This is a genomic window from Pseudomonas sp. Irchel 3F3 (assembly GCF_900187545.1).
GTDB classification, from domain to species: Bacteria; Pseudomonadota; Gammaproteobacteria; order Pseudomonadales; family Pseudomonadaceae; genus Aquipseudomonas; species Aquipseudomonas fortuita.
On the sequence record NZ_FYDS01000013.1, the window covers coordinates 1 to 57671 of the forward strand.

Consider the following 57671-nt stretch of genomic DNA (forward strand, 5'->3'; position numbering starts at 1 on the left):
GAGTCACCTTTCCGCCCTTCCGGCGGGTTACTTTGGTCTTGGCCAAAGTAACCAAAGCCGTCCGCTCCCATCATCCGGCCCCTGCGCTTCGCTCCGGGGTCCCCTCGCTCCGGGCTTGCTCCCGGGAGGACCGCGCTGCAGGCCCCATCCTGGGGCCCAGCGCTTGACGGGCATCCATGCCCGTCACCTCCCTTCGCAAGCCCTGCGCTCGGCCTCCTGAAGTCGCAACCTGCGTCGCCTGGACTACCGCGCGCTTAGAAGCAAAAACCGAAGCAAGAGCTAGAACAAGAGCTACAGCTGGAGCGCGAACAGCGCGCTGGGCTCAGCGCGGCTTCAGATCGAGCCGGCGCAGGTGGCAAGTCACTTCCTCACGGTCGTGATACAGCTGCTTGCAGGCAATCGACACCCTGATCTTGCGCGCCTTGAACGTCGCCTCCATGCGGTCGAGCAGCCGGCGCACTTCGGCATAGCGCTGCTTCATCGGCAGTTTCAGGTTGACCACCGCCTCGCGGCACAACCCCTCCCCCAGCCAGGTTTCGATCAGCGAGGTGGTGCGCGCCGGCTTCTCGACGATGTCGCACACCATCCAGTCAACCGGCTGCTTGGGCTGCCAGGTAAAACCATCAGCCATCAGGTGCTGGACCAGGCCGGTGTCCATCAGGCTTTCGGCCATCGGGCCGTTGTCGATGGCGGTCACCAGCATGCCCCGGCGCACCAACTGGTAAGTCCAGCCACCTGGCGAGGCGCCCAGGTCAACGCCGGTCATGTCATCCCCCAGGCGCTGGTCCCATTGCTCGCGCGGGATGAACTGGTGCCACGCTTCCTCCAGCTTGAGGGTCGAGCGGCTGGGCGCCTCGCGAGGGAATTTCAGGCGCGCAATACCCATGGGCCACAGCGCACTGTTGTTGACCGGGGCAACACCGGCAAACACCCGCCGGCCGCTGATGAAGGTGAGCAGCAGGCGTGGGCGGCTGGCATCGTCAACCAGGCGGCCGGCCTTTTCCAGTGCTTTGCGCAGCGGCACTTCGAACTTGCGGCAGAACGTAGACAATTCCTTGCCGTCGTTACTGTCCAGCACTTCCAGCCACAGGCTGCCAAACACCGGCAGTTCGGCCAACTGTGCCAGCAACACACTGATGCGGTCACTTTCCGGCAGCTCGACATAACCGCCCCGGGCCCACTGCCGCGGGAAAATCAGCTCGCTGAAACGCAACGCCCCCATCAGCCGCTCGGCACCGCCTTCTTCGGTACAGACAAACTCGGCGCTGGCACTGTGCGGCTTGCCTTTGGCGTAGCCCGCAATGCCAAGGCGGGCAGCATGTTCGCTGATTTCGGCGCACACCTCGCCCTCGAAACCAGGCCGGCAATGCATGAACAGGGTATTCATCTCTCACTCCACTACGGCTGGCGCGCAACAGGCGCCGGCAGGGCGGCGATGATAAAGGAAGTTCGGAACCTGCGACACGCCCCGCCGGTCCAGAAAAGGGTCAGGGGCCGCAAAGCGGTCTAACCTGACCACTCAGCCAGGTCCGTACCGTGCGGATCGACACAGAGCGGTGACACCGGCAGACCTTTAATATTTGCCGGGCACCGGCGCAGAAGGAGTTGGCAATGCCCTCGCTCGATAGCCTGAACACCCTCAAGCCCCTCCAGGTCGGGGACCAGACCTACCATTATTTCAGCCTTACCGAGGCCGCCCGCCAGTTGGGTGACCTGCAACGCTTGCCCATGTCGCTGAAAGTGCTGCTGGAAAACCTGCTGCGCTGGGAGGACGGCCATACCGTCACCGGCGACGACTTGCGCGCCCTCGCCCAGTGGCTGAGCGAGCGGCGTTCTGATCGCGAGATCCAGTACCGCCCGGCGCGGGTGCTGATGCAGGACTTCACCGGTGTGCCGGCCGTGGTCGACCTGGCCGCCATGCGCGCGGCAATGGCCAAGGCCGGCGGCGACCCCCAGCGGATCAACCCGTTGTCACCGGTGGACCTGGTGATCGACCACTCGGTAATGGTCGACCATTACGGCACGCCGCAGGCCTTCCACGAGAACGTGGACATCGAAATGCAGCGCAATGGCGAGCGCTATGCTTTCTTGCGCTGGGGGCAGAGCGCCTTCGACAACTTCCGCGTAGTGCCGCCGGGCACCGGCATCTGCCACCAGGTCAACCTTGAATACCTGGGCCGTACGGTTTGGACCCGTGAAGCCGATGGCCGCACCTACGCCTTCCCCGACACCCTTGTCGGTACCGATTCGCACACCACCATGATCAATGGCCTGGGCGTGCTCGGCTGGGGTGTCGGTGGCATCGAAGCCGAGGCGGCCATGCTCGGCCAACCCGTGTCGATGCTGATCCCCGAGGTAATCGGTTTCAAACTGACCGGCAAGCTGCGCGAAGGTATTACCGCCACCGACCTGGTACTGACGGTGACGCAGATGCTGCGCAAGAAGGGTGTGGTGGGCAAGTTCGTCGAATTTTATGGCGACGGCCTGGCCGAGCTGCCCTTGGCTGACCGTGCGACCATCGCCAATATGGCGCCCGAATATGGCGCCACCTGCGGCTTCTTCCCGGTTGACCAGGTGACGCTGGACTATCTGCGCCTGTCGGGCCGCCCCGAAGCGACAGTGCAACTGGTCGAGCAGTACTGCAAGGCCCAAGGCCTGTGGCGCCTGCCGGGGCAGGAGCCGCTGTTCAGCGACAGCCTGGCACTGGACATGCACGAGGTCGAAGCAAGCCTGGCCGGGCCGAAACGGCCACAGGACCGCGTGGCGCTGGGCCAGGTCAGTCAGGCCTTTGACCATTTCATCGAACTGCAGCCCAAGCCACTGGCAAAAGAAGTCGGCCGCCTGGAAAGCGAGGGCGGGGGCGGCGTAGCGGTGGGCAACGCCGACCAGGCTGGCGAGATCGATTACAGCCATGCAGGCCAGACTCACACCCTGCGCGATGGCGCCGTGGTAATTGCGGCGATCACCTCGTGCACCAACACCTCCAACCCCAGCGTGATGATGGCTGCCGGGCTGGTGGCCAAAAAGGCCGTGGAAAAAGGCCTGCAACGCAAACCCTGGGTCAAGAGTTCCCTGGCACCAGGCTCCAAGGTTGTCACGGACTATTTCAAGGCCGCCGGGCTCACCCCCTACCTTGAGCAACTGGGCTTCGACCTGGTCGGCTATGGCTGCACCACCTGCATCGGCAACTCGGGCCCGCTGGACGAAGCGATCGAGAAAGCCATCGGCAGCGCCGACCTTACCGTAGCCTCGGTGCTGTCGGGCAACCGCAACTTCGAAGGCCGCGTGCACCCACTGGTCAAAACCAACTGGCTGGCTTCGCCACCGTTGGTAGTGGCTTACGCACTGGCCGGCAGCGTTCGCCTTGACCTGACTCGCGACCCGCTGGGCACCGGCAAGGACGGGCAACCGGTGTACCTGCACGATATCTGGCCCAGCCAGCAGGAAATTGCTGCGGCCGTGGCCAAGGTCGATACCGCGATGTTCCACAAGGAATACGCCGAAGTGTTTGCCGGCGATGCGCAGTGGCAGGCCATCGAGGTGCCACAGGCTGCCACCTATGTGTGGCAGGCCGACTCAACCTACATTCAGCACCCGCCGTTCTTCGACGATATCGCCGGGCCGCCGCCACAAATCGCCGACATCCAAGGCGCCCGGGTGCTGGCGCTGCTGGGCGACTCGGTGACCACCGACCACATCTCCCCTGCCGGCAACATCAAGGCCGACAGCCCTGCCGGGCGCTACCTGCGTGAAAAGGGCGTGGAACCGCGCGATTTCAACTCATACGGTTCGCGGCGCGGCAACCATGAAGTCATGATGCGCGGCACCTTCGCCAACATCCGTATCCGCAACGAAATGCTGGGCGGGGAAGAAGGCGGCAATACCTTGCACGTGCCTACTGGCGAAAAGCTGTCGATCTACGACGCGGCCATGCGCTACCAGCAGGAAGGCACCCCACTGGTGGTAATCGCCGGCCAGGAATACGGCACCGGCTCGAGCCGCGACTGGGCGGCCAAGGGTACAAACCTGCTGGGCATCAAAGCGGTGCTGGCGGAGAGTTTCGAGCGCATTCACCGCTCCAACCTGGTGGGCATGGGCGTGCTGCCGCTGCAGTTCAAGGCCGGCCACGACCGCAAGCAACTGGTGCTGACCGGCAAGGAGCGGATCGATGTGCTGGGCTTGAACGGTGCACAGATCCGCCCGGGCATGAGCCTGCCGTTGCGCATTACCCGCGAAGACGGGCAGCAGGAACAGATCGAAGTGTTGTGCCGGATCGATACCTTGAATGAGGTGGAGTACTTCAAGGCCGGCGGAATCCTGCACTATGTGTTGCGACAGATGATCGCTGGCTGAGGCTGGGAGGTTCGGCTGCAGATTTGCGGCGCTCCCGAGACCGAGCGCCGCCCGCGCGGCGCATCGCGAGCTGGCGCTCGCTCCTACGTTTGTTTCGGGCCAGTTATGCCTGTGGCAGGCGCGCGCGACCGCCTTGTGTGTACGACGAGATATTGCGCCATGCACCAAGGCGTTCGCGCGCAAATTGCACAGGAAAAATTGGCCCGAAACAAACGTAGGAGCGAGCGCCAGCTCGCGATGCGCCGCGCAGGCGGCGCTCGATTTCACAGGCGCCAGAGCCCCAACGACGAACAAACGCAGCCACATTAAATAATCATTCAATAAAACCCATAGCTTGCCGATACCTGTCCAAAGCCCTGCGGACTATCAACCCATGCGTAACAACCAGCCGATTACCCAGAGAGAACGGACTTTCCCTGCCCAGCAGCGGTTGATCTCCACCACCAACGCCAAGGGCGTGATCACTTACTGTAACGATGCCTTCATCGACATCAGTGGTTTCACCCGCGAGGAGTTGACCGGGGCGCCGCACAACCTGGTGCGCCACCCCGATGTGCCGCCTGCCGTGTTTGCCCATATGTGGCAAACCCTCAAGCAGGGCCAGCCGTGGATGGGCATCGTCAAGAACCGTTGCAAGTCCGGCGACCACTACTGGGTCAACGCCTACGTCACACCGATTTACGACAATAACCAGGTCATCGGTTTCGAGTCGGTGCGGGTCAAGCCAACCGCCGAGCAGATTCGCCGCGCCGAGGCCCTGTACCAACGCATCAACCAAGGCAAGCCCGCAGTACCTCGCAGGGACAAGTGGCTGCCGGTGCTCCAGGACTGGCTGCCGTTCATCCTGATCAGCCAGGTAGGCTTCCTGATCGGCAACTGGCTGGGCCATTCCTGGGGCTTTGCCCTGGCTGCCGGGCTATCCGTCCCCTTGGGCCTGCTGGGCTTGAGCTGGCAGCAGCGTGGCCTCAAACGCCTGTTGCGCCTGGCCGAACAGACCACCTCCGACCCGCTGATCGCGCAGATGTACACCGACAGCCGTGGCGTGCAGGCGCGTCTGGAGATGGCCATGCTCAGCCAGGATGCCCGCATGAAAACCTGCCTGACCCGCTTGCAGGACAGTGCCGAACACCTCAGCGACCAGGCGCGCCAGTCCGACGCCTTGGCACACAAGAGTTCGTCGGGGCTGGAGCGCCAGCGGGTGGAAACCGAGCAGGTCGCCGCCGCCGTTAACCAGATGGCCGCCACCACGCAGGAAGTGGCCAACCACGTACAGCGCACGGCCGACGCCACCCAGGAAGCCAACCGCCTGACCAGCCAGGGCCGGCAGATTGCCGGGGAAACCCGCGAGGCCATCGAGCGTCTGTCGGCAGCGGTGGGCGAAACCGGTCAGACGGTTACCCAACTGGCCAAGGACAGCGACGAGATTGGTGGCGTGGTCGATGTGATCAAGGGCATTGCCGACCAGACTAACCTGCTGGCACTGAACGCGGCCATTGAAGCGGCGCGTGCCGGCGAGATGGGCCGTGGCTTTGCCGTGGTGGCCGACGAAGTCCGCCAGCTGGCCCAGCGCACTGCCGAATCCACCGGGCAGATCCACGGCCTGATCGCCAAGCTGCAACAAACTGCCAGCAACGCCGTGCTGACCATGGAAACCGGCCACCGTCAGGCGCAGGAAGGTGTCGACCGGGTGATGCAGGCTGATGAGGCATTGGTGGGGATCAGCGAAGCGGTGGCCAACATCACCGATATGGCCACCCAGATTGCCGCTGCGACCGAGGAGCAGACTGCAGTGGCCGACGAGATCAGCCGCAACATCAGCACCATCGCCGAACTGGCCGACCAGACCGCCGAACAGGCGCAGCATTCAGCACTGCTGAGCGAGGCGCTGACCAGCACAGCGGGTAGCCAGTATTCGCTGGTGGAGCGGTTCAACCGCTGACGCTCCGGTATTCGCGGCTGAAGCCGCTCCCACAGGAACCTAGTGACCTTGGAGCCTGCGACGTCCCTGTGGGAGCGGGCATGCCCGCGAAGAAACCAACGCGGTGGATGGCACCGGCCCTGCCGGTGTTCGCGGGCATGCCCGCTGCCACAAGGGCCGCGTATGCCTGCGGTCTGTGTTACCAGTCCAGCCGCAGGCGGCTCTCGAAATAGCGTTCTTCGCCGCTCAACGGGTCTTCGAAACGCAAGCTCTGCGCCAGCAGTTTCAGCGGCCGTTGGTAGTCATCCTCTGCAGTAAGCAGCTGCGGGTAGAACGGGTCATTGCAGATTCCCGCCCCCAAGGCTGCCATGTGCACGCGCAACTGATGGGTCTTGCCGGTCACTGGTGACAGCCCATAGCGCCACAGCTCCCCATTCTTTTCCAGCACCTCGGCCAAGGTTTCACTGTTGGCCTCACCCTCCACCTCATGCATACGGAAAAACGGCTCGCCATGCACCAGGCGGCTTTTGTGCACCAGCGGAAATGCATGCTGCGGCATCGCCGCCGCAATGGCCTGGTAGCGCTTGTCGATGCGCCGCTCGGGGAACAGGCGTTGGTAAACGCTGCGGCTGTGCGGGTTGGCGGAAAACAGCACAAGCCCGGCGGTGTGCCGGTCTATGCGGTGCAACGGCACCAGATGCGGGTTATCCAGGCGACGAATCAGGCGGCGCAGCAAGGTCTGCTCGACGTACTCGCCCGTCGGCGTCACCGGCAGGAAATGCGGCTTGTCGGCCACCACCAAGTGTTCGTCCGCGTGCAGTACCACTTCCTGCACCGGGATCGGCCGCTCGTTCGCCACTTCGCGGAAGTAGTGCAAACGCAGGCCACGCTTGTAGGGTAACTCGGCAGCAATCGCCCGCCCCTCGGCATCCAGTACCCGGCCACGGGCAAAACGGTCAAGCCACTGGGCGCGGTCGATGGCCTTGAAATGGTCGCACAGGCAATCGAGCACCGTCGCCCAGTTACCGGGGGGCAGGCACACCGTGCTGGCTTGCTGGCGGGCGGGGTCGAAGGGCGCGGTCATGGCAGGGCTCGAAACGTTCACGGCCGCGCATTATCGCCCAAGCCCGCGCCCTCAACCAGCCTGGACTATCGCCTCGCTGCGTTCCTTCAGCCAGCGCAACACCTGCACCGGTTCCCAACGACCGGGGTCGTACAGGGCATAGAGCAACCCCTGGTAACCCACCACATCCAGCCCGCGGTGATAGCCGGCACGCTGGAACAAGGCCTCGATCTCGGCGAAGCAGGTATTGAAGTGGACTTTACCGAACGGCGTGCGGTCGTCGGTCACCAGGCCTTCGAGGCGCAGTTCCAGAACGGCGTCAGCCACCCGATCCACGGGCATGCGGTTGACGCTGTACTTGAGTTGCTCGACGTTGAGCATGACGTTACCTCGACACTGTATTTATATACAGCATACGAACATCCCCTTGCCGCCGTCAATGCGGTTCATTGCAGCCCCGGCAGGTAGCCGCTGCCTCTGCGCAGGGTCAAAACCTGCCTGCGCGGGGTGCCACGGGTTACCGAAAGATGCACCCATCTGTCGAACTCCAGGATGAGTTGATCGAACGGCACGGCACTTTCGTTGATCCGCCGAGCGGTTTCCCGAGGGCTGACTTCCATCACCGTGAAGTCAGCCGCCAGCCCCTGAATATGCTGGCTGTTGGTGGCACCGCCGATCAGCCGGTTAACCTTCTCGCTGCGAAAACCGCTGCTGACGATGATCGGCACGCCGAACAGTGCACGCACCTGCTCCAGCGCACAACACAGCAATTGCAGGTTGGCCCGGGCATCAGGAGGTGGGGTGTTATCGAACCCGTCCCTGGCGGCGAGCTGGGAAACGGTCATTTCATCGAGCGTGAAATGTGGAGTGATCAACATGGCGAACTATTCCGATGATGGGAAAGGTGACCGGCGCCAGTGCGCCGGCACCTGATCATCAGCTCGCTTCACCCTTCATGGAGCAGGGTTGCAACTCCTCTGCAGCCATCATTGCCCCAGGAACGCCACCACCTGTTCGGCATCGAACGGCCAGTGCAGCTCAGCAGCATTGTCGCAGCGTCGCAACACCGGAATGATCAGGCCATAGCGCTCGAACAGCACCTCACTCTCGGCGATGTCGACCAGCTCGACCAACAGGCCATGATCGACAAAAGGCATCAGCACGGCCTCGGCCACTTCACACAGGTGGCAGCCGAGGGTACCGAACAGTTGGCATTCAGGCAGCATGGCTCAGGTCCCGGTTGGCATGCAGAGATACCTATTCTAGGTCTCTCGCACTCGTCATGCACCTGACCTGGCTCAATCCTGGCTGGTGGCGCCGATACGGTGCAGCGACAAGTCCGCGCCCTGAAACTCCTGCTCATGGCTCAAGCGCAGCCCATGCAGCGCACGGATTGCGCCATACACGGCAAAGCCGCCGGCCAATGCCACAAGCACGCCCATCAGGCTGCCCAGCAGCTGGCTGGCCAGGCTGACACCACCCATGCCGCCCAGTGCCGTCTGGCCAAAGACGCCGCAGGCAATGCCACCCCACACGCCGCACAAGCCGTGCAGTGGCCACACGCCCAGCACGTCGTCGATCTTCCAGCGGTTTTGCGCTGCAGTGAAGGTCCAGACGAACAACGCGCCAGCCACCAGTCCGGTGGCCAGTGCGCCAATCGGGTGCATCAGGTCGGAGCCGGCGCAGATCGCCACCAGGCCGGCCAGCGGCCCGTTGTGCAGGAAGCCCGGGTCGTTACGCCCGGCCAGCAAGGCCGACAGGGTACCTCCGACCATGGCCATGAGCGAGTTGATTGCTACCAGGCCGCTGACGCCTTGCAGCGTCTGTGCACTCATCACGTTGAAGCCGAACCAGCCGATGATCAGAATCCACGACCCCAACGCCAGAAACGGAATGCTCGACGGCGCAAACGCCACCAAACGGCCGTCCCGGTAGCGCCCACGCCGCGCGCCCAGCAGCAATACCGCCGCCAGGGCTAGCCAGCCGCCCATGGCGTGCACCACCACCGAGCCTGCAAAATCGTGGAAAGGCGCGCCGAAGCGGGCCTGCAACCAGGCTTGCAGCCCCAGGTTGCCATTCCACACTACCCCCTCGAAGAACGGGTAGATAAACGCCACGATCAACGCCGTGGCACACAACTGCGGCACGAAGCGCGCGCGCTCGGCGATGCCCCCGGAGATGATCGCCGGGATCGCCGCAGCGAACGTCAGCAGAAAGAAGCACTTGACCAGCGAATAACCATGGTCAACGGCCAGCGCCGCTGCCGGCTGGAAGAAATGGACACCATAGGCTATCCAGTAACCAATAAAGAAATACACCAGTGCCGAGATGGCAAAGTCGCTGAGGATCTTCGACAAGGCGTTGACCTGGTTCTTGTGGCGTACCGTGCCCACTTCAAGGAAGGCGAAGCCGGCATGCATCGCCAGCACCAGGATGGCGCCCATGAGAATGAACAGAGTGTTGGAACCGTGGACGAGGGAGTCCATTGCGCTGTGCATGTTTTCCATGAAATAGGCAGGCCTGCTAAAAAAGGCACCAGGACAGTTCAAGAACCTGCATCCCTGCACCGAATCGGTGCCAGCCCCCTGCCCTGTTTCGGTGAGCGGGTCGGAGCCTGCGTGGTTTTCTCTTGGGTTTGTCGTGGATTGGGTTAAGGTTTATCGGTACACGCTGCGCTGACGCCCTGAATCGGCGCAATCGCTGCCAGCGACGCCCCGCAACGTGGCAATGACTTAGCAAGGCCCATACCAGCACCGGCACTTGAACCTTCCGCGCGTGCTATTACTCGAACTACCAACACTCATCGACAGGGAGAGGCCCATGGCCAGCAAATCGGCAAAGACTGCACAAGAGATACTGATGGCTGACTTCCAGGCGTTGGTACGCGACACCGAGAGGTTGCTGGCCGACACTGCCAACCTGGCCGGCGACCAGGCCGACGAATTGCGCGAACAGATTCACGACCGCCTGACCCAGGCTCGCGAAACCCTGCAACTGACCCAGGACTCCGTGCGCCAGCGCGGCCAGGCCGCGCTGGGCAGCGCCGAGCAGTACGTGCAGGAAAACCCGTGGCAGGCAATCGGCATCGCCGCCGGCGTCGGCCTGTTGATCGGCCTGCTGGCCAACCGGCGCTGAGGGGTTCCCATGGAGAATGACGCCAACGGCGCCAGCGCCTCGGGCAAGCGCCTGGGCGCAGCTGCGCTGGGGCTGCTGCACAGCCACATCGAACTGCTTGGCATCGAATTGCAGGAGCAAAAGGGCCGCACCCTGCGGTTGCTGCTGTTCGCAGGCCTGGCCCTGGTGTTCGCCCTGCTGCTGCTGACAGCCCTTTCCGGGTTGTTACTGGTGCTCCTGTGGGACAGCTATCGCCTGGCCGGCATCATCGGCCTGTGCGTGTTCTATGGCTTTGCCGCGCTGTACTGCGGGTTGCGCCTGAAGGCAGCGGTGTTCGACGAATCGTCGCCATTCGGGGCCACCCTTGAAGAACTCGCCAAGGACCGGGAGCGCCTGTTGCCATGAGCCTGCCACAACTGCCAAACACCCGTAACCCGCGCGAACTGCGCAAAGCACTGCTGCGCCTGCGCATGGAGATGCACCGCCAGGAAATCCGCCATGAGTCCGGGCAACTGATGGAGCCGCTGCGCCGCGTGCGCGGAATGGGCAGCTCGCTGCACGCAGGGTTGGGGATCAAGCATGCGCCTTTATGGGGGATTGGTGCCGTGGTGGCGCTGGGCTTCCTCACTGGCAAGGGCGTGCGCAGCGGTAACCTGGCACGGCTGGTGCGCCTGGGCAGCAGCCTGCTGCCGCTGGTGCGCCTGTACCTGCAAGGTAACCGCCGCCCCTGAACACTGCACATTCCTTTGTAGGAGCAGCCTTGTGCTGCGAAGAGCCCGGCCCGGCGACACCCGTGTATCGCTCAAACAGGCCTCTTCGCAGCACAAGGCTGCTCCTGCAGGATATGCTGCTTCCTTCGATCCACAGGAGAATGCGCCTTGGACTGGCACACCCTGCTCACCCGCGAACGCCTGGGCAAAGCCCTTTATAGCGCCGATGAACTCGGGCGCAGCCCCTTCCACAAAGACCATGACCGCATCATCTTCTCTGGTGCCTTTCGCCGCCTCGGGCGCAAGACCCAGGTACACCCGGTTTCCAGCAACGACCACATCCACACACGCCTGACCCACTCACTGGAAGTCAGTTGTGTCGGTCGCTCCCTGGGCATGCGCGTCGGCGAAACACTGCGCGACAACCTGCCCGACTGGTGCGCCCCCAGCGACCTGGGGATGATCGTGCAGTCAGCGTGCCTGGCCCACGACATCGGCAACCCACCCTTCGGCCACTCCGGCGAGGACGCCATCCGCCACTGGTTCCAGCAGGCAGCCGGGCGTGGCTGGCTGGATGACATGAGCGACGACCAGCGGGCCGATTTTCTGAATTTCGAGGGCAATGCCCAAGGCTTTCGTGTGCTCACCCAGCTGGAGTATCACCAATTCGACGGCGGTACCCGTCTGACGTATGCCACCCTCGGCACTTACCTGAAGTACCCCTGGAGCGCGCGCCACGCCGACGCCTTGGGCTACAAGAAGCACAAGTTCGGCAGCTACCAGAGCGAACTGCCCCTGCTCGAGCAGATCGCCCGCAAGCTCGGCATGCCGCAACTGGAAGAACAGCGCTGGGCGCGCCACCCGCTGGTTTACCTGATGGAGGCTGCCGATGACATCTGCTATGCGCTGATCGACCTGGAAGACGGCCTGGAAATGGAGTTGCTCGAATACGCTGAAGTCGAAGCCCTGCTGCTTGACCTGGTCGGTGAAGACCTGCCAGAAACCTACCGCCAGCTCGGCCCCCGTGATTCCCGCCGGCGCAAACTGGCGATTCTGCGTGGCAAGGCTATCGAACACCTGACCAACGCTGCCGCCCACGCGTTCGTCGAGCAGCAGCAGGCATTGCTGGCCGGGCACCTGGCAGGCGACCTGGTAGAGCACATGCACGGCCCGGCCAAGCGCTGCGTGCTGCAGGCCAAGGACATGGCACGCAACAAGATCTTCCAGGACAAGCGCAAAACCCTGCACGAAATTGGTGCCTATACCACCTTGGAGATTTTGCTCAATACCTTCTGTGGCGCAGCGCTCGAACAGCACGGTGGGCGCACCCCCTCGTTCAAGAGCCGCCGGGTACTGGACCTGATCGGCAACAATGCTCCGGACCCACGTGCCTCGCTGCACAGTGCCTTCCTGCGCATGATCGACTTCATCGCCGGGATGACCGACAGCTATGCCAGCGAAATGGCTCGGGAAATGACCGGGCGCTCCAGCCCCACCTGACGCACGCCGGTGCAGCCAAGGTCCTTGAGCCAGTGCTGCACCGCATATTGCAGGAAACTTCCTACATATACTGACGGCAAATTAAACAGCCCGAGTAAAAGTGCACGAAAAGTTACCAATCACGCTTTGACATTGGGTCAAACACACAAAATTCGTAGCCCGTTTTGTTTTATCTTGTAAGCCATTTCCCATAAAGGGCGAATCGCCCTTCCTCGCATGTCTGACGACTTCCAACTGCGATAAGGTGCCGATTATCCCCCTCAATCGCCCGCAGGGAAGTTGAACATGCATTCCATATTTATTGTCGACGATCATCCTGTCATCCGCCTGGCCGTCCGTATGCTGCTGGAAAACCAGAACTACAAGATTGTCGGCGAGTCGGACAACGGCGTGGACGCCATGCAGATGATTCGTGAAGCCGCCCCTGACCTGGTCATCCTCGACATCAGCATCCCCAAGCTAGACGGGCTGGAGGTGCTTTCCCGCTTCCAGGCCATGGCCCTGCCATTGAAGGTTCTGGTATTGACCGCGCAGTCTCCCGCATTGTTTGCCGTACGTTGCATGCACTCCGGCGCCGCAGGCTATGTGTGCAAGCAGGAAGACCTGAGCGAACTGCTCAGTGCAATCAAGGCGGTCCTGGCCGGTTACAACTATTTCCCCAGCCAGGCAATAAAGCATGACCAGACAGCCGATGCCGAGCTGAAACTCTTCAGGCAGGTAAATGACCGCGAACTGATGGTACTGCAACTCTTCGCCCAAGGCCGCAGCAACAAGGAAATTGCCAAGGGCATGTTCCTCAGCAGCAAGACTGTCAGCACCTACAAGAAGCGCCTCATGCACAAACTTCAGGTCAACACACTGGTTGACCTGATCGAAATTGCCAAACGCAACGCGCTGGTCTGAGGATGGTCATGCCGCGCCCTTTCGCTCGCCTGCTGTTCGCCCTGCTCCTGTTCAGCGGCGTCGTGCAGGCCACCTATCAAGAGGCCTCATCCTATACGTTACTGGCTCGGTCATCAGCCAAGCCGACCCGCCCCATGCTCACGGCCGAACAACGGCGATGGCTCGAAAGCCGTCAGGAACTGGTACTGGGCACGTCGGCTCCGGATTACCCGCCGTTCGACATCACCAGTGGCGGCCGCGACTACCAGGGCCTCACCGCCGAGTACGCGAGCCTGATCGGCACGGCCCTGCAGTTACCCGTGCGGGTGCTGCGTTTCTCCAGCCGGCAGGCGGCAGTGGAGGCGCTCAGGCATGGCGATATCGACCTGCTTGGCACCGCCAATGGCTACGAAGCGGCCAGCGACGGCCTGGCGCTGTCGCATCCGTATGCCGTTGACCAACCGGTGCTGGTAACACGCGAAGACGAAACCCGGGCGCTGGACGCGGACCTGACCGGCCTGCGCCTCGGCATGCTTTACCATTACCTGCCCAAGCAGGAGGTACGCCGCACCTACCCCATGGCCGAGCTACTGGCCTTTGGCTCCTCCAGCCAAGCCTTGAACGCCGTGGCGTTCGGCCAGGCCGACGTGTACATCGGCGACACCATCTCCACCCACTACCTGCTTAACCGCGGCCACCTGCCACGCCTGCGCATGGCCAATTTCGGCCAGCACGAGGCCATCGGCTTCGGCTTTGCCTTGCGCCAGCAAGACACGCAACTGCTGGCGCTGGTGAACACCACACTGGACAGCCAGCCTGCGGCACTGCGTGCCAGCATCTTCAAACGCTGGAGCGCCGGCAGCGACCTGCTGCTGACTGACCGCAAGCTGCAACTGACCGATGCCGAGGAACAGTGGCTGCAAGATCACCCGGTGATGCGCGTAACGATCGATGATACGGCTGCGCCGCTATCCTATTTCGATGGCTCAGGGCATTTTCGCGGCATCACAGCCGACCTGCTGGAGCTCATCAGCCTGCGCACCGGTTTGCGTTTTGACGTGCAGCGTGCAAGCGGCATTGCCGACATGATCGCCCGCCTCAAGGATGGCCGCGCCGATGTGATTGCCGCACTGGCCACTGGCGGGGTGACCAAAGACGACCTGCAGGTCAGCCGGGCCTACCTGGAGAGCGCCTTCGTGCTGGTCGGCCGCAAGGATGACAAGGGCATGAGCACGCTGGAGCAGTTGCAGGGGCATCGCGTGGCCATTACCCGCTACAGCGCCATGGACACCCTGTTGTCCCGGCACTATCCGAAAATCGGCTGGGTCGAGACCGAGAGCGCGTACTATTCCATGGCCTTGCTCAACAGCGGTGCCGTCGATGCGGTGATCACCACGTTGATCGACGCCAACCATGCCTTGGCCAGCAACCCTGGGCTGGTCATCCGCACCACGGTCGGCAGCGAGCCTGCCAACTTCGCCATGGCCACCAGCACCCCGTCACAGGCGATGCAGTCGATCCTCGACAAGGCGCTACTGAGCATCTCGCCCGAAGAGCTGGGGGTGATCAACAACCGCTGGCGCGGCTTCGGGCAGCACGACGATGGCAGTGGCAAAGACTACAGCCAGCTTGCGCTACAAGTGGTGCTGGGCATGGTCGCGCTGCTGTTGCTGGCCTTGCTCTGGAACGCCCGCTTGCGCTTGCAGATTCGCCAGCGCCAAACCGCCGAACGCGCACTGAACGACCAACTGGCGTTCATGCGCGCCCTGCTCAACGGCACGCCCCACCCCATGTACGTGCGTGACCGCGAGGGGTGCCTGCAAAGCTGTAACTACAGCTATCTGGAAGCCGTGCAGGCCCGCTCCGACGAGGTCATCGGCAAACGGCTGGACGCCAGCCTGTTTGCCGACAGCGAGCAGACACGGCAGATCCAGGCCGACTATCTGAAAGTCATGGCCGCAGGCTCGCCGTTGATCATGGACCGGCCACTGCGGATCAAGGGCCGCGAAATGACCATCTATCACTGGATACTGCCGTACCGTGACTCACTGGGCGAAGTACAGGGCATCATCGGCGGCTGGATCGACATCAGCGAACGCCGCCAGTTGGTCATGGAGTTGCGTCAGGCCAAGCAGCAGGCCGACGACGCCAACCGCGCAAAGAGCACCTTCCTGGCCACCATCAGCCATGAGATCCGCACCCCGATGAACGCCGTCATCGGCATGCTCGAACTGGCAGTCAAACGCGCCGACCAGGGCCAGGTGGACCGCAGCGCACTGGAACTGGCCCACCACTCAGCCAAAGACCTGCTGGGCCTGATCGGCGATATTCTCGATATCGCGCGTATCGAATCCGGGCACTTGTCCCTGGCACCGGAAGCCGTCGACCTTGCGGCCCTGGTCGAATCGGTAGGGCGCATTTTCGAGGGGCAGGCACGCCAGAAAGGCCTTGCCCTGGAGGTGATGATTGCACCCGCCGCGCGTTGCCACGCACTGCTCGACCCGCTGCGTTTCAAACAAGTGCTGTCCAACCTGGTAAGCAACGCCATCAAGTTCACCGAGCATGGCCAGGTTCGCATCTGCGTAGGCCTGCTGGATGACGGCAGCACCCTGCCCGCAGTGCTGGAACTGGAAGTGCGCGACAGCGGCATCGGCATCCATGCCGACGACCTGCAGCGCCTGTTCAATCCGTTCATACAGGCCAACCCGCATAGCCAGGGCGCCCGCGCGGGTACCGGGCTGGGCCTGGCCATCTGCCGCAGCCTGTGCGAAATGATGGGCGGCAGCCTGACCATCAAGAGCCTGGAAGATGTTGGCACCCAGGTGCGCCTGAAAATGCCGCTGCAGCGCATTGACGCCGCCCCGCATTCAGCGCCGCCCTTCGAACACCTCGAGGTGCCTGACCCGCGGCTGAATGTGCTGGTGATCGATGACCACCCGGCCAATCTGCAGCTGATGGCGCAGCAGCTCGGCTACCTGGGCCTGCCGCACGCCAGCGCCCGCGATGGCCGTGAAGGCCTGGCCACCTGGCGCGCAGGCGACTTCGATGTGCTGGTGCTCGACTGCAACATGCCGCACATGAACGGATACCAACTGGCGACCGCCGTCCGTGCCGAAGAACGCCATGGCAAGCGGCAGCGCTGCACCATTCTCGGCTACACCGCCAACGCACAGCCAGAGGTGCGCCGCCAGTGCCTGAGCGCCGGTATGGACGACTGCCTGCTCAAGCCGATCAGCCTGGGCACCCTCAGCCAGCGCCTGGCGGGCATTCGCCCGCGCCGCCAGCAAAAGCCCCGGCGCAAGCTGTACCACCTGGAAGGCCTGGCTGCAGTGATCGGGCATGACCCCGACGACCGCCAGCGCTTCCTGCTGACCTTGCAGCAAAGCCTGCAGGCCGACCGGGCCAGCTTGATGGCGCTGCACCCGGAGCAAGACAGCGAGGCCATTGCCGAGCAGGCCCACAAGGTGCTGAGTGCCGCGCGCATGCTGGAAGCCCGCGACCTGATGGCGGCCTGCGAAGCCCTGGAGGCCCGCGGCTTGCCTACCCCCCAGTTGCGCTTGCGCCGTCAGGCACTGGCGCGGCACATGTGCCGTGTGGAACGGGCGTTGGCCAACGAACTGACTACCGGCGCATGCACTCAGGCAGGCAGCCCCACGTGTTAACTGGTAGACTGCGCGGCGTTATTACCTAAGAGGATTGTTTCATGGCCACAAACCGCTCCCGTCGTCTGCGCAAAAAGCTGTGTGTCGACGAGTTTCAGGAATTGGGCTTCGAGCTGAACCTGGAATTCAAGGAAGATCTGGATGACCAGGCAATCGATGCTTTCCTCGATGCGTTCCTGGAAGAAGCGATGGACGCCAACGGCCTGGACTATGTAGGCGGTGACGATTACGGCCTGGTGTGCTCGGTCAAACGCGGATCGGTCAGCGAAGAACAGCGTGCTGCCGTTGAAACCTGGCTCAAGGGCCGTAGCGAACTGACCAAGATCGAAGTCAGCCCGCTGCTGGACGCCTGGTACCCGGAAAAGCCGATCAACAAGGCTGAGTGATACCTGCCTGGCTTGATCGCTGAAAAGGCTGCCCTTGTGGTGGCCTTTTTTATTGGCGGTGCTTTTCCGTCGAACGTGGCGCATCGTCGCTACGCTTGGGGCATAATGCGTACTCTTTCGTCGTGGGGCCATCATCTCTTACAGCCCCAATGCCCTTTTCCCTCGCCGCAGGGTATTTATCCATTATGATCAAAACGCTTCGTCCCCTCATTCTGGCAAGCCTGCTGTTGCCACTCGCATTGCCCAGCCAGGCCGCCACCGTCAATACCACCCTGCCCGCCAAAGTGCAGCAGGCGCTCAAGGCCAACAAGCTGCAGGACACGGCCCTGTCGCTGGTCATGCTGCCGCTGGACGGCCCCGGCACGCCCACCGTGTTCAATGCCGATGTGTCGGTGAACCCGGCCTCGACCATGAAACTGGTCACCACCTACGCGGCCCTCGAACTGCTCGGCCCGACCTTCCAGTGGAAAACCGAGTTTTATACCGACGGTACCCTGAGCAATGGCGTGCTCAACGGTAACCTGTACCTTAAAGGTGGCGGCGACCCGAAACTGAACATGGAAAAGCTGTGGCTGCTGATGCGTGACCTGCGCGCCAATGGCGTGCGCACCATCACCGGTGACCTGGTGCTGGACCGCAGCCACTTCGTGCAGCCCAACCTGCCGCAGTTCAACGATGACGGCGGCGATGAAAACAAGCCGTTCCTGGTCAAGCCCGATTCGCTGCTGGTCAACCTCAAGGCGCTGCGCTTCGTGGCCCGCAACGATGGCGGCAAGGTGACCGTTGCGGTCGAGCCACCGATTGCCAGCATCCGCATCGACAACCAGGTCAAGGCGGTGGCTTCGAAGCAGTGCACAGGCGATGTGCGCTACAACCCGGTGCCACAGGCCGATGGCATCAGCGTCACCGTCAGCGGCCAGCTGGGTGACGGCTGCAACTCGCAGACCTACCTGTCGCTGCTCGATCACGCCACCTACGCCGCCGGTGCCGTGCGCGCCATCTGGAACGAGCTGGGTGGCAGTATCCAGGGTGGCGACCGCATCGAGAATGTACCCAAGAGTGCTCGCCTGCTGGCCCGCGCCTTCTCGCCAGACCTGGTGGAAGTGATCCGTGACATCAACAAGTACAGCAACAACACCATGGCCCAGCAGCTGTTCCTGAGCCTTGGCGCGCAGTTCCGCACCGATGCCGATGGGGACGATGCCCGCGCCGCCCAGCGCGTGGTGCGCCAGTGGCTGGCAAAAAAGGGCATTACCGCGCCGCATCTGGTCATGGAGAACGGCTCTGGCCTGTCGCGTGCCGAGCGGGTCAGCACCCGGGAGATGGCCCAGATGCTGCAGGCCGCCTGGAAGAGCCCCTACGCTGCCGAATTCATGAGCTCCATGCCGCTGGTGGGCATGGACGGCACCATGCGCAAGCGCCTGAAGCGCACTGCCATGACCGGTGAAGGCCACATCAAGACCGGCACGCTGAATACCGTGCGGGCAATTGCCGGCTTCAGCCGCGACAGCAACGGCCATACCTGGGCGGTGGCGGCGATTCTCAACGACCCGAAACCGTGGGGTGCTTCGCAGGTGCTCGACCAGGTCCTGCTGGACCTGTACCGCCAGCCGAAGCTGGCCGGCAGCACAGCGGCCAACTGATTGGCTGGTCCGTACCGGCCCTTTCGCGACTGAGAGCAAGTGTCTTGCGCAAACTGTGACAGTTTGCGCGATCACTGTGGGAGCGGCTTTAGCCGCGAAAGGGCCGGCACAGACAGCTGGCAGCTAACAGGCCGACTCCCCCTCCACCCGGTCCCGCCCGGCCTGTTTCGCGATGTAAACACCCGCATCAGCCCGTAGCAGCAAGGCATCGGCACCCTCCCCCGGCCGCCAGCCAGCCACACCAAAACTCGCGGTCACCTGGCCCACGCCTTCCACCGGCAACGTGCGCACCCCTTGCCATAACTCAAGCGCTAACAACCGCGCCTGCTCAGCATCACTGCCCGGGCACAGCACCATGAATTCTTCCCCGCCCAGCCGGCAGAACACATCAGTACGCCGCAAACGCTGGCCGATACGCTGGCACAAGCTGCGCAGCACGCGATCGCCCATGGCATGGCCGAAGCGGTCGTTGATGCATTTGAAGTGATCGATGTCGAGCATGATCACGGCCAGCGCCAAGCCTTCGCGCTGGGCGCGTTCCAGCTCAACCTTGAGCCGCTCCTGAAAGTAGCGGCGGTTATGGATGCCCGTCAGCGAATCGGTCACCGACAACGCCCTCAATTCCTCCTCCACGCCCTTGAGGTCGGAGATATCCGTCAGGTAGCCATGCCACAGCGTGCAGCCTTGCTCACCCACCTCTGGCGTCGCTTCGCCACGCACCCAGCGTAGCCCGGCACGCGGCAGGCATACCCGGTATTCCTCGCGCCAGGGCGCCAGGTGCTCGGCCGAATAACGCACCGAGCGGCGCACGCGGTCCAGGTCGTCGGGGTGGATACGCTCGAACACCAGCGTGGCATCCTCGCGCAGCTGCTGCAGGTCGACTTCATAGATGTCGTACAGCCCTTGGCTGGCATAGGGAAAGCACGAATGACCATTGGCATCGAGGCGATACTGGTAGATACCGCCCGGCACCTCGGCGCTGAGCTTTTCCAGCAGTCGGTCACGCGCCGCCAGCGCCTCATGCACCCGACGCCGCTCGGTGACATCAATGCAGATGGCCAGATAGCCGACCCACAAACCCTGTTCATCCAGCATGGCAGTAACCAGCATGTTGGCCACCAGCTGACTGCCATCGGCGCGCAACAATGTCCACTCCCCAGGCTCGGCACCCTGCGCTTGAACCGTTTCGGCGAACATGGCCTGACCACCGGCGATCGTGCGGCCATAGCGCAGGCTCAGCGCCTGAGCCCGCTGGCTCAGTTCTTCGGGCAGCACCAGGTGGTCAAGGCGAAGCTGGCCGATCGCCTCGCTGGCCGGATAACCGAGCATACGCTCTGCACCGGCATTGAACGTACTCACTACACCCTTGAGGTTGGTGGCAATGATCGCCACTTGGGTGGCCGCATCCAGCACGCTGCGCAACTGGTTGTGGGTACCTCGCAGCGACTGCTCGCTGACTCGCAGTTCGGCGGTGCGCTGCTCGACCAGGGCCAGGGCGCGCTGGCGCTGGCTGAACAGGTTGTACAGCAAGGCGCTGAGCAGCAGGCTCAACAACCCGCCCAGTAGAACGACTGCCAGCACAGCTGACGAACGATTAGCCTGCAAGAAGGCCAGGCTCGGCAGGATGCTCAACTCAAAGCGATGGTCGGCCAGCTGCAACACTTGGTTGCTGGCCAGCGACAAGGGGGCTGCCTGGTTCAGCGAGTCGAACATCACTTCCGGCCCTTGCAACCCGGACGGATCAACGATACGCACCACCAGGTTGTCATCCGTCGCCACTGGCCGCCCATCGCTCACCAGCTCGCGCATGCTCAGCAAGGCCATGACGTAGCCTGCTGCTGCGCCATGCTCGTTTGCGTCGGAAAACACCGGCGCCACCAGCAGCAGACCACGCGCGTACGAAGGAATATCGTACAAGGCCAGGGGTTCTGACACCGCCATGCTGCCAGGCCCGAGTGCGCGCGCCAGCGCGGCCTGGGCCGCACCTTGGCCGGCAAGATCCAGCCCATACGGCAGCCCGGGCATTTCACCCGATTGGGTATACAGCACAGGGAAGTAATGGTCGCGCTGTGGCGCGGGGCGCCACTGGCCTTGCGCGTCCTGGTCACGGATTACATAGCCCGGGCCCGAATGCTCACGCGCATGGCGCTCGAACTCGGCGCGTTGCGCAGCTTCGACGCGGGGCGCCCAGGCGTAGGCCAGCGTGCGCTGCAGCAACGGCCTGGTGTAACCGTCAAATTCAAGTGAGGTGACTGTGTTGGAAAAGCCGAAGAACCGCCGCAGGCCGTCCAGGCGCTGCTGCTGTTCATCGAAGCGTTCAGCAATGCGGCTGAAGCGCTCGCTGGCCAGCAACTCGAAACGCTGGCGCAACTGCTGCTTGTAGACACCCTGCGCGGCAAGCGCCAAGGCGGCCGTCAACAGGCCGCCCGCCACCAAGACCACCAGCGCCACCGCCCAGGCGGACACCGCTTCTGTGCACAGGCCAGATAACCGCGCACGCACGCCACACTTTGACATACACCCATCTCGTCACGTCAGCGTCCTGCGGATTAGCTTGCCCTGCCCTCATTTATAGCTATTGGCCATCAGCCGCGCAACGTACCTCGTCGGCTCAACGCAATTGCAGACGCCAGGCGCGGTGGATGCGGTTGTTACGGGCAAAGTCCGGGTCCAGGGTCTGGGCGGTGATTTCCTCCACGGCATAGCGTGCCATCAGGTGCTCGTCGAGCTGGAACTTGCGGAAGTTGTTGGAGAAATACAACACCCCCTCCGGCGCCAGCCGAGCCATGGCCAGGTCCAGCAGTTGCACGTGGTCACGCTGCACATCGAACACGCCTTCCATACGCTTGGAGTTGGAGAAGGTTGGCGGGTCGATGAAGATCAGGTCGTAGCTGTCGCGGTTGCTTTCCAGCCAGGCCATCACATCACCCTGCTCCAGGCGGTTGCGCTCGGAGAAGCCATTGAGCGCCAGGTTGCGACGCGCCCAGTCGAGGTAGGTTTTCGACAGGTCGACACTGGTGGTGCTGCGCGCCCCGCCCTTGGCTGCATGCACCGACGCCGTAGCGGTGTAGCAGAACAGGTTCAAGAAACGCTTGCCGGCAGCCTCGCGCTGGATGCGCATGCGCATCGGACGGTGGTCCAGGAACAGACCGGTGTCGAGGTAGTCGGTGAGGTTGACCAGCAGCTTGACGCCACCTTCGTTCACTTCCTGGAAGCGGCCCTCGGTGGCCTGGCGCTCGTACTGGCGGGTACCACTCTGCCGCTCGCGGCGCTTGAGCACCACGCGCTGCGGCGAAATGCCCAGTGCCTGAGGGATCGCCGCCAAGGCATCGAGCAGGCGCGATTGGGCCTTGTCCGGGTCGATCGAACGTGGCGCAGCGTATTCCTGCACATGCACCCAGTCGTGGTACAGGTCGACTGCCAGGGCGTACTCGGGCATGTCGGCATCGTACAGACGGTAGCAGTCCACCTGCTCGCGACGAGCCCACTTGCCCAGTTGCTTGAGGTTCTTCTGCAGACGGTTGGCAAACATCTGCGCCCCTTCCGACAGGCGCGCCGGCTCGCTGGCTACCGACGGTGCCTGTTCGCGGACTTGCGCGCTTTCGGGCTGTGCCTCGCGGCGCTCGCCCGTCACGAACTGGTCAGGCTGCACCTTGAACAGCAGCAGCTTGCACGGCAAGGCGCCGTTCCAGAACGCGTACTGCTTGTGGCTGCGAATACCCATGCGCTTGCCCAGCTGCGGCGCGCCGGTGAACACCGCCGCCTCCCAGCCCATGCACGCCTGACGCAGGCGCTCGCCCAGGTTCTGATAGAGGTACAGCAAGCTGGCTTCGTCACCCAGGCGCTCGCCATAGGGTGGGTTGCTGATGACCAGGCCTTTCTGGTTCTGGTCCGGGCGTGGTTCGAAGGTGCTGACCTCGCCCTGATAGATCTTCACCCAGTCGCCCAGCCCGGCACGCTCGACGTTATTGCGGCCCGGCTGGATCAGCCGCGGGTCGGCCTCGTAGCCACGGATCCACAGCGGTGGCTTGGCCAGGCCGGCCTGCGCCCGCGCCTGCGCCTCGTCGTGCACCTTGCGCCACAGCGCCGGCACGTGGCCGAGCCAGGCACTGAAGCCCCAACGCTCACGCTTGAGGTTGGGCGCGATATCGGCGGCTATCATCGCCGCTTCGACCAGGAAGGTGCCCACACCGCACATCGGGTCGGCCAGCGCGCCACCTTCGGCGGCAATGCGCGGCCAGCCCGAGCGGATCAGCACCGCCGCCGCCAGGTTTTCCTTCAGCGGCGCAGCCCCTTGCTGCAGGCGGTAGCCACGCTGGTGCAGGCTGTGGCCGGACAGGTCGAGGGAAAGGATGGCCTCACCACGGTCCAGGCGCAGGTGCACACGCACGTCAGGGTCGATTTTTTCCACCGACGGGCGCAGGCCTTCGCGGTTGCGCAGCTTGTCGACGATGGCGTCCTTGACCTTCAGCGCACCGAAGTGCGTGTTGTCGATGCCCGAGCCATGGCCGCTGAATTCCACCGCCAGGGTGCCGTCGGCAGCCAGGTGGTCGGCCCAGTCAACCGCGTTCACGCCGTCGTAAAGGTCGTCGGCGTTCTTCATGGAGAAGCGCTTGAGCACCAGCAGCACCCGGTTGGCCAGGCGCGACCATACGCACAGGCGGTAGGCGGTTTCCATGTCGGCGGCGCCGCGGATGGCCGAGGTGTGCTCACGCACCTCGTCAAGGCCAAGGCCCTTGGCCTCCTCGGCAAGCAGGCTTTCAAGGCCTTTAGGGCAGGTGAGGTAGAGTTCGAAACGGTCCGACATGAGTATTCCAGAGCCTTGGGCTATTTGACTGACGAGGCGACGCATCGCCCCGCGATGTTTGCCCGCATGCCTTTCCAGCAGGCGTGCGGGTGGCCCTTTTCGGCACATAAGCGTGCCGCGAAGGGCCGGGCCGCCTGACCGATCTGCGCTCGGCCCAGTGGCAAAGACAGCTTAGATCATCAGGCAGTACAAAAAATTCTGGCGATGCCGGGGCCTGTGTGACCCTTCGTCGCATTTCAAATTATTTCTGCCACCCGCCAGAGACGCTGGCGAAATGACGTCAATCATCAGCAAACCCCGATCATAGCGGGCCAAACCTCAAATAAGGTTAAGTCGCATTTATTTACTTATCCCCTGACCCTATGAAAGGTTACGTGCTTATGACAAATCGATCATTCACACCGTGACTCGCATTCGTTAGAACTGGTCTCAGGCCGCTTCGCAACGAGGCGGCACTTTCAGCTCGCCACGCCGGCAGCGAGCGCAAACCGGCAGAAAGACTCTGCCCGGCCTCAGAGAGGCCGACGGGACATTACAGTCAACAAGTGAGGGCAACACCCTATGAGAAGACTTAAGCGTGATCCGTTGGAAAGAGCATATTCACGTGGCTACCAATATGGGGTCACCGGCAAATCCCGCGAACTTTGCCCCTTCAATCTTCCTTCTGTTCGCCAAGCCTGGATCAACGGCTGGCGCGAAGGTCGCGGTGATAACTGGGACGGAATGACTGGCACCGCTGGTATCCATAGACTCAACGAAAATCACGCCGTTGGCTGATCGAGGACACTGAATTCGATTTACCATGCACGCCCCATCCGGGCGGCGGGCGAAGGCCCAGGGGCCCCTTGAAGGGGCCCTTTTTTTGTCTGCCGATCAAACCCGTGGCATTGCCGCGATAGCGTCCACCGCCTCGCGGACAAGTGCCGGCCCCTTGTAGATGAAGCCCGAATAGATCTGCACCAGGCGCGCCCCGGCGGCGATTTTCTCGGCAGCGTGACGGCCTTCGGTAATGCCACCGGCAGCAATGATCGGCAGTTTGCCGCCCAGTTCACCTGCCAGCACCTTGACGATGTGGGTGCTCTTCTCCAGCACTGGCGCGCCCGACAGGCCGCCCGCCTCGCCACCATACGGCAGCCCTTCGACACCTTCACGACCCAGCGTGGTGTTGGTGGCGATCACCGCATCCATGCCCGATTCCATCAGGGCGGCGGCTACCAGCGCGGTTTCTTCGTCACTCATGTCCGGGGCAATCTTGATGGCCAGCGGCACGCGCTTGCCATGGGTAGCGGCCAGCTGCTCACGGCGCACGGCCAGGGCATCGAGCAACTGCTTGAGCGAATCGCCGAACTGCAGGCTGCGCAGGCCGGGGGTGTTCGGCGAGCTGACGTTGACGGTGATATAGCTGGCGGCGGTGTACACCTTGTCCAGGCAGATCAGGTAATCATCGACGGCACGCTCCACCGGGGTGTCGAAGTTCTTGCCGATGTTGATGCCCAGCACGCCCTTGTAACGCGACGCACGTACCCGGTCGAGCAGGTTATCAACACCCAGGTTGTTGAAGCCCATGCGGTTGATGATGGCCGTGGCTTCCGGCAATCGGAACAGTCGCGGCTTGGGGTTACCCGGCTGCGGCCGCGGGGTGACGGTGCCGATTTCGACAAAACCGAAACCCAGCTGGGCGAAACCGTCGATGGCTGCGCCGTTTTTGTCCAGGCCGGCAGCCAGGCCCACCGGGTTGGCGAAGTTCAAGCCCATGACCGTGACCGGCAATGCTGCCGGCTGCTTGCACAGCATGCCGTTAAGGCCAAGGCGGCCACCGGCACCGATCAGGTCCAGGGACAGGTCGTGGGAGGTTTCCGGAGAAAGCTTGAACAGCAGCTGGCGGGCCAGGGTATACATGGGCAGGCAAGGCTCGGGGTAAGTGAGGGGGCGATTATAGCCACCGTGGCGCTGGCAGGACAGCAAATCATGGGCCAGTGCAGCCCTGGCACATCGGTTGCACCGGTTTGGCCCACAGCCTAATCAGTACAGGCGAGGAACCTTGTGAACACTGTACCCCGAGCAACGCCCCTGGCCTGGGTCAACGGCAGCGATGCGCCCGAGAAGCCCAGCCTGAACATCGGCTACATGGCCCTGACCGACTGCGCCTCGGTGGTGGTCGCGGCCACCCAGGGCTTCGCCCAACAACACGGACTTACCCTCAACGTCCACCGCCAGGGCTCCTGGGCGGGGCTTCGCGACAAGCTGGTCAGCGGCGAGCTGGACGCGGCGCACTGCCTGTATGGCCTGGCCTACGCCGTGCATCTGGGGATTGGCGGGGTACCCGCCAGTGATATGGCCGTGCTCATGGGACTGAACCAGAACGCCCAGGCCATCAACCTGTCCCCGGCGCTGCAGCGCAAAGGCGTGACCAACCCTGAAGCACTGGCGCGGCTGGTGCACCAGCAAGGCGCACGGCTGACCTTCGCCCAGACCTTCCCCACCGGCACCCATGCCATGTGGCTGTATTACTGGCTGGCCAGCCAGGGCATCCACCCACTGCGCGACGTCGACAGCGTGGTGGTGCCACCGGCACAGATGGCCGCACACATCCAGGCCGGGCGCATCGACGGCTTCTGCGTGGGCGAGCCCTGGGCCGCTGATGCGGTCGCCAAGGGCCAAGGCTTCACCCTGGCCACCAGCCAGTCGATCTGGCCGGACCACCCGGAAAAGGTCCTGGCCTGCGCCCGCGCCTTCGCTGAACAGTACCCCAACAGCGCCCGCGCCCTGATCAAGGCAATCCTCGCCGCCAGCCGGTTCATCGAGCAAAGCCCGGAAAACCGCCGCAGCACCGCGCAACTGCTCAGCGGCAGCGCTTATCTGGATACGCCGCTGGCGAGTATCGAGCCACGCCTGCTCGGCCACTACCAGGATGGCCTGGGCAACCACTGGCAAGACCGGCATGCCCTGCGCCTGTTCGACCACGGCCGGGCCAACCTGCCATACCTGTCCGACGGCATGTGGTTCATGACCCAGTTCCGCCGCTGGGGCCTGCTGCGCGAAGACCCCGACTACCTCGGCGTGGCCCGCCAGGTACAGCAACTGGCACTGTACAGCGAGGCGGCGCAAAGCCTGGGCGTAGCGTGCCCTTCGCTGCCGATGCGCAGCAGCCTGCTGATCGACGGCACCTGCTGGGACGGCAGCGACCCCTACGGCTACGCCCGCAGTTTCAGCCTGCATGCATTGGGCGACCTGCCCGAAGCCCGCGTCGGCGTGTGAGGGAGACCTACATGTTGCGCATCCTGCTGATTGACGACACCCAGCACAAACTTGGCCGCCTCAAGGCGGCGCTGATCGAGGCGGGCTTCGAGGTCACCGAAGCCCCAGGCTTGACCATCGACCTGCCCGCCTGCATCGAAACGGTGCGCCCGGATGTGGTGCTGATCGACACCGACTCACCTGACCGTGATGTGATGGAACAGGTGGTGCTGGTCAGCCGTGACCAGCCACGCCCCATCGTGCTGTTCACTGACGAGCATGACCCCGGGGTGATGCGCCAGGCGATTCAGGCGGGCGTCAGTGCCTATATCGTCGAAGGCATCCATGCCGCCCGGTTGCAGCCCATTCTGGATGTGGCCATGGCCCGCTTCGAAAGCGATCAGGCACTGAAGGCGCAGTTGGTGGCACGCGACCAGCAACTGGCCGAACGCAAACGCATCGAGCAGGCCAAGGGTTTGCTGATGAAAATGAAAGACTGCAACGAAGAACAGGCCTACACCCTGATGCGCCGCCAGGCCATGAGCCGGCAGCAGAAGCTGATTCAGGTGGCAGAGCAGATCATTGCCATGCATGAAATGCTCGGCTAGCAGTGCAGGCCTTTGTGGGAGCGGCCTTGTGTCGCGATAGGGCTGCGCAGCAGCCCCGGCAATCTCAGTGGCGAAGCTGAAATCATGGGGCTGCTGCGCAGCCCTATCGCGACACAAGGCCGCTCCCACAAAGTCCGCGCTGCTCGATATTCCGAATTGGCCCGGCTCTTGCTGATGTATTTGCACCGGTAGCCAACGGCGGTTGCCCCACTTAAATCCCGACAAAGACGTCGCTCTCCCCTCCACCTCCGTGGAGCGGGTAGCGGCGTCTTTTTCGTTCCGCTGCATTGCCAAGTGAGGTGTTCGATGAGTACCAGCTTCTGGAAATCCGGGCATGTGCCCACGCTGTTCGCTGCGTTTCTGTACTTCGACCTGAGCTTCATGGTCTGGTACCTGCTGGGCCCGCTGGCGGTGCAGATTGCCGGTGACCTGCAACTGAGCGCACAACAACGGGGCCTGATGGTGGCCATGCCGATCCTGGCCGGGGCAGTACTGCGCTTTGCCATGGGCGTACTGGTCGACCGCCTGTCGCCTAAGACCGCCGGCGTGATCGGCCAGGTGGTGGTGATCGTCGCGCTGGCGGTGGCCTGGCACTTCGGCGTACACAGCTATGAACAGGTGCTGCTGCTGGGCATGTTCCTCGGCTTTGCCGGCGCTTCGTTCGCCGTATCGCTGCCGCTGGCGTCGCAGTGGTACCCGCCGCAGCATCAGGGCAAGGCCATGGGCATTGCCGGCGCCGGCAACTCCGGCACAGTGTTCGCCGCCCTGCTGGCGCCGGCGCTGGCCGCGGGTTTTGGCTGGAACAATGTGTTTGGCTTTGCGCTGATTCCTTTGACACTGGCGCTGGTGGTGTTCGCCCTGCTGGCGCGCAACGCCCCGCAGCGCCCAAAACCAAAGGCCATGGCTGACTACCTCAAGGCCCTCGGCGACCGTGACAGCTGGTGGTTCATGTTCTTCTACAGTGTCACCTTCGGCGGCTTCATCGGCCTGGCCAGTGCCCTGCCTGGCTACTTCAGCGACCAGTACGGTTTGAGCCCGGTCACCGCTGGCTACTACACCGCGGCCTGCGTGTTCGCCGGCAGCCTGATGCGCCCTCTCGGCGGTGCCCTGGCCGACCGCTTCGGCGGTATCCGCACCTTGCTGGGCATGTACAGCGTTGCAGCCATCTGCATAGCCGCAGTCGGTTTCAACCTGCCGTCTGCCGCCGCCGCCCTGGCGCTGTTCATCAGCGCCATGCTCGGCCTGGGCGCGGGCAACGGCGCGGTATTCCAGCTGGTACCGCAGCGCTTCCGTCACGAAATCGGCGTAATGACCGGGCTGATCGGCATGGCCGGGGGCATCGGTGGCTTCCTGCTGGCCGCCGGGCTTGGCACCATCAAACAGCACACCGGCGATTACCAGGTGGGGCTGTGGCTGTTCGCCAGCCTCGGCCTGCTGGCCTGGTTCGGCCTGCACGGCGTGAAACAGCGCTGGCGCACCACCTGGGGCTCGGCTGCAGTCACTGCGGCGCGGGTCTGAGGCACCTCGATGAGCCTGCAACTGAGTTTCGCCCAGGCCAGCGCCACCGGGCCGCGCGAGGAAAACCAGGACGCCCTGCGCCTGGTTACCCCAGCGCCAGAGCTGGCCGCCAGCAAGGGCTACCTGTTCGCCCTTGCCGACGGCGTCAGCCAATGCGCCGATGGTGGCCTGGCAGCACGCGCCAGCTTGCAGGCGCTGGCCCTGGACTACTACGCCACCCCCGCCACCTGGAGCGTGGCCCAGGCCCTCGACCGCCTGCTGCTGGCACAGAACCGCTGGCTGCGTGCCCAAGGCAGCGGTCAGCCATTGTTGACCACCCTCAGCGCACTGGTGCTGCGGGGCCGGCGCTTCACCCTGGCCCATGTTGGCGACTGCCGTGTGTACCGCTGGCACGCCGGGCACCTGCAGTGCCTGAGCGAAGACCACGTGTGGGACCAGCCGGGCATGCAGCATGTGCTGAAACGCGCGCTGGGCCTGGACCAACACCTGCTGGTGGATTATCTGGAGGGCGAGCTGCAGGCGGGTGAATGCTTCTTGCTGGTCAGCGACGGCGTCTGGGCCAGCCTGGGCGACCAGCATATACAGGCGGTGTTGCGTGAGCAGCCCGACCTGCAACTGGCCGTCGACACGCTGGTTACCAGTGCGCACCTCAATGGCAGCCAGGACAACGCCAGTGCCTTGCTGGTGCAGGTCGAGCAACTGGGCACGGCCAACCTCGGCGACACCCTGGCACAGCTGCAGCAGGGGTCGGTACCCGGCCCGCTGCGCGAAGGCCAGGTGATCGATGGCTGGCTCACCGAACAGCTGCTGTCACACAGCCGCCAGTCCCTGGTCTACCGGGTGCGCGACGGCCAAGGTCAAGCGTGGCTGCTAAAAACCCTGCCTGCCGCACGCGAGCAGGAGCCAAAAGCGGCGCAAGGACTATTACTGGAGGAGTGGTTCCTGCGCAGGGTCGCTGGCCGACATTTCCCCGAACTGCATGCCGCCAGCCAGCGCCAGCACCTGTACTACGTGATGCGCGAATACCCCGGCCAGACCCTTGCAACGCTGCTGGCCGAACACGGCCCGCTGCCCTTGCCACAGTGGCTGGAAATGGCCCGGCAACTGCTGCAGGCGGTTGGCGTGCTGCACCGGCGCAACCTGCTGCACCGCGATATCAAGCCAGACAACCTGCACTTGGGCAGCGATGGCCAGCTGCGCCTGCTGGACTTCGGCCTGGCCTACTGCCCAGGCCTGTCCGAAGACCCGCTGCACGACGTGCCCGGCACACCCTCGTACCTCGCCCCGGAAGCGTTTGACGGCCAACCGCCCAGCCCGCGCCAAGACCTGTATGCCGTGGGCGTGACGCTGTACCGCCTGCTGACCGGTCACTACCCGTATGGCGAGGTGGAAGCCTTCCAGCGCCCGCGCTTCGGCCAGCCAGTCAACGCCGCGCGCTACCGCCCCGACCTGCCGGAATGGCTGCAGCACAACCTGCAACAGGCGGTGGCCGCCGACCCGGCGCAACGCTTCGAAACGGCCGAACACTGGTTGCTGCTGCTTGAACGCGGCGACCGCCAGGAGCTGCCCACCCGGCCACGGCCACTGCTGGAGCGTGAGCCGCTGAAGGTGTGGCGCACCCTGGCCTTGCTGTCCCTGCTGTTCAACCTGATTTTGCTGTTCAGCCTGCTAAAAGGCTGAGCGGACCCTGCCGATGAGGAATACCTGATGAGTGCAAAAGTCTGGCTGGTGGGTGCCGGCCCTGGCGACCCTGAACTGCTCACCCTCAAGGCGGTACGCGCCCTGCAACAAGCCTCAGTGGTGATGATTGAGAATGCCTCGATGCCGCAGCAGCGGGAGTGCAGGAGCGATGTGCGGGGCATGGTTGAAGATGCGCGTGGGTTTGGCTTGCGTAGCCCGGCGATTCTGGTGATTGGGGAAGTGGTCGGGGAACAGCAGGCTCTGGAGCTGGTTTCAATCGCGGGCTGAATACCCTTCACTGCAGGAGCAGGCTGTCAGGCCGGTTAAAACCCAGGCAAAGAAAAACCCGGCCGAGGCCGGGTTTTTCATGAAGCATCAGGCCAATTACTTGGACTGAGCTTCTACCTGAGCTTCAACGCGACGGTTGATAGCACGGCCTTCTTCGGTGGCGTTGTCAGCAACCGGACGGGTTTCGCCGTAGCCAACCGAGTCAACACGGTTGGATTCTACGCCGTACTGCTGGGTCAGGACTTGCTTGACAGCGTTGGCACGACGCTCGGACAGCTTCTGGTTGTAAGCGTCTGGACCCACGGAGTCAGTGTGACCTTCAACCACGGTGGTGGTTTGTGGGTACTGCTTCATGAAGTCAGCCAGGTTCTTGATGTCGCCGTAGCTGTTTGGCTTGACGACCGACTTGTCGAAGTCGAACTTGACGTCCAGCTCAACACGAACGACTTCGGCAACAGCCGGGCAGCCGTCGGCGTCAACGGTAACGTTGGCCGGGGTGTCTGGGCACTTGTCGACGTTGTCGCAAACGCCGTCGTTGTCGGAGTCGGAGCACACTTCAGCTACTGGAGCTGGAGCGACTTCGGCTTGCTTCGGGCTACCGCCGAAGTTCAGGCCAACACCAACGCTTGGGGCCCACTCGGTGTCGCCCTGGTCGATGTTGTACTGAGCTTCTACGCCGGCACGGGCATAGAACATGTCGGTGATGTACCACTTGGCACCAGCGCCAACGTTGGCGAAGGTGGAGTGGTCACGACCGCCACGGCCGGTCTGGCCCAGCGACTGGTGCGAGAAACCAGCGGAAACGTACGGACGGATGGCGTCATACGGGTTGTTGAAGTGGTAAACGGCGTCCAGGGCGGTGTTCGAGCCCTTGATGTTCTTGCCGTCTTCGCCACGAGCGTTGTGAACTTCGTCGTAACCCAGGCGCAGTTCAACGTCGTCGGTCAGGAAGTAACCGATCGAGCCGCCGAACAGGTTGCCGTCGTTCTTGAAGTCACGCTGGCTGTCGAAGAACTCTTTCTTGTAGAAGCCTTCGACTTCCACAGCGCCTGTGCCTTGTGCCATAGCGCCAATCGAGGTAGCGGCTACGAGCGAACCAATGGCCAAGCCCAAGGTGTTTTTCAATTTCATCCGTTAAATCCCCATCTGGTGATAGTTAAGCAGTCCCACCACAAACAAGGGGGACAACTCGACGGCAAGTCTAGCAGAACTCGCCGGTTCGTTAGAGATATTTGCACGCCACTAAGTTTCATCCAGGCCGGCAAATTTCTCACGAAGCTTGTCTAGCGCGCGCTTGTAACGCATTTTCGTCGCGCTCAGGCCCATGTGCATGATGTCTGCAATTTCCTGAAATTCCAGCTCTGCGACAAAACGCAGCACCAAAATCTCCCGGTCAATCGGGTTCACATGCACCAGCCACTTGTCCAGCCCGCCTTTTTCTTCCGGTTTCGGTGCCTTGTCTTCGGACGCCTCTTCAACAGGGTCCAGGCTCAAGGCATCCATCAGCCGGCGTTTACGGCGCTCCTTGCGGTACTGGGTAATGCACTCGTTGTAGGTGATGCTGTAGAGCCAGGTCTTGAACTTGGATTTGCCTTCGAAGTTCTTCAGCCCGTACAGCACCTTGAGCATCACTTCCTGACAGACATCGTCCGCGTCACGGTCGTTCCCCAAATAACGCGCACAGACGTTGAACAGGGTTCGCTGATAGCGCCGCATGAGCTCCTCATAGGCGCGGGTAACGTGGTACAGCTCCTCATGCGAACGCGCCACCAACTCTTCGTCGGTGAGCTCGCGGGGGTCATAACGCATGGGCGGCGAATGAACTTTATTCAAAACGGATCTGGCCGACAGTCAGGTCAATGTCGCCGCGCGACCCCGTGGGTCGAATTTCGCGGCGGCATACATTAACAGCTTTTGTGCGGTTAGCGACTATTGACGCGCTGCTCGAGCAACTCTCGATTGGACAGCGACACCAGTTCGCCATCATCGGTCAGCAACGTAGTCTTGACCGTGCCGATTTCTTCAATATGCCCTTCGACCTCTCCAATTCGCACCTGCTGGCCGACCTGGTACAGCTCGCGCACGTAAATTCCGGCCAGAATCTGCCCGGCAATTTCACGGCTGCCAAGGCCCATGGCCAAGGCTACCGCCAGACCAACGGTAATCAGCCCGATGACGATCACGTGGTTCAGCAGGTCGGTTTTCACCTCCAGCTGGCTGATGGCCACCGAGATGCTGATGATGATCACCAAGCCCTGGGTGATACGCCCAAGGCCCGCCGAGTACTCCAGGCCGATGCCTTCGGCGGCGCCGCGCACCAGGCCGTTGGCCACCTGTGCCAGCAGCACGCCGACCAGCAACACCAAGGCCGCGCCGAATACTTTCGGCAAATACAGGGCGAGCATGTCCAGGGTGGCCGAAACCCGCTCCAGGCCTAGCGATTCAGCGGCCGAGACGAGGAAGATGAGCAGCACGAACCAGTAGACAATCTTGCCGATCAAGGTAGAGATCGGTACCTGGATGCCGACCCGGCCGAGCATCTTGGTCAGGCCGGTGCCGGCCATCAGGCGGTCCAGGCCAAGCTTGGCCAGCAGCTTGGACAGCAGCGTGTCGAGCAGCTTGGCCACCACGAAACCGAGCAGCACCACGACCAGCGCGCCGAACAGGTTGGGGATGAAGTTCGCTACCTTGGTCCAAAGGGCGGTCATCGCGGTGACCAGGCTCTGGGTCCAGAGATCGAGTTCCATATTCAATCGGCCTTATCTGCTTTGCTGCCGCTGGCAGCGTTGCGGGAAGAGTGTCGACGCACCGGCGCGACATGCGCCGAGCCATTATTGACGGCAATCAGCAGCGCCTGGCTCCAGCGGCCAAGCAGGCTGAACAGATCACCCGCGCCAACCTGACGGTTGGCAGTTTTAAGCACGCGACCCAGGCAAGCAGCGTCGTCCAGGTCATCCCGGTCATTGCCGGAGGGTGACGCCTTGAGCAGGTCACGCAGGGATTCTTCAAACGGATCGTGCATGTGCACCTCGCGCAGTGTCAGCAAGAGACGAGATGGCCGGGCAATGGGTCACACACCCGATTGGCACGAATGTTTCAAAATGAACACCTAGACCCATCGCAACCGCCGGAACATCCACCACTGCCCCACCGCCAGCCCCAGCACGACGAGGCAGGCGAACAGGAAGCCATAGGGGTTTTCCGCCCCCGGGATGCCGCCGACATTGATGCCCAGCAACCCGGTGATGAAGCTCATGGGCAGGAAGATGCAAGTGATGATGCCAAAGCGGTACATGGTACGGTTCATCCGCTCGCTGCGCCGGCGATCTTCGCTCTCCAGCACCAGCGCAGCGCGCTCGCGGGTCAGCTCAAGCTCTTCGAGGTAGCGGATCAGGCTGTTGTTCAGCTCGTTCCAGTAATCGGCATCGGCATCGGCAAACCAGCCCCATTTGCTGCGCGACAGCTGGGCATAGATTTCCCGCTGCGGCGCCAAAAAACGCCTCAGGCCCGCTGCACGACGGCGGATCTGCTGCAGGCTGCCGTTCTCCGGGGTGTACCGTTCGTCGGCTTCGACCTTTTCTTCTTCCAGGTCGACCAGTTCGGAGAGGTCGCTGACCAGGCCCTGGACCTTTTCGGTCAGCAGCTCGCCCATCAGCAGCAGCAGTTCGGAAGCCGACTTCGGCCCCCTGCCCTGCTCCAGCAACTGAAGAATCTCGTCACTGGCGCGCAATGGGCGCAAGCGCAACGATATGACCCGCTGCGCCTGGGCGAAGATACGCACCGAGACCATGTCTTCGGGTTCTGCGCCCGGGTTGAGGTTAACCCCGCGCAAAAACAGCAACAGCTGTTCGTCAGCCATGGGCAGCAGGCGCGGCCGGGTGTTTTCTTCCAGCAGCAGCTCGCAGGCAAACTCGCTCAGGCCGCTGTCATGCAGCAGCCAGGTGCGGGTTTGTGGATGGCTGCGGTCCCAGTGCAGCCACAGGCTCTGCTCAGGTTGCAGCTGCAAGTCGTCCAGTTCGGTACGGGCAATCGGGCGGGCGCTGCCTTTACCATCGAGCACCAGGGCATGGACCAGCCCCCACTGCGCGTTGTCTTCCTCGAACATCAAAGCTCCATCAGCGCGTGCGGCGCATCACTCCGGCATCTTCAGCGGGCTTGGCGAGACCAGCACGCCATTGTTGTCGGCATACACATATTCGCCCGGGCGGAAGGTCACCCCGGCGAAAGTCACCACCACGTTGAGGTCGCCGATGCCGCGCTTGTCGGTTTTCATCGGGTGGCTGGCCAGGGCCTGTACGCCGACATCGGTCTGGATCAATACGTCTACGTCACGCACGCAGCCATAGATCACCAGGCCTTCCCAACCGTTCTTGGCGGCCTTGTCGGCAAGCATGTCGCCAAGCAGCGCACGGCGCAGCGAGCCACCGCCATCGACCACCAGCACCTTGCCCTTGCCGTCGAGTTCGACCTGCTCCTTGACCAGCGAGTTGTCTTCGAAGCACTTGATGGTCACGATCTGGCCGCCGAACGAATCACGGCCGCCAAAATTGCTGAACATCGGTTCCAGCACCTGCACCAGGTCCGGGTAGGCGTCACACAGGTCGGGCGTTACGTAATGCTGCATGGGGAGGCTCCTGTCAGTCACAACGAAAGCGGGTATCGGCCAAGGCTACACCTTGGAGGCTGTCGTAGTCACCAAGGACCAAACGGTCATCTTCAGCCTGTGCGGGCCTCTTCGCGGGTGAACCCGCTTCCACAGGGATATCACAAGACTTCAGTGCTGTGTAATCCCAGTGGGAGCGGGCGTGCCCGCGAAGAGGCCCGCACAGGTAATGCAGGATCAGCTGGCTGGCAAAGGCTCTACAGCCACAATGGACTCGTGCACCGGCAACAGCGGGTTACGCAACCAGCGTTCCACCAGCGGCCACACCTGCACCTGCGCAGCCTTGCTCACCAGCATGTCGACATGCCCGAAGGCGTCGAAGCCTTCCTCACGCCCAAGCCGCAGGAACTGCTTGCGCTCACCCCCCATTTGCTCGAACAGCTTGCGGCAGGCCCACACCGGGTCTTGGAAGTCCCCCGCGCCAGCCACCGCCAGCAGCGGCACATCCACCTCTGCCAGCCCCGCCCACCAGTCGCTCTGCTTGTCGCCAAAGCGCCCGAACAGGCCGTGCCAGCGCATGCTCTCCAGCGCCAGACCGATCGGCTCATCCTCCGGCCCACGCTTGAAGCGCGGCCCGGAGATCTGCCCCCAGCGCTTGAGCAACAGCTTCGCGCCCCAGGCCAGCGGTGGCACTTTCAGCGGCCAATAGACGCGGCTGATCTGGGTACCGAACAGTGCCACGCTGGCCACCTGCCCGGCAGCCAGAAAACCACCGCCCAAGGCTGCCGCCAGGGTCGTGCCGCCGAGGGAGTGGCCTACCCAGTGCGGCGCCTGGCCCGACTGCTCGCGCACGAACGCAGCAATCAGTGGCAGGTCATCACGGGCATAGGCGGCAACAGTGTTGTGCTGCCAGGCGCGGTTACGCGGCGACAGGCCATGGCCGCGCATTTCCGGGATCCACACATCGAAACCGGCACGGGCGAGATAGGCGCCCAGGCCAACCCCTTTGGGCGAATACCAGAAACGCCGATTGGAAAAACTGCCGTGCAGGAGAATGACCGGCACGCCAAAGGCCTGCCCCTGATCGGCAAGCCCCAGACGGGTGAGGGCAAGCTCGACGCTAGGGTCGGGGCTGTTGCCAGCCTTGATCCGGTACACGTCTTCGCTGAGGTCGCCGCGCCGCTCGGCACTGAGCAGGGCCACGGGAAATAGAGTGCTGCTGCTTTGCATAAGGTTGCTTGGTGCACAAAAAAGGGCGGGAACCATTACTGGAACACGCCCTGGAAAAAACCAGGCGGGGGCACGCCAGACGTCCCCCCGCGTTTTACTGCGTCAGGCCGCGCCCTGGCCTTCGGCCAGGAAGAACCAGGTCTCGAGCACCGAGTCCGGGTTCAGCGACACGCTTTCGATGCCCTGCTCCATCAGCCACTTGGCCAGGTCCGGGTGGTCCGATGGGCCCTGACCGCAAATGCCGATGTACTTGCCGGCCTTGTTGCACGCGGCAATGGCGTTGGCCAGCAGCTTCTTCACCGCAGGGTTACGCTCGTCGAACAGGTGGGCAATGATGCCCGAGTCCCGGTCCAGGCCCAGGGTCAGCTGGGTCAGGTCGTTGGAGCCGATCGAGAAGCCGTCGAAGTACTCAAGGAACTCTTCAGCCAGAATGGCGTTGGACGGCAGTTCGCACATCATGATCACGCGCAGGCCGTTGTCACCGCGGGCCAGGCCGTTTTCGGCGAGCAGGTCGACGACCTGGCTGGCTTCGCCCAGGGTCCGCACGAACGGCACCATGATCTCGACGTTGGTCAGGCCCATCTCGTTGCGTACACGCTTCAGCGCACGGCACTCGAGCTCGAAGCAGTCACGGAACGATTCGCTGATGTAACGCGAAGCACCACGGAAGCCCAGCATCGGGTTTTCTTCTTCTGGCTCGTACAGCTTGCCGCCGATCAGGTTGGCGTACTCGTTGGACTTGAAGTCCGACAGGCGCACGATGACCTTTTTCGGGTAGAACGCTGCAGCCAAGGTGCTGATGCCTTCGACCAGTTTCTCGACGTAGAAGCCGACCGGGTCGTTGTAGCCGGCAATGCGTTTGTCGACGCTTTCCTTGAGCTCCGGCGGCAGGCCCGCATAATTGAGCAGCGCCTTGGGGTGCACGCCGATCATGCGGTTGATGATGAACTCCAGCCGCGCCAGGCCGACACCGGCGTTGGGCAACTGGGCAAAGTCGAACGCACGGTCCGGGTTGCCGACGTTCATCATGATCTTGAACGGCAGCTCCGGCATGGCATCGACCGAGTTCTGCTTGATGTCGAAGCCCAGCTCGCCTTCGAAGATGAAGCCGGTGTCGCCTTCGGCGCAGGACACCGTCACACCCTGGCCGTCTTTGAGCACCTGGGTGGCGTTGCCGCAACCGACTACGGCCGGAATACCCAGTTCACGGGCGATGATCGCCGCGTGGCAGGTGCGGCCGCCGCGGTTGGTAACGATGGCACTGGCGCGCTTCATCACCGGTTCCCAGTCCGGGTCGGTCATGTCGGAAACCAGCACGTCGCCCGGCTGGACCTTGTCCATTTCCGATACGTCGTTGATCACACGAACCTTGCCGGCGCCGATGCGCTGGCCGATGGCGCGGCCTTCGACCAGCACGGTGCCCTTTTCTTTCAACAGGTAGCGTTCCATGACATTGGCGCTGGAACGGCTTTTCACTGTTTCCGGGCGTGCCTGCACGATGTACAGCTTGCCGTCGTCACCGTCTTTGGCCCACTCGATGTCCATCGGGCGCTGGTAGTGCTGCTCGATGATCATGGCCTGCTTGGCCAGCTCGCTGACCTCGGCATCGGTCAGGCAGAAGCGCGCGCGCTCGGCACGGTCGACTTCGACGGTCTTGACCGAACGGCCGGCCTTGGCTTCTTCGCCATAGACCATCTTGATCGCCTTGCTGCCCAGATTGCGACGCAGAATGGCCGGGCGGCCAGCCTGCAAGGTGTTCTTGTGCACGTAGAACTCGTCAGGGTTGACCGCGCCCTGCACCACGGTTTCGCCCAGGCCATAGGCGCCAGTGATGAACACTACGTCGCGGAAACCCGACTCGGTGTCGAGGGTGAACATGACACCGGCGGTGCCGGTTTCGGAGCGGACCATGCGCTGCACGCCGGCAGACAGGGCGACCAGCTTGTGGTCGAAGCCCTGGTGCACGCGATAGGCGATGGCGCGGTCGTTGAACAGCGAAGCGAACACTTCCTTGGCCGCGCGGATCACGTTATCAACGCCGCGGATGTTGAGGAAGGTTTCCTGCTGGCCGGCGAACGAAGCATCCGGCAGGTCTTCGGCAGTGGCCGAGGAACGCACGGCAACCGCCATGTTGTCGTTGCCGGCAGCCATTTCGGCGAAGGCGGTTCGGATTTCCGAATCCAGACGTGCCGGGAATTCGGCTTCCATGACCCATTGGCGGATCTGCGCGCCGGTCTTGGTCAGGGCGTTGATGTCATCCACGTCAAGCGCATCGAGCGCCGCATGAATCTTGTCGTTCAGACCACTCTGTTCGAGAAAATCGCGGTACGCCTGCGCCGTAGTGGCAAAGCCGCCCGGCACCGATACACCAGCACCGGCAAGGTTGCTGATCATCTCGCCCAGGGATGCGTTCTTGCCCCCCACATGCTCTACATCATGGACGCCGAGCTTATCGAGGGAAACTACGTACTCTACCAAGGTGATCTCTCCACTAACTGTGTTGGAAAAGCTCAAAGAGGCGCCCGCCTGTCTTCGGTGACTTGGCCGGGCGTTTGTGGCCTGTACCTGGAAAATAAGTGAGAATGCCGACAGCCGCATTCGGCAAACCGAACTTATCATATCCAAGAAACGTCATCAGCTTAAGGCCCAGATCGCAAATGAAACGAACCGCGTTCTTCATCTCCGACGGCACCGGTATCACTGCCGAAACCCTGGGCCAGAGTTTGCTGGCGCAATTCGAGAGCATTCCGTTCAACAAATTCACCCGTCCGTACATCGATTCGCCCGACAAAGCACGCACCATGGTCCAGCAAATCAACGCGGCGGCCGAACGTGACGGGGTACGCCCGATCATCTTCGACACGATCGTCAACCAGGACATCCGTGAGATCCTGGCGACCTCGAACGGCTTCATGATCGACATCTTTTCTTCGTTTTTATCCCCCCTTGAACAGGAATTGACCGCCCATTCGTCGTATTCCGTGGGCAAATCGCACTCGATTGGCGGCAACTCCAACTACATGGAACGCATCGAGGCGGTGAATTTCGCCCTGGATAACGACGACGGCGCGCGCACCCATTACTACGACAAGGCCGACCTGATTTTGGTGGGTGTGTCCCGCTGCGGCAAAACCCCTACCTGCCTGTACATGGCGATGCAATTCGGCATCCGCGCGGCCAACTACCCGCTGACCGAAGACGACATGGAGCGCCTGCAACTGCCAGCGGTGCTGAAAAAGCACCACAGCAAGCTGTTCGGCCTGACCATCGACCCCGACCGCCTCACCGCCATCCGTCACGAACGCAAGCCCAACAGCCGCTATTCCAGCTTTGCCCAGTGCGAGTTCGAAGTGCGCGAGGTAGAGAGCCTGTTCCGCCGGGAGAACATTCCCAACATCAATTCCACGCATTTTTCAGTGGAAGAGATTTCCGCCAAGATCCTGGTGGAAAAAGGGGTGGAGCGGCGGTTCAAGTAAGCCTCTACCGGCCTCTTCGCGGGGCAAGCCCGCTCCCACAGCTGCTGCACTGAACTTGAAGGCAGTGGGGCACCTATGGGAGGGCCCTTGCCCCGCGAAGAGGCCGGTACAGACAAAAGAAAAGCCCCGGCATCACTGCCGGGGCTTTGTTTTACCGCACCCCAAGGCTCAGGACGGTACCACCGCCGCCTGCCCGCTCATGGCCAGGTCGACCAGCTCGCGGTTGGCCACCGCGTACATCGCATAGTCGGTACCGGTGGCGTTGCGCAGGTCGTCCAGCATGGCGCGCCAGCGCTCCACCATGACCCGGTGCTGTTCAGCCCACAATGCCACACGGGCGTCCATGTCATCCGGCGCATCGGCCATTTGCAAGACCGAGATGGTGATCGCCCGCTGCTGCAGGTCGATATCGTCGCGGAAGGCTTCGCGGGCCAGCGCCTGCCAGTTGTTCTCAACCGGCAAGTTACTGATTTCCTGCAGGTACCAGGTCAGGTCCAAAGCACTCCCCACGGCAAAGAACGCCTTGGCCACCTGCGCCGGGTCGTGGCCCGTGACGTCGGCTGCTTCAATGATCGGCAGCAAGGTGTAGAGGTGGCTGGTACCCGCCACCATGCGCGCCAGCAACTCTGGAACACCGGCGTCGACAAAGCCTTGATAGCGAACCATCCAGCGTTCGCGGGTCGGGCCTTCGAGCAGTTCATCGAGCTTGAGCCCCAGTTGCGCGACTTTCGGCCCGAAGTGTGCGGTATCACGCCCAGCGTCCTGCTCGTTACGGCGGCTGCGCAGGAACCAGCGCGTGGCACGGCGGCCCAGGCGCATCAGTTCGTCCATCAGGGTCAGCTGGACTTCTGCCGGCACCTGGTAATCCAGTGCCTCGATCTGGCGGAACCAGTGCGGCAGGTGGAAGATGTCGCGCACGATCACGTAGGCCCCGGCCACGTTCGCCGGGCTCATGCCGGTCGACTCCTTCAGGCGCTGGACGAAGGTGATACCCATGTTGTTGACCAGGTCGTTGGCGATCTGGGTGCTGACGATTTCACGCTTCAGGCGGTGGCGGCGCATGGAGTCGGCGAACTTGCTGACCAGCGACGGCGGGAAGGCGGTTTCCATGTCGCGGGTCAGGTAGTCGTCGTCTGGCACCAGCGACTTAAGCAGCTGTTCCTTGAGGTCGATCTTGCTGTACGAAATCAGCACCGACAGCTCGGCGCGGGTCAGGCCCTGGCCGGCCGCCAGGCGTTCGGCCAACTGCTCTTCGGACGGCAGGAACTCGATGGCACGGTCCAGCTTGCCACGGGCTTCCAGGTCGGCCATCAGGCGCTTGTACTCGGCAATCCGCTCGCGGGCACGACGGGCCGCCAGCGATAGCGCCTGGGTCTGCTTGTAGTTGTTGCCCAGCACCAGGGCGCCCACTTCGTCGGTCATGCTGCCGAGCAGCTGGTTGCGCTGCTTCTCGGTCATGTCGCCACCCTGCACCACTTCGTTGAGCAGGATCTTGATGTTGACCTCGTGGTCGGAGCAGTCCACGCCGCCGGCGTTATCGATGAAGTCGGTGTTGGTGGCGCCGCCGTTCAGGCCGAACTCGACCCGGCCGAGCTGGGTCATGCCCAGGTTGCCGCCCTCACCCACCACTTTGCAGCGCAGTTCGTTGCCATTGACCCGCAGCGCGTCGTTGGCCTTGTCGCCAACATCGGCGTGGCTTTCGGTGCTGGCCTTCACGTAAGTACCAATGCCGCCGTTCCACAACAGGTCGACCGGTGCCTTGAGCAACGCGTTGAGCAGCTCGGTCGGGGTCAGGCGGTCGGCTTCGATGGCGAAGCGCTCTTTCATCTGCGGGCTGATGGCGATGCTCTTGGCACTGCGCGGGAAAATCCCGCCGCCTTCGGACATGATGCTGGTGTCGTAATCGCTCCAGGCCGAACGCGGCAGGTCGAACAGGCGCTTGCGCTCGGCAAAGCTGGACGCAGGCTCCGGGTTCGGGTCAATGAAGATGTGCAGGTGGTTGAACGCCGCCACCAGTTGCAGCTTGTCGGACATCAGCAGGCCGTTGCCGAACACGTCGCCGGCCATGTCGCCCACGCCAATCACGGTGATCGGGTCTTCCTGCACGTTGATGCCGCGCTCGCGGAAGTGGCGTTGCACACCAACCCAGGCGCCGCGCGCGGTAATACCCATCTTCTTGTGGTCGTAACCGGCGGAGCCGCCCGAGGCGAACGCATCGCCCAGCCAGAAGCCGTAGTCGATGGCAATGCCGTTGGCGATGTCGGAGAAAGTCGCCGTGCCCTTGTCGGCCGCCACCACCAGGTATGGGTCGTCATCGTCGTGGCGCACCACGTTGGCCGGAGGCACCACGCCGCCGTCCTTGAGGTTGTCGGTGATGTCGAGCAGGCCGGAAATGAAGATGCGATAGCACGCCACGCCTTCCGCGGCGATCTCGTCACGGCTCCCCCCCAGCGGCAGGCGACGCGGCAGGAAGCCACCCTTGGCGCCGACCGGTACGATGACCGAGTTCTTCACCTGCTGGGCTTTCACCAGGCCCAGCACCTCGGTACGGAAGTCTTCCTCACGGTCAGACCAGCGCAGGCCGCCACGGGCGACGTTGCCAAAGCGCAGGTGCACGCCCTCTACCCGCGGCGAATAGACGAAGATTTCGAACTTGGGGACTGGTTTGGGCAGTTCGGGGATCAGCTTGGGGTTGAACTTGAAGCTGAAGTACGACTTGTTCTGGCCGTTGGTGTCCGGCTGGTAGAAGTTGGTGCGCAGGGTAGCCTTGATCAGGTCCAGGTAGCGGCGCAGGATGCGGTCTTCATTGAGCACCTGCACGTCGTCCAGCGCGGTCAGGATCGCTTGCTCCAGGCGCAGTTGCTTGTCGTCCAGGTCGTCCTGGGTGAGCTTGCGTGCCAGGTAGAAGCGGGTCTTGAACAACCGGGTCAGCTCGCGGGCAATGTCGGTGTGGTTGTTCAGGGTGCTGGCGATGTAGCCCAGGTCAAAGCCCAGACGAATCTGCTTCATGTAACGGGCGTAGGCGCGCAACAGCGCAACGTCACGCCATGGCAGGCCGGCGGTGAGCACCAGCCGGTTGAAGGCATCGTTCTCGGCATCGCCGCCCACGATGTGGATGAAAGCGTCCTGCAGGGTGTCATTGAGCTGCTGGATATCCAGGCTCAGGCCTTCGCTGTAGGTGAAGGCGAAGTCGTGGATCCAGTACTCGCGGCCATTGGCATGGCGCAGGCGGTACGGAAACTCGCCGAGCACACGCAGGCCGAGGTTTTCCAGGATCGGCAGCACATCGGACAGCGCCAGGGGCGTATCGGCGTGGTACAGCTTGCAGTGCAGGATGCGCTCGCCCACCTGGGTCAGCGGCTGGTAGAAGCTCATCGCCAGCGGCTTGCTTTCCGACAGGTTCAGCACGTGCTGCAGGTCGACCACCGCCGAGTGCGCGGCGAAGCGCTCACGGTACCCGGCCGGGAAGCCCTTGGGGAAATCGGCCAGGATGTTGGTGCCTTGGGCTTCACCAAAGTTCTCGACCACCAGGGTCGAGTAGTCGTCTTGCCACGAGCGGCAAGCCTGGATCACTTCGCGTTCCAGCTGCTGCGGGTCGATGTCGATGCGGTTTTTCGGGTCTACCCGCAAAATCAGCTGCACGCGTGCCAGCACCGACTCGGAGAAGAAGGTCCAGAATTCGCAGTCGCTGGCCTTCAGGCGCTCCATCAGCACCTGCTGGATCTTCTGCCGCACTTCGGTGGAGTAGATTTCCCGCGGGACGTAGGCCAGGCAGTAGCAGAAGCGGCCGTAAGGGTCCTTGCGCAGGAACACGCGGATCTTGTTGCGCTCCTGGATCTGCACGATCGCCATGACGGTGGTGAACAGCTCGTCGATCGGCGTCTGGAACAGGTCGTCGCGCGGCAGCACTTCCAGCACCTGGGCCAGTTCCTTGCCCAGGTGGGCCTTGGCGTCGAAGCCCGAACGGCGCTCGACTTCAGCCACCTTCACACGGATGTACGGAATGGCATGCACGCTTTCGCCATACACCGAAGAGGTGTACAGGCCCATGAAGCGGTGTTCCTTGATGACTTTGCCGTCGGCGTCCAGCTGGCGGATCGACACGTAGTCCGGGTAGGCCGGGCGGTGCACGCGGCTGGGCAGTGCGGCCTTGGCGAACGACAGCAACAGTGGTTCGTTGAGGTAGGCCACGGCGTAGTCTTCGATGCGCAGCTCTTCGGCCGTCAGCCCCACGCGCAGGCGGCGCGGCAGGCCGAGGAACGACTGCTCGTCGTAGACCATCTGGCCGCCGTCGGCGTCGCGCTTGACGGTGAATTCTTCATAGCCCAGGAAGGTGAAATGGTTGTCCAGCAGCCACTCGAGGAAGGCTTTGACCTCGCCCTTCTCGTTCTGGGCAGGACCAAAGGCGGTCTGCTCCACCTGCGCCACCACTTCACGCAGCTTGGCCTTCATCGGTTCGAAGTCGGCCACGGCCACCCGTACCTCGGCCAGCACCTGCTCGATCTCGCGGGTCAGCACGGTCAGTTCGGCGGCATTGGCGCAACGGTCGATCTCCAGGTACATCAGCGACTCATGACGCACGCCCTCGCCCTGTGTGCCCTTGGGCAGCAGCTCCAGCAGCTCGCCCTTGGCACCACGACGCACGCTGAGCACGGTGGTTTGCAGGGTATGGATGCTGTAGCCGCGGCGGTTGAGCTCGGTGCGCACCGAGTCGACCAGGAACGGCAGGTCGTGGTGCAGCACTTCGACCACGGTATGGGTCGATTGCCAACCATTGCGTTCGTAATCAGGGTTATACACCCGCACTTGCGGGTATTCGGGGTCGAAACGCTCGATGATGCGCCAGGCTGACAGGGTGCAGCCGGCCAGGTCGGAAAGCCTGCGTTGGGTGAGTTCGTCCAGAGAGATGATGCCGAAGAACTGCTCGGCGAACAGCGCCACTTGTGGCAGGGACTGTTCGCTGATGTGCTGCGCCAGGGCCGCTTGCAGTTGATGCTGGAAGTCGGCTTTGCTGGCTGCGGTGAAGAACGCCATCTGTGGTACTCCGCTTGGGCTTTGTAATAATTGAAGCGTCGCTGCGTGCGCCGTGTACGGATCAACGATAGCCAACCCGTGGCAAGGCGGACGGTAAAACCAGGCGTCGAACGTGCACAGGCACGCTCAGGGCTCGGCGAAGCTTAACGACTGATCGGTCATCAACGCTTGCAGCGCTGCGACAATTTCGGTCAAGGGGCGGTAACTTTACGTTTATGCCTGTACGCAAGACTGTCAGAATTCCCTTCCGTTTCCTTTGATCCGAGCCTGCTCATGCAAATCAACACCGCCCTGCTGTTCGCCACCCCTTGCGATGACGAGGAAGACAACATGGCGACCCTGTGCTGCCACAGCGACAAGGGTCAGATGTTCCTGCTTACCCGCTACCCGGACGAAGACACCGTCGACCTGACCCTGGATGACGAGCCGTCGACGCTCGATGGGCTGAAGGTGACGCTGAGTGCCAAGCGCCTGCTGATCGAAGTGGCGGCCGGCGACCAGGATGCGCTTAAGGGGGACGAGGTGCTGGAGATCCACCTCACCAGCGACCTGAGTGACCTGGACGAAGTGAAGCAAACCCTGGAAAACATCCTGACCGGGACCGGGACCTTCGTCTGCGAACTCTGAACCGCAGATTGCACATAGGGCCGACCGTTGTTGCCTGTACTGGCCTCATCGCCGGCACAGGCAGCACAAAACCCCTTGGGAGAGTCAGGCGCTAGCGCAATGCTGCCTGCATTGCTTTAGCCTGCACCCGCAGCGCCTCGCAAAACGGCTCCACCGCTGCCGATGCCGGCCGGTGGTCGGGGCGTATCAGCATCACCTGGTACGGCACCGACACCCGCAACCTGCGGATCGGCAACCCGCCCTGTGCCGCCTCCAGCCCGCTCAGCGGGTTGATGATCGCCACCCCTAGGCCTTGCCTGACCATGGCGCACACCGAGGCGGCACTGGTGGTCTCGATCACCGTGCGGCGGTTCACCCCCGCCGCACGAAAGTGCTGGTCCAGGCGCTGGCGGTAGGTGTCCAGGCTGGCCAGGTTGATGAAATCGACCTCGTGAAAATCGCTCAGCTCCAACTCGGCCTTGGCCCGCAACGGGTGATGCTCGGGCAGCACGCACACCATGTTGGCGCTGAACAGCAGTTCGCCATAAGCGCCGCGCGGTATCTGCTCCACCTCGGTCAGGCCAAGGTCATGCTGCTGGGCGACCAGTGACTCCTCCAGCAACGGCGATTCCTGCGCCAGGATGCTCACGCTCACGCCGCGGTGCTGCTGGTGGAAGCGCTGGCAGGCCTTGGGCAGCAAGGTCTGTGAAAACAACGGCAGGCAGGTGATGGCCAGCCGCCCCTGCTCGAAATTGCGGATGGCCTGGGCAAAGCGATCGATCCGCTCCAGCCCGACGTAGGCCCGCTCGACTTCTTCGATCAACAGCAGCGCCTGGGCGGTCGCCACCAGGCGCCCTCCCTCGCGTTCGAACAGGTTCAGGCCAGTCACCTGCTCCAGCCGCGCCAGTTCGCGGCTAACGGTGGGCTGCGAGGTGAACAGCAGGCGCGCCGCACCGGTAACACTGCCGGCGGCCATGATGGCGCGGAACACTTCGATGTGGCGCACGGACAGTTTCACGGCAATACCCGATGAGTAGACGATGGGTATATCAGATATGAATGACTGACGGAAAAATAGCTATTTTTATGAATTCCCGCTTTGGCTCATCCTTGTGGCCTTCCTTATATGAGTTGCGCCACCATGACCGCACCCTTCCCCCTCCTGGCCGAGGCGGTTCGCCAGCACGGCTCGCCGCTGTGGGCGTACGACGCTAGCACCATCGCTGAGCGTGTCGAGCAACTGAACGTGTTCGACACCGTGCGTTTCGCCCAGAAAGCCAACCCCAACCTGCACGTACTGCGCCTGATGCGCGCCCACGGCCTGATGCTGGACGCCGTGTCACTGGGCGAGATGGAGCGTGCCTTCGCCGCGGGCGCGAGCGTGCACGGTGACCCTGCGGGCGTGGTGCTGACCTGCGACGCGCTGGACCGGCCAACCCTGGAGCGGGTAGTAGCAGAAAAGATCGAAGTCAACGCCGGCTCCATCGACATGCTGCGCCAACTGGGTGAGCGCTCGCCCGGCCACCGCGTGTGGGTCCGCATCAACCCGGGCTTCGGCCATGGCCACAGCCGCAAGACCAACACCGGCGGCGAAAACAGCAAGCACGGCATCTGGCACGAGGAACTGGACGAGGCGCTGGCATGCATCAAGGCCCATGGCCTGCACCTGGTAGGCGTGCACATGCACATTGGTTCCGGGGTGGACTACCAGCACCTGGAACAGGTGGCTCGCTCGATGATCGAGCTGATCGGCCGCCTGGGCGTGGACATCGAGGCCTTCTCCATAGGTGGCGGGCTGTCCACCCCTTACCGCAGCACCGACAAGCCGGTCGACCTGCAGCGCTACGCCCAGACCTGGGCGGTGGCGCGCAAGGAAATCGAAGCGATGCTGGGCCACACCGTGCGCATGGAAATCGAGCCAGGGCGCTTCCTGGTGGCGGAGTCTGGCTACCTCGTGGCTGAAGTGCGCGCCGTCAAGCAAGTGGGCCGCAATATCTTCGTCATGATCGACGCCGGCTTCAACGACCTGATGCGGCCAGCGATGTACGGCGCTTACCACGGCATGACCCTGCTCGACGCCAACGGCCAGCCGGTGGACCGCCCACGGCAGCCGACTGTTGTGGCCGGGCCATTGTGCGAATCGGGTGACGTGTTCACCCAGGATGACCAGGAACTGACCCCGCAGGACCTGCCCCAGGCACAGGTGGGCGACCTGCTGGTGATCCATGATGCCGGCGCCTACGGTGCATCGATGTCGTCGAACTACAACAGCCGGCCGTTACTGCCGGAGTTTCTGATCGAGGACGGGGCGCTGCGGATGATTCGCCGGCGGCAGACGGTGCAGGAGCTGCTGAGCCTGGAGGCCGGGTTCTAACAACGTTTTCAATGTGTGCGTCCTGCCTTTGTGTGAGCAACTGCCTTGCTCAGGATCCAGAAGCTGGCGCAACCTCTGTGGGAGCGGGCATGCCCGCGAACACCGGCAGAGCCGGTGCCATCCAACGTGTTGCCTGTTTCGCGGGCACGCCCGCTCCCACAAGGCTGTGTGCATGCACACGATCCTTGCAATCAGCCCGCCCTACTACGACAATGCGATCAATTCCCATTAATATTGCGGTCTTGACGCATGTCGACGCTCGATCCCCAGGCCCTGCACCAGCTGTACAGCGAAAACAACAGCTGGCTGAAGGGCTGGCTGCGCGCCCGCCTGGGCAACGCCGCCGATGCTTCCGACCTGGCGCACGACACGTTCTTGCGGGTAATGACCGCGCGTAATCCGTTGCCGATCCGCGAGCCGCGCAGCTACCTCAGCGCTATAGCCCGCGCGCTGCTGATCGACAAAGCCCGCCGTCGCTCCATCGAAAAAGCCTACCTCCAAGCCCTGGCCCTGCGCCCGGAGCCGGTTGACGTCTCGCCGGAGGTGCGCTTGTCCATCATAGAAATGCTGGTGGCCGTGGACAGCCTGCTCGACGAACTCGGCGCCAAGACCCGCGCCATTTTCCTTGCCGTTCAACTTGAAGGCCTGACCTACGGTGCTGCGGCTGAGCGTTTCGGCGTGTCGGTTACCACCGTGAAGAACCACCTGATCAAGGCGATGACCCGCTGCCTGCTGGTAGTTGAAGGCTGAACGCGATGGATCTCAAGACACTCGAAGCCGCTGCCACCTGGTATGTGCAGCTCAACGATGGCGCCTGCGACGAGACCCGCACCCAGGCGTGGCGGCAATGGCTGCAGGCCAGCCCGCACCACGCTGCCGCCTGGGCGCGGGTGGAGAAGCTGCAGCAGCAATGGGCCATGGTGCCCGCGCAAGCAGCATTGTCCAGCCTTGGCGCTGCGCAGGCGCAGCGCCGCGATGTGCTGAAAGTGCTGGGCCTGCTGGTTGCCATGGGTGGCGGCAGCTGGCTGGCAGCCGAACAGGTGCCCTATCGCGCCTTGCTGGCACAGCAACGCACCGGCACGGGTGAGCGACGCACCCTAGCGCTGGCGGACGGCTCGCAGCTGGAGCTGAACGTGGGTACCGCGCTGGATGTACGCTATGACACGAAGGTGCGGGCGATTCAGCTGTACCAGGGAGAAATACTGGTCAGGCCTGTCAGCGAGGTGCAGCACCGTCCGTTCATCGTGCACACCGAGGACGGCAGTATCCTTGCCCGCAGCACCGAGTTCAGCATCCGCAAACTCGCGCACAAGACGCGCGTCGGGGTACTGCAGGCCAGTGTCGAGGTTCGCCCGCAGCGCCACGTTGAGCGGAGGCTGCAACTGCAAGCCGGGCAGCAGGTGAGTTTTGACCAGAATGACTTCGCCACCCCGCACGCCCTGCCCGTTGACTCGACTGCCTGGCGGCATGGCATGTTGAGTGTGAACGACTGGCGCCTGGGCGACTTCCTCGAAGAGCTGGGGCGTTATCGGCCAGGGGTGTTGCGCTGCGCCTCGTCGATCCAGGCCATGAGCATATCCGGCGCATTCCGCATCGACGACACCGATATCGCCTTGGCCAACCTGCCAAAAACACTGCCCGTGAAGCTGCGCTACCTCAGCCGCTATTGGGTGAGTGTGGAACCCGCCTGAGCAATTGCGAAAAAACTTTCGCCGCAATCTTGCTGATTTCGATTCTCGTCCGTCCCTGACACAAGCCGCGACGACAGCGACTTTCTGCCATGACTCGGAAGGATCACGAAATGCCTCACCTGCACCCTACCCCTGCAACCAAGCTGAGCCAGGCCGTACGCCTGGTGCTGTTCGGCATGTCCCTGGCCAGCGCGCCGGGCCTGCTGCTGATGCCTGCCCAGGCCATGGCCCAAAGCCAGACCGCCTACCACGTCGCCGCTGGCCCGCTGGGCAATGCCATCACCCAGTTCGGCGTGCAGGCGGGCGTGACCATTTCGTTCGACACCGCCCAGACCCGCCACTTGAGCAGCGCCGGCCTGGAAGGCAGCTACAGCATCGAGGAAGGGCTGGTGCGGCTGTTGGCCAATAGCGGCTTGCAGGCACAACGCCAGGGCAATGGCGGCTACGTGCTGATGCCTGCCAACAACGGCGCGGCCATGGAACTGGGCCCACTGAACATCGATGCCAACCGGCTGGACGCCACCAGCGAGGGCACCCAATCGTACACGGCACGTGCAGTAACCATCGGCAAAGGCGTGCACACGCTGAAGGAAACCCCGCAGTCGGTCACCGTGATGACCCGCAAGATGCTCGACGACCAGAACCTCAATACGCTGGAACAGGTGCTGGACAAGACCCCGGGCATCACCGTGTACGACTCGCCCATGGGCGGCAAGTACTTCTACTCCCGTGGTTTCAACCTGGACGGCCAGTACCAGTATGACGGCGTGCCGCTGGACGTGGGCGGCAACTACGTGCAGGCCAACAGCTTTTCCAGCGACATGGCGTTCTACGACCGCGTCGAAATCCTCAAGGGCGCGGCCGGCATGATGAAGGGCTCCGGCTCCTCCGCCGGCGGCGTCAACTTCGTACGCAAGCGTGGCCAGGAAAAGGCCACCACCACCGTCACCCTGTCTGCCGGCAGCTGGGACAACTACCGCGGCCAAGTAGATGTAGGCGGCCCGCTGAACGAGTCGGGCACCGTGCGCGGGCGCGCCGTGGCCTCGCTGCAGGACCGCCAGTACTTCTATGACACGGCCAAGCGCCAGGACCAGATACTGTACGGTGCCATCGACTGGGACGTCACCGCCGACACCACCCTTGGCTTTGGCCTGGCCTACGAGGATGTCGATGCCACACCGTGCTATTCCGGCCTGCCACGCTACGCCAATGGCAGTGACCTGAAGCTGTCGCGCTCTACCTGCCTGGGGGCCAGCTGGAACGACCTGCAAAGCCAGCGTATTACCGGTTTTGCCGACCTCAAGCACCGCTTCAATGATGACTGGACGCTGAACTTCGCCTCGATCTACACCCACAACACCCAGGACATCGAATACGCCTACTCCGAAGGTACGGTGCCGGTCGGCGCCAGCACCGCCAGCATGAACGTGCGCGCCGGCCGCTTCGACTACGACCAGGACGACTACGGCTTCGATAGCTATGTCGATGGCAAGTTCGAGGCGTTCGGCTTGCAGCACGAGCTGATCATCGGCGCCAACGCCAGCCGGCAGAAAACCCATGATTACTTCGCGTTGATGCTGCTGAACGCCAAGCAGGACCCATTCAACCCAACCTCGAACTTCCCACACCCGTCCAAAGGCGATTATCTGGTCAACCCGAGCCGCGGTGGCAGCGTGCCAACCGATTCCACCACCACCCAATATGGCACTTACGCCAACCTGCGGCTGAAGCTGGCAGAGCCGCTGACCCTGGTGCTGGGCGCACGGGTCAGCTGGTACCGCAACAAGAGCGACTCCTATACCCAGCTCTACGATTACTGGGTGAATAACCGTAGCCAGGAAAACGGCCAGGTCACGCCGTTCGCCGCCGTGCTGTACGACCTGAACGAGCAGTGGACCGCCTACGCCAGCTACGCCGACATCTTCCAGCCGCAGAGCGACAAGGTGAACGCCGAGCGGCAGTCGCTTCAGCCCAAGACCGGTGCAAACTACGAGATTGGCATCAAGGGCGAACTGCTTGACGGCGCATTGAACACCTCGTTCAACCTGTTCCGCACTGTGGAGAAACACCGTGCGGAAACCGACTACAACGAAGCCTGCCCGTCAGGCGACGGCTATTGCTACACCGACAGCGGCAAGGTTCGTGCCCAGGGTTTCGAGGCTGAGATCAGCGGCTCGCCGATCGAGCGATTACAGCTGCTTGCAGGCTACACCTACACCCAGACCAAATACCTGAATACCATCGAAGACAGCGACCCCACCGAGCTGACCTTCACCTCCAGCTTCATCCCGCGGCACATGCTCAAGGTGTGGGGTGACTACCAGCTGGGCGGTGCACTGGAGCGCTTCACCGTCGGCGCCGGCCTGAACAGCCAGAGCGAGAACTTCCGCACCACCGGCACTACCCGCGTCGAGCAGGCAGGCTACACCGTATGGAACGGCCGCGTGCAGTATCGCATCGACCCGAACTGGACAGTCGCGCTAAACGGCAACAACCTGTTCGACAAGAAGTACTACGCCACCATCGGTGCGCCGGCGTGGGGCAATTTCTATGGTGAGCCACGCAATTTCATGGTGACCTTGCAAGGCACGTTCTAAGCGATCACGACGCAGTTGTGGGAGATTGTGCAGAGAACAAAGACGGCAGGTAAGCCACTTGTGGGGGCAGGCTTGTTCCGCGAATGGAACAGGCGGTGCCTGGCACCGGCTTTGCCGGTGTTCGCGGGACAAGCCCGCTCCCACAAAGCCCGTGCTGGATAAACGGGCTGGCGGTCGTTCTATGAGGGCGCAAGCACGCTACTTGTGGGAGCGGGCTTGTCCAGGGTACAGACCGGAGACATCGTTGACATTTTAAACCGGGGACATGGTTGCGCTCCTGCATCAGGGCTTCGAACACCACCATCAGGTTGATATCGGCCTTGCGCAGTTCGTTGCGGTTCATTGGGGCTCCCGGCCATGGCCATGACGTGCGGACTCAATTCCAGCATCGATATGGATTGCGGTCGAGTAAAAACCGGAAACCCGACTCAGGCTGCATTGCCCCACACTGCGCAATCCGGGTAACCTTCTGCCATCTTCCCTTCCGGCTTCCCCTGCCGTGCACCGCCCAGGCGTTAAATCGCGAAGCGGTCATTCATGATGCCGACACCTGCATGGCCGCCACCTTTTGGCGCGCCCATCTGCCATCTATACATTCAGGATGACCCTATGATCATTCGCCAAGGCATTGCTGCAGACTTCCCGCAGCTGCTCGACATCTGGCTGCGCGCCGTACGCGCCACACACCACTTTCTGCAACCGTCCGACATCGACGCGCTGTTGCCACAGCTGCAAGACGTGTACTTTCCGGCCGTCGAGCTGTGGGTTGCAGTAGATACCGATGACCAGCCGTTGGGCTTCATCGGTTTCAATGAAAACCACGTGGAAATGCTCTTCGTCGACCCCGAGCGACATGGCCAGGGTATTGGCCGTGCGCTGCTGGATTTTGGCCGGCAGTCGCGTAACGCGATGAGTGTCGATGTCAACGAGCAGAACCCCCAGGCAACAGGGTTCTACGAGCACTACGGCTTCGTCCAGACCGGCCGCTCGCCGCTGGATGGCGAAGGCCGGCCGTTCCCCTTGCTGCATATGAGCTTGCCCACCAAGACATGACTAGAAGGCACACACCGCGATGGACCGGTCCATCGGGCCATGTGTCGCAAAAAGGGCCGCAAAGCGGCCCCCCAGGGCAGCCGTTCAGCGCAAGGTATTTTTGGTCAGTTCGACTTCGTTCATCAATGCCTTGGCCAACGCCGTGAGGTAATCGGCGGCGCCCAGGAATTTGTGGTCGTCCTCCATATCGCCTTCGCGCAGCAGATGCTTGATGTAGCTCAGCAGGATCGAAACTTGCTCATAGGCATCATCGATAGGAATGCCGGGCTGGACCCGCAGCAGATCCTGTGGATCGGGGACGAGCTTTTTCATTGTGTAATTCCAGCTTCTAGGGAAGGAACCACCACCTGAATCTTTCTCATGGATTGAAGGCGGCAGCCGTACGCAGGTGTGAGAAAACCGGGCAGAAGCTAGCAAAGGCCCGGCCAGGCGAAAGCCCGCCCACGTACGGCCACCATGAAGGTGCTGCTAGCTTGACTGTCGGGTTCTCATGCCCGGTCGCCGGAGCGACGCGAAAACGTTATCCCTGAGGTACTTCGCCGACAACGGCGATAGTTCAGCAGCGCGCGTAGGATAATTCCTAAGCGGGTTGATTCTGAAGCGTTTGGTTTCATGTTCAGAAATGTCTTACAGGGGATGGCTTTGAGGTGCCTGCCAAGGGATCGGTCAGGGCCACCAGGTGCTTGCCGCAACATTTTCAGCGCCTACAAGACCGAGCGCCGCGCGGGCGGCGCTCGATCTCGCAGGCGATGAATAATTGCGCCGAACCGCCAACCTTCGCAATCAAGCATCAATAAACCGCCGTATAATCGGATCCAATACCGAGGATGCCCCGCATGCAAGCATTGGAAATGGACTACGGACACGGCGAAGAAGTGGCCAGCCACTGCCACGCCGAAGATCAGCTGATCTACGCCGCCAGCGGCGTCATGCGGGTCAGCAGCGAAGGCGGTAGCTGGGTGATCCCTGGCGGGCATGCGTTGTGGATGCCCGCCGGGGTCAGCCATGCCATCCGCATGGAAGGCGTGGTCTGCATGCGGACCTTGCTGCTCGAAGCACGTATCGAGCGCTGCCAGGTCATCGTGGTAACCGGCCTGCTGCACGAACTGATCCTGGCTGCGTCACGCATGCTCGACCTGCGTGACGGCGAGCACGTGCGGGCACTGATCCAGCTTGAGTTGGCCACTGCCAGGCGCATCGATGCCTTTGTGCCGTTGCCGCACCAGGCGAAACTGCGCGCCTGGTGCGAGCGCTTCCTGCAGGACCCGGCCCAGGACCTGACGCTGGAACAATGCGGCGCGCAACTGAACATGAGTGCCCGCAGCGTGGCACGGCTGTTCCAGCGTGAGGTGGGCATGTCGTATGGCGAATGGCGCGCCCGTGCCCGGGTGATGCTCAGCCAGCAATGCCTGGCCGATGGCCAACCCATCCTGAACGTGGCGCTGGAGCACGGCTACCAGAGCGCCAGCGCCTTTGCCGCCATGTTCAAGCGCATCCTCGGCTACGCGCCGAGTGATTGGCAAAACAGTACTGCGCGCGGGTACTGAGCTCCAGGTTGTCCCACTTGCGCGCAGGGTTGTCCCGCTTGCGGCAGCGGCGGGCGCCCCACCCTCGTTAACCTCGCATCACCACCCTTGAGCGACATGTGTGATGCCCTTACTGCCTTCATTTCCCTCCCCTGCCCGGTTTGCCGTACTCGCCATACTCGGCGTGCTGGCGGCGTGCACCCGGCAACCCGCACCTGCCGAGCCACCCGCAGCGCTGCTGGCCAACCCGCTGGCGAATGTGCCGGCGGGTGTCAGCCGGCAACCATTGCCCCAACAATGGTGGGCGCTGTTCCAGGACCCTCAACTTAACCACTGGGTACAGCAAGCCCTGGCGCACAATCAGGACCTGGCCCAGGCCGAAGCCAATGTGCAGGCCATGCTGGCGGGGATAGGCGAGTTCGATGCCAGGCGCTGGCCGTCAACCTCGATGGACTTTGCCGCCACCTATGGCAAGAGCGCCGATGACCAGACCCTGGCCGAGGCGACCGACAGCCACGCGCCGTCGCAATGGCAATTCAACCCAGGCATCGAGTTGGCCTATCAGGTGGATGTCTGGGGCCAGGTGCGTGCTGCCATCGAGCGCGCCCGGGCCCAGGCCGAAGCCAGCGCTGCGGCGCTGGATCTGGTGCGCCTGCAAGTGGTCGCCCAGACCAGCCGCGCCTACCTCGACCAGTGCATCTACACGGCGCGCCTGGACGAGGCTAAGCAGTCCCTGCAAACCCTCGACCACAGCGTGCAACTGAGCGAACGCCAGCGCCAGGCGGGCGTGGCCACTGCCCTCGACAGCGAGCGCCTGCTGGGCTTACGGGAACAAGTGCGGGCGCAGCTGCCGATGCTCGCAGCTGGGCGGCAGATGGCGCTTTACGAACTTGGCATGCTCAGTGGCCAGGCCTCGCTGGCCGACACCACCACTTGCACAACCATCCCCACGCTGTCGGCGCCGCTACCGGCCGGCGATGGTTGGCATTTGCTCGAACGCCGGCCGGATGTGCGCCAGGCAGAACGGGAACTGCAGGCTGCCACCCTGGAAACCGACATCGTCCGGGCCGACCTGTATCCGAAGGTCAGCTTCGGCGCTTCGCTGACCTCCTCGGACCATCACCTGGCCAACCTCGGCGACAGCCGCGCGGTGATGTTCGGCATTGGCCCGCTGATCCGTTGGGAGTTTCCGAATATGAAAGCCAACCGCGCGAGGGTCGGCAAAGCCGAGGCGTTGCAGCAGGCGCAGGTTGCCCATTACCACGGTATGGCGCTGAGCGCGCTCAAGGACGTGCGCCAGGCCCTTGCACGCTATGACGGTGAGCGGCAGCGGTTGCAGGCACTGGATGCAGCCCTGGCGCACAGCCAGCGCGGCTATGCCCTGGCCCAGGGCAACTACCGCGCCGGCACCTTGGACGGGCTGGCCTTGCTCGACAGCGAGCGAGAACTGATCCGCCTGCGGGCCAGCCACGTAGAAGCCCGAGGGCAGCTGGCGCAGGCACAGGTCAACCTGTTCCGCGCCCTGGGCGGGCGGTGGTAGCTCCAGGTAACAACAAATGGGGCCGCTTAGCGGCCCTTCGCGGGCACACCCGCTCCCACAGGAACTGCGCAGCGCCCGAAGAAAACGCCATCCCTGTGGGAGCGGGCGTGCCCGCGAAGGGCTGCACAGCAGCCCCAAAAATCAAGCATGGAAACCGTACATGAATGTCGCCGTAGAACAAACCGCACCAGCCGAAACTGAACAGCGGGCCAAAGCCAGATCCCGTCGCCGCCTGGCCTACACCGCCAGCGGTAGCCTGGCAGCAATCGCCCTGCTGGCCTTCACCAGCTACTGGCTCACCACCGGCCGCTACCTGGAGACCACCGACGACGCCTACGTGCGCGCCGACTGGGTGGCCCTGAGCCCACGCGTGGCCGGTTACGTGGCCGAGGTCGCAGTGGCTGACGACCAGCCCGTGAAAGCCGGCGATGTACTGGTGCGCCTGCAAAGCCGCGACTACCGCGCCCGCCTCGACCAGGCACGGGCAGGTGTGGCCGAGGCCCAGGCGGCACTGATCGCCGCCCAGGCCCGCCAGCAGGTGGCCAGCGAGCGTATCAACCAGCAACAACAAG

The 57671-nt window shown here is 63.0% G+C and carries 45 protein-coding genes and 2 pseudogenes (1 of these 47 running past the window's edge); 27 read left to right on the forward strand and 20 right to left on the reverse strand.

The window, feature by feature from the left end:
* Positions 1-322 precede the first annotated feature (322 nt).
* On the reverse strand, positions 323-1387 hold the full coding sequence (gene rlmM / locus CKW35_RS23765; protein ID WP_016485617.1) for a 23S rRNA (cytidine(2498)-2'-O)-methyltransferase RlmM: 1065 nt from the start codon (positions 1385-1387) through the stop codon (positions 323-325).
* A gap of 224 nt (positions 1388-1611) precedes the next feature.
* Here rlmM and acnA point away from each other — a divergent pair, with 224 nt between their 5' ends.
* A complete protein-coding gene (gene acnA, locus CKW35_RS23770; protein ID WP_016485616.1) occupies positions 1612-4353 on the forward strand; it encodes an aconitate hydratase AcnA in 2742 nt (913 codons plus the stop codon).
* A gap of 373 nt (positions 4354-4726) precedes the next feature.
* Entirely contained in the window at positions 4727-6292 is a 1566-nt protein-coding gene (locus CKW35_RS23775) for a PAS domain-containing methyl-accepting chemotaxis protein (RefSeq protein ID WP_016485615.1), read from the forward strand.
* A gap of 178 nt (positions 6293-6470) precedes the next feature.
* Here the strand turns inward: CKW35_RS23775 and CKW35_RS23780 are convergent, their stop codons facing one another.
* The 5 genes from CKW35_RS23780 to CKW35_RS23800 form a co-directional block, all read right to left on the reverse strand.
* Complete coding sequence (locus CKW35_RS23780) at positions 6471-7355, reverse strand: pseudouridine synthase (RefSeq protein WP_016485614.1); 885 nt, start codon at positions 7353-7355, stop codon at positions 6471-6473.
* 51 nt (positions 7356-7406) lie between these two features.
* Entirely contained in the window at positions 7407-7715 is a 309-nt protein-coding gene (locus tag CKW35_RS23785) for a hypothetical protein (protein WP_016485613.1), read from the reverse strand.
* Between the two features lie 65 nt (positions 7716-7780).
* Positions 7781-8212, reverse strand: coding sequence for a D-Ala-D-Ala carboxypeptidase family metallohydrolase (locus CKW35_RS23790; RefSeq protein WP_016485612.1), 432 nt, complete (start codon positions 8210-8212; stop codon positions 7781-7783).
* Between the two features lie 108 nt (positions 8213-8320).
* A complete protein-coding gene (locus tag CKW35_RS23795; protein WP_016485611.1) occupies positions 8321-8560 on the reverse strand; it encodes a glutaredoxin family protein in 240 nt (79 codons plus the stop codon).
* Between the two features lie 72 nt (positions 8561-8632).
* Positions 8633-9841 carry an ammonium transporter gene (locus tag CKW35_RS23800; RefSeq protein ID WP_016485610.1) on the reverse strand — a complete coding sequence of 403 codons (1209 nt, stop codon included), beginning with the start codon at positions 9839-9841 and terminating at the stop codon, positions 8633-8635.
* A 313-nt stretch (positions 9842-10154) separates the two neighbouring features.
* Here CKW35_RS23800 and CKW35_RS23805 point away from each other — a divergent pair, with 313 nt between their 5' ends.
* The 8 genes from CKW35_RS23805 (at position 10155) to dacB (ending at position 19231) form a co-directional block, all read left to right on the forward strand.
* On the forward strand, positions 10155-10469 hold the full coding sequence (locus CKW35_RS23805; RefSeq protein ID WP_016485609.1) for a YqjD family protein: 315 nt from the start codon (positions 10155-10157) through the stop codon (positions 10467-10469).
* 9 nt (positions 10470-10478) lie between these two features.
* Entirely contained in the window at positions 10479-10853 is a 375-nt protein-coding gene (locus CKW35_RS23810; RefSeq protein ID WP_016485608.1) for a phage holin family protein, read from the forward strand.
* Positions 10850-11179 (forward strand): hypothetical protein, encoded by a 330-nt coding sequence (locus tag CKW35_RS23815; protein ID WP_016485607.1) that lies wholly within the window; start codon positions 10850-10852, stop codon positions 11177-11179. Before CKW35_RS23810 ends, CKW35_RS23815 begins: the two co-directional genes overlap by 4 nt.
* Positions 11180-11326: 147 nt before the next feature.
* Positions 11327-12658 (forward strand): deoxyguanosinetriphosphate triphosphohydrolase, encoded by a 1332-nt coding sequence (locus CKW35_RS23820; protein WP_016485606.1) that lies wholly within the window; start codon positions 11327-11329, stop codon positions 12656-12658.
* 285 nt (positions 12659-12943) lie between these two features.
* Positions 12944-13561 carry a response regulator transcription factor gene (locus CKW35_RS23825; protein ID WP_016485605.1) on the forward strand — a complete coding sequence of 206 codons (618 nt, stop codon included), beginning with the start codon at positions 12944-12946 and terminating at the stop codon, positions 13559-13561.
* A gap of 8 nt (positions 13562-13569) precedes the next feature.
* Positions 13570-17202, forward strand: a complete 3633-nt coding sequence (locus CKW35_RS23830) for an ATP-binding protein (RefSeq protein WP_095117044.1) — start codon at positions 13570-13572, stop codon at positions 17200-17202.
* Between the two features lie 41 nt (positions 17203-17243).
* Positions 17244-17588 (forward strand): YggL family protein, encoded by a 345-nt coding sequence (locus tag CKW35_RS23835; protein WP_016485603.1) that lies wholly within the window; start codon positions 17244-17246, stop codon positions 17586-17588.
* A gap of 185 nt (positions 17589-17773) precedes the next feature.
* Positions 17774-19231, forward strand: coding sequence for a D-alanyl-D-alanine carboxypeptidase/D-alanyl-D-alanine-endopeptidase (gene dacB, locus CKW35_RS23840; RefSeq protein ID WP_016485602.1), 1458 nt, complete (start codon positions 17774-17776; stop codon positions 19229-19231).
* A gap of 123 nt (positions 19232-19354) precedes the next feature.
* Here the strand turns inward: dacB and CKW35_RS23845 are convergent, their stop codons facing one another.
* Complete coding sequence (locus tag CKW35_RS23845) at positions 19355-21748, reverse strand: diguanylate cyclase (protein WP_016485601.1); 2394 nt, start codon at positions 21746-21748, stop codon at positions 19355-19357.
* Positions 21749-21842: 94 nt separating this feature from the next.
* Entirely contained in the window at positions 21843-24038 is a 2196-nt protein-coding gene (rlmKL, locus tag CKW35_RS23850; protein WP_016485600.1) for a bifunctional 23S rRNA (guanine(2069)-N(7))-methyltransferase RlmK/23S rRNA (guanine(2445)-N(2))-methyltransferase RlmL, read from the reverse strand.
* 561 nt (positions 24039-24599) lie between these two features.
* On the opposite strand from rlmKL, the gene rmf reads away from it, so the two are divergent.
* Positions 24600-24815, forward strand: a complete 216-nt coding sequence (gene rmf / locus CKW35_RS23855) for a ribosome modulation factor (RefSeq protein WP_003248687.1) — start codon at positions 24600-24602, stop codon at positions 24813-24815.
* 96 nt (positions 24816-24911) lie between these two features.
* Here rmf and CKW35_RS23860 read toward each other — a convergent pair whose 3' ends face one another.
* Positions 24912-25937 (reverse strand): quinone-dependent dihydroorotate dehydrogenase, encoded by a 1026-nt coding sequence (locus CKW35_RS23860; protein WP_016485599.1) that lies wholly within the window; start codon positions 25935-25937, stop codon positions 24912-24914.
* A 144-nt stretch (positions 25938-26081) separates the two neighbouring features.
* Here CKW35_RS23860 and CKW35_RS23865 point away from each other — a divergent pair, with 144 nt between their 5' ends.
* From CKW35_RS23865 to CKW35_RS23885, 6 genes and pseudogenes are all read left to right on the forward strand, one after another.
* The gene (locus tag CKW35_RS23865) at positions 26082-27296 is read left to right on the forward strand and encodes a CmpA/NrtA family ABC transporter substrate-binding protein (RefSeq protein WP_024717345.1); all 1215 of its coding nucleotides are present in this window, start codon (positions 26082-26084) and stop codon (positions 27294-27296) included.
* A gap of 11 nt (positions 27297-27307) precedes the next feature.
* Positions 27308-27883, forward strand: a complete 576-nt coding sequence (locus CKW35_RS23870) for an ANTAR domain-containing response regulator (RefSeq protein WP_016485598.1) — start codon at positions 27308-27310, stop codon at positions 27881-27883.
* 306 nt (positions 27884-28189) lie between these two features.
* Positions 28190-29401, forward strand: coding sequence for a NarK/NasA family nitrate transporter (locus CKW35_RS23875; protein WP_016485597.1), 1212 nt, complete (start codon positions 28190-28192; stop codon positions 29399-29401).
* Positions 29402-29410: 9 nt separating this feature from the next.
* The gene (locus CKW35_RS23880) at positions 29411-31081 is read left to right on the forward strand and encodes a bifunctional protein-serine/threonine kinase/phosphatase (RefSeq protein ID WP_016485596.1); all 1671 of its coding nucleotides are present in this window, start codon (positions 29411-29413) and stop codon (positions 31079-31081) included.
* 27 nt (positions 31082-31108) lie between these two features.
* Positions 31109-31211 (forward strand): annotated as a pseudogene (locus CKW35_RS28960) (SAM-dependent methyltransferase); the annotation flags it as partial.
* Positions 31199-31369: pseudogene (locus CKW35_RS23885) on the forward strand (uroporphyrinogen-III C-methyltransferase); the annotation flags it as partial. The pseudogenes CKW35_RS28960 and CKW35_RS23885, both read left to right, overlap by 13 nt.
* Before the next feature lie 96 nt (positions 31370-31465).
* Here the strand turns inward: CKW35_RS23885 and CKW35_RS23890 are convergent.
* The 8 genes from CKW35_RS23890 to ppsA all read right to left on the reverse strand — a co-directional run bounded on the left by CKW35_RS23890 (position 31466) and on the right by ppsA (position 39680).
* A complete protein-coding gene (locus CKW35_RS23890; protein WP_016485594.1) occupies positions 31466-32500 on the reverse strand; it encodes an OmpA family protein in 1035 nt (344 codons plus the stop codon).
* Positions 32501-32611: 111 nt separating this feature from the next.
* Positions 32612-33178: an RNA polymerase sigma factor SigX gene (sigX, locus tag CKW35_RS23895; RefSeq protein WP_003248665.1), complete on the reverse strand. Its 567-nt coding sequence runs from the start codon at positions 33176-33178 to the stop codon at positions 32612-32614.
* Positions 33179-33291: 113 nt separating this feature from the next.
* A complete protein-coding gene (locus tag CKW35_RS23900) occupies positions 33292-34116 on the reverse strand; it encodes a mechanosensitive ion channel domain-containing protein (protein ID WP_016485593.1) in 825 nt (274 codons plus the stop codon).
* A gap of 2 nt (positions 34117-34118) precedes the next feature.
* On the reverse strand, positions 34119-34391 hold the full coding sequence (locus CKW35_RS23905) for a hypothetical protein (RefSeq protein WP_024717346.1): 273 nt from the start codon (positions 34389-34391) through the stop codon (positions 34119-34121).
* Positions 34392-34478: 87 nt separating this feature from the next.
* A complete protein-coding gene (locus CKW35_RS23910; protein WP_016485591.1) occupies positions 34479-35474 on the reverse strand; it encodes a zinc transporter ZntB in 996 nt (331 codons plus the stop codon).
* 27 nt (positions 35475-35501) lie between these two features.
* Entirely contained in the window at positions 35502-35993 is a 492-nt protein-coding gene (rraA, locus tag CKW35_RS23915) for a ribonuclease E activity regulator RraA (protein ID WP_016485590.1), read from the reverse strand.
* A gap of 216 nt (positions 35994-36209) precedes the next feature.
* Positions 36210-37238 (reverse strand): alpha/beta fold hydrolase, encoded by a 1029-nt coding sequence (locus tag CKW35_RS23920; protein WP_095117027.1) that lies wholly within the window; start codon positions 37236-37238, stop codon positions 36210-36212.
* Positions 37239-37304: 66 nt separating this feature from the next.
* Complete coding sequence (gene ppsA / locus CKW35_RS23925; RefSeq protein ID WP_016485588.1) at positions 37305-39680, reverse strand: phosphoenolpyruvate synthase; 2376 nt, start codon at positions 39678-39680, stop codon at positions 37305-37307.
* Positions 39681-39859: 179 nt separating this feature from the next.
* Here ppsA and CKW35_RS23930 point away from each other — a divergent pair, with 179 nt between their 5' ends.
* A complete protein-coding gene (locus CKW35_RS23930; RefSeq protein WP_016485587.1) occupies positions 39860-40678 on the forward strand; it encodes a pyruvate, water dikinase regulatory protein in 819 nt (272 codons plus the stop codon).
* A 168-nt stretch (positions 40679-40846) separates the two neighbouring features.
* Here the strand turns inward: CKW35_RS23930 and CKW35_RS23935 are convergent, their stop codons facing one another.
* Positions 40847-45712, reverse strand: coding sequence for an NAD-glutamate dehydrogenase (locus tag CKW35_RS23935; protein WP_023047423.1), 4866 nt, complete (start codon positions 45710-45712; stop codon positions 40847-40849).
* A gap of 273 nt (positions 45713-45985) precedes the next feature.
* Between CKW35_RS23935 and CKW35_RS23940 the strand changes: the two genes are divergently transcribed.
* Complete coding sequence (locus CKW35_RS23940; RefSeq protein ID WP_016485585.1) at positions 45986-46339, forward strand: hypothetical protein; 354 nt, start codon at positions 45986-45988, stop codon at positions 46337-46339.
* 91 nt (positions 46340-46430) lie between these two features.
* Here the strand turns inward: CKW35_RS23940 and CKW35_RS23945 are convergent, their stop codons facing one another.
* Entirely contained in the window at positions 46431-47336 is a 906-nt protein-coding gene (locus CKW35_RS23945; RefSeq protein ID WP_016485584.1) for a LysR family transcriptional regulator, read from the reverse strand.
* Positions 47337-47459: 123 nt separating this feature from the next.
* On the opposite strand from CKW35_RS23945, the gene lysA reads away from it, so the two are divergent.
* From lysA to CKW35_RS23980, 5 genes are all read left to right on the forward strand, one after another.
* Positions 47460-48692, forward strand: a complete 1233-nt coding sequence (gene lysA, locus CKW35_RS23950; RefSeq protein ID WP_095117029.1) for a diaminopimelate decarboxylase — start codon at positions 47460-47462, stop codon at positions 48690-48692.
* Positions 48693-48941: 249 nt separating this feature from the next.
* A complete protein-coding gene (locus CKW35_RS23960) occupies positions 48942-49442 on the forward strand; it encodes a sigma-70 family RNA polymerase sigma factor (protein WP_016485582.1) in 501 nt (166 codons plus the stop codon).
* 5 nt (positions 49443-49447) lie between these two features.
* Positions 49448-50383, forward strand: a complete 936-nt coding sequence (locus tag CKW35_RS23965; protein ID WP_016485581.1) for a FecR domain-containing protein — start codon at positions 49448-49450, stop codon at positions 50381-50383.
* 110 nt (positions 50384-50493) lie between these two features.
* On the forward strand, positions 50494-52980 hold the full coding sequence (locus CKW35_RS23970) for a TonB-dependent siderophore receptor (RefSeq protein WP_023048215.1): 2487 nt from the start codon (positions 50494-50496) through the stop codon (positions 52978-52980).
* Between the two features lie 609 nt (positions 52981-53589).
* Positions 53590-54033, forward strand: a complete 444-nt coding sequence (locus CKW35_RS23980) for an acetyltransferase (RefSeq protein ID WP_016485579.1) — start codon at positions 53590-53592, stop codon at positions 54031-54033.
* 84 nt (positions 54034-54117) lie between these two features.
* Here the strand turns inward: CKW35_RS23980 and CKW35_RS23985 are convergent, their stop codons facing one another.
* A complete protein-coding gene (locus CKW35_RS23985) occupies positions 54118-54345 on the reverse strand; it encodes a DUF3077 domain-containing protein (protein WP_023048213.1) in 228 nt (75 codons plus the stop codon).
* A 524-nt stretch (positions 54346-54869) separates the two neighbouring features.
* Here CKW35_RS23985 and CKW35_RS23990 point away from each other — a divergent pair.
* The 3 genes from CKW35_RS23990 to CKW35_RS24000 all read left to right on the forward strand — a co-directional run.
* A complete protein-coding gene (locus tag CKW35_RS23990; protein WP_016485577.1) occupies positions 54870-55580 on the forward strand; it encodes a helix-turn-helix transcriptional regulator in 711 nt (236 codons plus the stop codon).
* 103 nt (positions 55581-55683) lie between these two features.
* Positions 55684-57099 carry an efflux transporter outer membrane subunit gene (locus CKW35_RS23995; RefSeq protein ID WP_095117033.1) on the forward strand — a complete coding sequence of 472 codons (1416 nt, stop codon included), beginning with the start codon at positions 55684-55686 and terminating at the stop codon, positions 57097-57099.
* 160 nt (positions 57100-57259) lie between these two features.
* On the forward strand, positions 57260-57671 hold the start of the coding sequence (locus CKW35_RS24000) for an HlyD family secretion protein (RefSeq protein WP_095117035.1). 734 nt of this gene lie beyond the right edge of the window; 412 of the gene's 1146 nt are visible here — the first part of the coding sequence; it begins with the start codon at positions 57260-57262; its stop codon lies beyond the right edge, outside the window.

Excerpts from the sequence above, each read along its gene's own strand:
- CKW35_RS23995 (WP_095117033.1), top strand. The coding sequence starts at position 55,684 with ATGCCCTTACTGCCTTCATTTCCCTCCCCTGCCCGGTTTGCCGTACTC.
- CKW35_RS23815 (WP_016485607.1), top strand. The coding sequence starts at position 10,850 with ATGAGCCTGCCACAACTGCCAAACACCCGTAACCCGCGCGAACTGCGC.
- CKW35_RS23930 (WP_016485587.1), top strand. The coding sequence starts at position 39,860 with ATGAAACGAACCGCGTTCTTCATCTCCGACGGCACCGGTATCACTGCC.
- CKW35_RS23965 (WP_016485581.1), top strand. The coding sequence starts at position 49,448 with ATGGATCTCAAGACACTCGAAGCCGCTGCCACCTGGTATGTGCAGCTC.
- CKW35_RS23800 (WP_016485610.1), bottom strand. The coding sequence starts at position 9,841 with ATGGAAAACATGCACAGCGCAATGGACTCCCTCGTCCACGGTTCCAAC.
- CKW35_RS23970 (WP_023048215.1), top strand. The coding sequence starts at position 50,494 with ATGCCTCACCTGCACCCTACCCCTGCAACCAAGCTGAGCCAGGCCGTA.
- dacB (WP_016485602.1), top strand. The coding sequence starts at position 17,774 with ATGATCAAAACGCTTCGTCCCCTCATTCTGGCAAGCCTGCTGTTGCCA.
- CKW35_RS23860 (WP_016485599.1), bottom strand. The coding sequence starts at position 25,937 with ATGTATACCCTGGCCCGCCAGCTGCTGTTCAAGCTTTCTCCGGAAACC.
- CKW35_RS23875 (WP_016485597.1), top strand. The coding sequence starts at position 28,190 with ATGAGTACCAGCTTCTGGAAATCCGGGCATGTGCCCACGCTGTTCGCT.
- CKW35_RS23870 (WP_016485598.1), top strand. The coding sequence starts at position 27,308 with ATGTTGCGCATCCTGCTGATTGACGACACCCAGCACAAACTTGGCCGC.
- CKW35_RS23780 (WP_016485614.1), bottom strand. The coding sequence starts at position 7,355 with ATGACCGCGCCCTTCGACCCCGCCCGCCAGCAAGCCAGCACGGTGTGC.
- CKW35_RS23825 (WP_016485605.1), top strand. The coding sequence starts at position 12,944 with ATGCATTCCATATTTATTGTCGACGATCATCCTGTCATCCGCCTGGCC.
- CKW35_RS23905 (WP_024717346.1), bottom strand. The coding sequence starts at position 34,391 with ATGCACGATCCGTTTGAAGAATCCCTGCGTGACCTGCTCAAGGCGTCA.
- CKW35_RS23985 (WP_023048213.1), bottom strand. The coding sequence starts at position 54,345 with ATGAAAAAGCTCGTCCCCGATCCACAGGATCTGCTGCGGGTCCAGCCC.
- CKW35_RS23910 (WP_016485591.1), bottom strand. The coding sequence starts at position 35,474 with ATGTTCGAGGAAGACAACGCGCAGTGGGGGCTGGTCCATGCCCTGGTG.
- sigX (WP_003248665.1), bottom strand. The coding sequence starts at position 33,178 with ATGCGTTATGACCCCCGCGAGCTCACCGACGAAGAGTTGGTGGCGCGT.
- CKW35_RS23790 (WP_016485612.1), bottom strand. The coding sequence starts at position 8,212 with ATGTTGATCACTCCACATTTCACGCTCGATGAAATGACCGTTTCCCAG.
- CKW35_RS23835 (WP_016485603.1), top strand. The coding sequence starts at position 17,244 with ATGGCCACAAACCGCTCCCGTCGTCTGCGCAAAAAGCTGTGTGTCGAC.
- lysA (WP_095117029.1), top strand. The coding sequence starts at position 47,460 with ATGACCGCACCCTTCCCCCTCCTGGCCGAGGCGGTTCGCCAGCACGGC.
- CKW35_RS23940 (WP_016485585.1), top strand. The coding sequence starts at position 45,986 with ATGCAAATCAACACCGCCCTGCTGTTCGCCACCCCTTGCGATGACGAG.
- CKW35_RS23880 (WP_016485596.1), top strand. The coding sequence starts at position 29,411 with ATGAGCCTGCAACTGAGTTTCGCCCAGGCCAGCGCCACCGGGCCGCGC.
- CKW35_RS23935 (WP_023047423.1), bottom strand. The coding sequence starts at position 45,712 with ATGGCGTTCTTCACCGCAGCCAGCAAAGCCGACTTCCAGCATCAACTG.
- CKW35_RS23890 (WP_016485594.1), bottom strand. The coding sequence starts at position 32,500 with ATGAAATTGAAAAACACCTTGGGCTTGGCCATTGGTTCGCTCGTAGCC.
- rraA (WP_016485590.1), bottom strand. The coding sequence starts at position 35,993 with ATGCAGCATTACGTAACGCCCGACCTGTGTGACGCCTACCCGGACCTG.
- CKW35_RS23805 (WP_016485609.1), top strand. The coding sequence starts at position 10,155 with ATGGCCAGCAAATCGGCAAAGACTGCACAAGAGATACTGATGGCTGAC.
- rlmM (WP_016485617.1), bottom strand. The coding sequence starts at position 1,387 with ATGAATACCCTGTTCATGCATTGCCGGCCTGGTTTCGAGGGCGAGGTG.
- rmf (WP_003248687.1), top strand. The coding sequence starts at position 24,600 with ATGAGAAGACTTAAGCGTGATCCGTTGGAAAGAGCATATTCACGTGGC.
- rlmKL (WP_016485600.1), bottom strand. The coding sequence starts at position 24,038 with ATGTCGGACCGTTTCGAACTCTACCTCACCTGCCCTAAAGGCCTTGAA.
- CKW35_RS23900 (WP_016485593.1), bottom strand. The coding sequence starts at position 34,116 with ATGGAACTCGATCTCTGGACCCAGAGCCTGGTCACCGCGATGACCGCC.
- CKW35_RS23795 (WP_016485611.1), bottom strand. The coding sequence starts at position 8,560 with ATGCTGCCTGAATGCCAACTGTTCGGTACCCTCGGCTGCCACCTGTGT.
- CKW35_RS23980 (WP_016485579.1), top strand. The coding sequence starts at position 53,590 with ATGATCATTCGCCAAGGCATTGCTGCAGACTTCCCGCAGCTGCTCGAC.
- CKW35_RS23845 (WP_016485601.1), bottom strand. The coding sequence starts at position 21,748 with ATGTCAAAGTGTGGCGTGCGTGCGCGGTTATCTGGCCTGTGCACAGAA.
- CKW35_RS23920 (WP_095117027.1), bottom strand. The coding sequence starts at position 37,238 with ATGGTTCCCGCCCTTTTTTGTGCACCAAGCAACCTTATGCAAAGCAGC.
- CKW35_RS23830 (WP_095117044.1), top strand. The coding sequence starts at position 13,570 with ATGCCGCGCCCTTTCGCTCGCCTGCTGTTCGCCCTGCTCCTGTTCAGC.
- acnA (WP_016485616.1), top strand. The coding sequence starts at position 1,612 with ATGCCCTCGCTCGATAGCCTGAACACCCTCAAGCCCCTCCAGGTCGGG.
- CKW35_RS23775 (WP_016485615.1), top strand. The coding sequence starts at position 4,727 with ATGCGTAACAACCAGCCGATTACCCAGAGAGAACGGACTTTCCCTGCC.
- CKW35_RS23785 (WP_016485613.1), bottom strand. The coding sequence starts at position 7,715 with ATGCTCAACGTCGAGCAACTCAAGTACAGCGTCAACCGCATGCCCGTG.
- CKW35_RS23990 (WP_016485577.1), top strand. The coding sequence starts at position 54,870 with ATGCAAGCATTGGAAATGGACTACGGACACGGCGAAGAAGTGGCCAGC.
- CKW35_RS23960 (WP_016485582.1), top strand. The coding sequence starts at position 48,942 with ATGTCGACGCTCGATCCCCAGGCCCTGCACCAGCTGTACAGCGAAAAC.
- CKW35_RS23810 (WP_016485608.1), top strand. The coding sequence starts at position 10,479 with ATGGAGAATGACGCCAACGGCGCCAGCGCCTCGGGCAAGCGCCTGGGC.